Origin of the sequence: Neobacillus notoginsengisoli (assembly GCF_003515685.1) — a bacterium.
Taxonomy (GTDB): Bacteria; Bacillota; Bacilli; order Bacillales; family Cytobacillaceae; genus Bacillus_D; species Bacillus_D notoginsengisoli.
On the sequence record NZ_QWEG01000009.1, the window covers coordinates 115101 to 172771 of the forward strand.

Consider the following 57671-nt stretch of genomic DNA (forward strand, 5'->3'; position numbering starts at 1 on the left):
GGGGAAGTGCCCGATGCAGCAAGTAATGGCGTTTATGAATGAATACGGCTATTGGTTTCTCTTCCTGGCAATGGCAACCGGAATGATCATCCTTCCGCTGCCGCTCGAAGCGATTATGGGGTATTCCGGATATTTATCTTTTGAAGGTGATCTCGACTGGATTTCCTGTATCCTGGCCGCGGGCGCTGGCACTTTTGTCGGCATGATGGTCAACTACTGGATAGGCAAAAAACTTGGCTATACGTTCTTCCTTAAATATGGGCACTATGTGTATCTAAAACCGAAAACATTGGAGAATATGTCCAATTGGTTTAAAAAATACGGCAACAAGCTGTTGATTATCATATTTTTTATTCCAGGAGCAAGACATGCGATTGGTTTTTTTGCCGGTATAACAAAATTTCCACCGAGAGTGTACACAATATGCACGGCGATTGGTTCGCTCGTTTGGGTAGCGCCTTTTGTCATTATTGGAAAAATGATCGGACCAGGCTGGATGTTGGTTCATGAGCATGTAAAAACGTTTCTGCTTTCCGCGAGCGCGATTTTTCTCATCGTGTTTCTTATATATTATTTTGTGGGAAGAAAAAGTACCCGGTTTTCGGAATTCACCTGGTGGCTAAAAAGCAAGCTGTCAAAACTGTTTTAGTTAACAGCTACAAGACCAATGACTTTTAAACCAAGCATCTGCAATCGCGGATGCTTTTTTTGCGTCCATAAATGTTGGTTTTTTAGCTGCAAAATTTTAATTAGATCTTAATTGTGATTAAATAAAGGGTAGGAAGTGTTGGAAAGGAATGGTATAGGTGCGGAACCGGACGGTAAGGTTATGGACAATTCTTTCGGCGTTTTTCCTGGTCCTTTGGCTGGGAGGCCTAATTTGGGCGGTCGGCGACTTTTACGCGGGTAAACCGTCTGAACCAAAGGTGAAAGAGCCCGAAACAATGGAAAAAGTGGATAAAAATGACGATTTGCATATAGTCGCCATGGGTGATTCGCTGACAAGGGGAACAGGTGATGCAGCAGGCAGAGGCTATGTCGGCTACCTCGTCGATCAGTTGAAAGAGCGTTCGAAGGCGGATGTGAAACTTGTCAATCTTGGCATTAATGGCCAAAGGTCTGCCCAGCTTGCCGAGCAGGTAAAGCAGGCCGAAGTGAAACGCCAGCTCGGAGCGGCTGACGTCGTCCTAATTACGATTGGCGGAAACGATTTGTTCAGGGGCGGACAGGGTCTAGCCGATTTTGACAAGCAGAAGCCGGAAGAAATTCAGAAGGCATTTCTGGCAAATATGAACACGACCCTCACCGAAATAAGAGGTGCCAATAAAGACGCGACAGTTTATTTCATCGGCCTCTACAACCCATTTATAGAATTCTCGGAAGGAAAGGAAATTTCTGCGATTATTAGGCATTGGAATTTCGCCGCCGCCGAGCTGGCCGCAAAGTATCCAAAAGTCGTCTTTGTCCCGACCTTCGATTTATTCGAATTGAACGTGAACGATTATTTATATACAGATAAATTCCATCCGAATACGAAAGGCTACCAACTCATCGCTGACCGTGTCGCATCGCTGGTCGCATGGAAGGGGAAAAACTGATGTCTTCTGTCACGCTGTCTGTTAAAGATTTAAAGAAGAAGATTGGCAAAAAAGAAATCATAAAAGGGATATCCTTTGAATTGCATGAAGGGGAGGTTTTTGGGTTTCTCGGGCCGAATGGCGCGGGCAAAACGACAACAATCCGGATGCTGGTCGGATTGATTAAACCGACTGCGGGAAGCATATCCATTTGCGGCTATGACTTGAAAAAAGACTTTTCAAGAGCGATGCGGCGAATGGGCTGCATCGTCGAAAACCCCGAATTGTACCCTTATTTGTCCGGTTGGGACAACCTGGCCCATTTTGCTAGAATGCTCGAAGGGATAACGGAAGCCAGAATTAGGGAAGTGACGAAGCTTGTCGGCCTCACCGAAAGGATTCATGACCGGGTTAAGACGTATTCACTTGGTATGAGGCAGAGGCTTGGCATCGCGCAGGCGCTCCTTGGGAATCCGAGTGTGCTCATTTTGGACGAGCCGACGAACGGGCTCGATCCTGCCGGTATTCGAGAGATGAGGGAATTTATCCGCTATCTAGCCGAAAAGGAAGGATTGAGCGTCCTCGTTTCAAGTCATCTCCTAAGTGAAATCCAGCTGCTTTGTGACAGGGTCGCAATCATTTCTAAAGGCAAAGTCATTAAAACGGATACCGTTTCCGTGTTGCTTGGGAATCGGGAAAGGATTCTTTGGAAGCTGGAACCACTTGGAGCCGGCAAAAAAGTGCTCGGCAGCCTGACGAACATTGAAGTAAAGGAAGACGGTTCAATCCTGACCGAGTATAGTCCCGATAAAGCAGCCGCCTGGAACAGGCAACTCGTTGATGCAGGGGTTTCGGTGCTGGAAATGAATAGGAAGCTTCCCGTCCTTGAAGACTTGTTCCTCGAATTGACCGGGGGTGACACGATTGACTAAGCTCGTACATAATGAAATGCTGAAGCTTGTTGCAAAAAAAAGGCTGTTAGTCATTTCTGCAATTATCGCCGTTCTCGTTGCACTGTTTACATACGCCCAGCTCAAACAAGTAGAAACGCAGCGAGAGCGGATGGGCACATCCGATTGGAAGACTATCTTACAGCAGCAGATTATTGATACGCAAAACAGGCTTTCCTCAAGCAGGATCAGTGAGGACTGGAAAAAGCAGCTTCAAATCAGCCTCCAACAGCAGCAATATTACCTGGACCACAATATCAATCCCTCTGAACCCGGAGCTCCGACGTTCATGCGGATGTTTATCGAAAACTCGATTGACTTGTTCCTTCCATTAATGGTCATGGTCATCGCGAGCGATCTCGTGTCCTCCGAGCACAGCCTCGGGTCGATCAAGCTGCTTTTAACAAGGCCGGTTAAACGATGGCGTGTCCTTCTGAGCAAGTATATAACACTCTGTCTGGCAGTATCCGTCATTGTTGCGATCATGGGCTTCCTATCCTATTTAATTTCAGGGCTTGTGTTCGGATACAAGGGCTGGCAAGCTCCAATATTGACCGGATTTTCCGCATCTGGAAGCACGCTGGACACATCGGGCGTGAAGCTGGTTGAGCAGTGGAAATACCTGCTAATGGAGTTCGGGCTCGTCTGGTTCGTTGCCATTGTTATAGGTACTTTATCATTCATGCTATCCGTTTTGATTAGAAGCACCGCAGCGGGGATGGGCATCATGCTTGCCGCTCTCATATCCGGCGCCATTTTAAGCAATATGGTCTCTTCGTGGGAATCAGCAAAGTATTTCTTTATGGTCAACCTCCGTTTAACGGACTACATGAACGGAACTGCCCCTCCGATTGAAGGGATGACGTTATCATTCTCCCTAACTGTCCTGCTCGCGTGGTGGGCCGCAGCATTGTTTGTTTCCTTTTTTGTTTTTATCAAAAAGGATGTGTACTGAAGAGATTCTGTTTTTGCAAAAAGGCTTTTCTTGATAAGGCTGTCTTATAAACACTTGTTGCTTTTCTAGAATTTTCTTATTAATCCTTTGTGTTTATACTAAATATAGGAAGGAAAAGAGGGGGAGATGAAGGTGTCGTACATGCTGAAACAGATCGACCATGTCCAGCTGGCTGCTCCAGAGGGATGTGAAGACGAAGCGCGGAAATTTTATGCGGGGATTTTTGGGTTTGAAGAAATGGAAAAACCGCCTGTCTTGAAAAAACGGGGCGGCGCCTGGTTCAAGTTTGGCAGTGTTCAGCTGCATATTGGGGTGGAAGAACTATTTGTTCCGGCTAAAAAAGCCCATCCTGCTTTTGAAGTCGATAACCTAGAGGCATTAAAGGATCATTTGGAAAACAACGGAATCCAGGTAACGGAAGACGATCACCTTCCTGGCGCAAGTCGTTTTTACGTAAACGACCCTTTTGGAAATAGGCTTGAGTTCCTTGAATGGAAATAGCGACTACATAGCAAAGGAAAGAATGAAAAACCGTATTGGCACATAACAATGCGGTTTTTCGGGGTCAAAATGTTAAACGATTTCAGCGGCTTGTTGTTTCCGTTCAAATTTAATGGCAACGAGCAGGAAGGAACAGCCTGCCAACAACCGAATGATCGAGGTAATCGCCATCGCCGAAAACATGCCGAACTGGCTGAGTAAGTATACGCCGAATTGAGGTGCGATAAAGCCAATGATCGATAGAATAAACTGATAGTTTGCCAGATATGTTGACCGATTGACTTCCGGGGTGGCCTTCAAGAGCTGGTTGAACAGAAGAAGGTTCGTACCTGAAACGAATAGGCCAATCCATAAATTGAGAGCGGTCAAATAATAAAGATTGGTCGACAGCATTGTCAAAATAGGAGCTGTCGCCATCCCGGCGGCCGCCACAAACAAAACCATTGTATTGCCGTGTTTGTCGGCAGCTTTTGCCCACCACTTGACGCTGATGATTTGCGCAAGCTGGTTCGTCACTGAGAAAAAACTGAACCACAATGCGGTAGCTTGTGCTTCCCTGATATGGTAAATACTGAACAGCGACCAGGCCATTTGCGCGCCAATATTGAACAGAACAGCACATACGATAAATGCTAGAAAGGGTTTGTGCCGAAACACTTCCATCGAAAACTTCCGCTTGGCGGGTTCCGCTACCTTCGTTACATTCTCTTTCTTCACATCATTGTGTCGATATAAATAATACACTTCAACCAAGGCAAAGAGGAAACCTGCTGCTAGCAAAATTTGATAAGGATACGCATCAGTTTTGTTATATTGCTGCAGGTAAAACCCTGTCATGAATGTAACCGCCATCGCAGCGGCAGTCATCCACTGGTTTCGGGTACTGAAAAAGGCGCCCCTTCTGTTTTCCGGAATCAGATCGCCAATTAGTGTCTGCCACGATAAGCCAGACAATGCACCCGGAAAGTTCAAGGCAGCAATGAGGAAGACAAGAATCCATGGGGCAAAACTTAACTTCAAAAAAGGAATGAATAAAATAAGCATAAACATGAACCTTGTGGCAAACGTGGTTAACACCGTAAAGTTCTTTTTGCTTTTTGCTCTGTTTAGCCAATAAGCACCGGGAATGAGGGCAATCATCCCGATAATCGAAGGAAGAGAAGTAATCAACCCCATTTGTTGATTGCTCGCACCGAGGACACTCAGGGCGAACAAGGGGATATATCCATTAACAGCGGTTGTAGAAACCGTTGATGCAAGTCCGTGATAAAGACTGATTTTTTCAGTTTTATTATAGTTCAAAAGTTTTAATCTCCATTCCTTTTTAGTCACGAAATGGATTGTATAATGCAGGATAATTGAAATCAATATAAGCATCTAAAAATAGTTATATCAGCATACGTTCTACGCAGAGAACGTATGTCAATGGACTTAAAGTTTGTGAACATTGTTTGAACATTTTATCAAAACAAAACTTGTTAGGTGATTTCTACTCCATATAAGAAGGCGTCCTCGAAACTGTATGGCATAAGATCAGCTGTTGGTCTGGATGCGTGACAACAAATGCTCAAAATCCGGTTTAGTTGTCACTCAAAGTCCGGATGCGTGACAACAAATGCCCAAAATCCGGTTAAGTTGTCACTCCAAGCCTGGATACGTGACAACAAATGCCGAAAATCCGGTTTAGCTGTCACGCAAAGCCCGGATGCGTGACAACAAATGCTGAAAATCCGGTTTAGCTGTCACTCAAAGTCCGGATGCGTGACAACAACTGCCCAAAATCCGGTTAAGCTGTCACTCAAAGTCCGGATGCTTGACAGCAAATGCTCAAAACCCGGTTAAGTTGTCACTCAAAGCTGGGATGCGTGACAACAAACGTAAAAGCCCTTCCTCAAAAAAAGGAAGGGCCGGGGGGGATGGGATTGCACCATGAGCAGCCTGGAAGGAGATGGGGAGGCTGCTGCATTGGCTAGACAACTCATTTAGATATATAACAGGCCGGTTGGAAGGGGGATTCGCCCCGGCCGTTGTTAATTAGTTTGCTGGCGCTGTTTTGCAGCGACTTTTATTGGCTCTCGATTAAGGAAGAGAGTCTGTTTAAGGACGAGCGAAGGGCCACCCAGAACAAACAGATAGCGGTTTTCAATCACTCTCTTCATAATTGCGGCAAACCAGCCTGACATCGTGAAGCTTCCAACTTTGCCGACAGCAGTCCGGTCGCCAATCGAGGCCACTGAACCTTTGTGATGGTATTCAAACGCTTTTACATTCGTATGCCTCATTAATGCTACAATATTTTCACCGCATACTTCAGCCTGCTGCATCGCTACTTGGGCGGTCGGAGGAAGGGCGTTTTGATCGTCTTTCATGAACAGCGCGCAGTCGCCTATGCAAAAAACATTCTCAAGCCCTTTTACTCGAAGATCCTTCTCGACAGGAACTTTCCCACGTACAAGCGGAATGCCAAACTTTTCAAGAACAGAATTGGCTTTCACTCCGCATGACCAGATTAACGTCCGGCAAGGCAAGACCATATCGCCTTCGAGCTGGATGGCATCTTCTGTGCATGAGAGAATTTTTGTGGACGTAAAAATTTCTATACGGTGTTTTTCCATCACTTTTGAAGTGTATGAAATCAGCTCTTCTCCAAAGAAGGGAATGAGGGAATCTGCTGCTTCAATTCCAACGATTTTTACCTTATCAAAAGGGACCCCATATTCGTTACAAAGTTTAGGCAGCCCTTCTGCAAGTTCACCAAGCATTTCAATTCCGGTGAATCCTCCGCCCGCTACAGCAAATGTTAGCCTTGAAGGATCGCCGTCTTCTTTATAGAGGGATAGCTGCTTAATGATTTGATGATGGATTGCCTTGGAACTGCGGAAGCTTCTAAGTTCGAAAGCATACTCCTTGATTCCAGGAATCCCGAAGGTTGCCACTTCAAACCCAAGTGAAATTACTAGATAATCGTAGGGAATCTCATCTCCCGACTCTAGAAGGACAGTCTGTTGCTGCGCATCCACATTGGAGACTGAGCCAACGACGAACTTTGTTTTATTCGAATCAATCAGCTCGGGAATGGACAAGGCAATCTTCCTGTCACAGGCCGTGCCGACACCGACTTTATGTAGTTGAGTCGTAATATAATGGTAATCGTGTTTATTAATTAAGGTAATATTTGCTTCCCCTGCTTGCAAAAGCTTTTCAATTTTTTTATTTGTGATCAGTCCGCCGTATCCGGCTCCAAGGATGACAATATTTGTTTTTTGCATCAGCTATCCGCTCCCGAGAAAAGTATTCATGGATTTTTGTGAAAACATTCACATTCATACTCAAAAAATAAAGACTATTTATCTTGTGAATTATTTCACATTATCTATATTCATAGATTAAAACAATTTTAGTAAATAAACAAGACCTTATTTTGTTTTTTCCTAACATATTTTTGACAAAGGTGGGAAAAGTAAGATGCGTATATTTTAAGCCAATAGAAATGGAGTGAATAATTTGCGGTTTTTAACAGGGTTCCTTTGTCTGGCTCTTGCATTTCCGGCAGTTGCTTCAGCAAACGAAACAATTGAGAGCCATAGCAATGGACAAGAAGGTTCAAACCATTGTGCACATGGAAGCTGCGGATTTCCCAAGGTTGCAAGGGAATTAAAAGAAAATGAAATCATCTCATGGGCGGAAAAATACACGCCGGAAAAGGCAGAAGAGTGGAAAGCGGTTTTTGCCGAAAGAAAAGTCCTTAAGGAGCGCTGGCTAAGCCCGGAAATGAAGGATAAGCGGGAATCGTGGAAAAAAGAAAAAGCCAAGCGGATTGGTGAGATACAAGAATTAAAAAAACAATTTGAGGAAGGAAAACTAACGAGGGAAGACTATTTAAAACAGGCTTATGAAAAAATAAAGCAAAGTAAACCCAAGCTTATGAAAGGGTATGGCTCCTACTTTAAATTAAAGGAGGCGGTCGAACAAAATGATGCCGGCAAGGCTGCTGCACTATTAAATGAACTGCTCGAATTTCAGAAGCAGCATAATGAAACGCTAAAAGCACGGCTCGAAAAATAAGCCAGTTCGCCTGGAGGGGCACACTGGCTGTTTTTTTATAAAGGTTGAATAGGGTATTTAAAGGGTATGCCGGCAATCTGTTTATAGGAATAATGACTTCTATCAAAATCACCATTGGCCGGCTCGAGTAACATTTTATTGCAAAATCTTGAATGTTCAAAGGATGAGTAGCCAAGGCCAGCAGCATGTCTTTGTACGTTGTGGCGGTATCCTGTTCTGACGGACAATAACAGTTTTATAGCAATTCCTCCCCATTTCTGCTGGAAGCAGCCGGTTATTTTCAACAGATTCACTTTTGACAAAGGGTTACCCAACTCCTACTCTTTTCCCGGTAAAACAAGAAAAAAACCGATAAACAGGTGCGTTTTTCGGTTTTCCTTGTTATATCCATATTCAATTCTATTTTTCCGAATAGGATTCTAGTACATATTGAATTTCAGCCGCTGCTTGCTCGGCCTGTGTATAGTCCGTAACAATCTGGCCTTCAATCCTCGTAACCTGAAATAACTTCAGATCTCTTGAGTATTTTAAGGAAAGGAGCTTTCGGTCTTCCAGTTTAAACACGTGGGTGACATCGGATCCGATATAGGGAACTTCCTTCAGTTCCTCCGCCAAGTGGCGAATTTTAGCAAATTCCATTTCTCCCAACCCCTTTAATAATAATTCCCAATATCCCTTGGCATCCGGTTGGAAAATAAATTACTCCGTGACCACCGAATTTATTATTATAAAACTATCATATCAAAGTAAAACCAGGAGATGGCCGAAGTGGCACAAACTTAATAAAAGTAAACGATCTGAGATATAAAAGGTATAATGAGTTTCCGAAAAACACAAAAGCTGCCGAAGTGATAAACAAGGCAGCTTATTCTTGTGGTGTATTGAAATTTTCCTTTTTTCTTCTACATAAAGTATACAATGTTTTTTGCTAAAGTGCTAGTTAAACTGCGGGAAAAATCTGACTTTTCATATTTCCCAACCTACGACTATAAAGGAATATTCAATCAAGGGAGGGGTATAACGTAATAGTTTATACTAAGTCATTTATTGCTGACAGGGAGAGGTTTTATGAACTTCACAAGATTTTTCACTTTATTTTTAATTTTTATTAGTATTGCGGCTGCTTCTTATGCTGTTTATCCCTATACGAAAGAAGACAAGGATGAAACGTTGATTATGGCATTTGGCGATTCACTTACATATGGGCAGGGGGACAGAGGTGAAGAGGGATATGTGGGCAAGCTCGAACGAGAGCTGAATCGCTTGTATCCCAAACAGGAATTTGTAATAGAAAATTACGGAGTGAAAGGGAGGAAGTCTGCCGGAGTTCTGAAGGAGCTTGCAAGTCCTCGGACTGCGATGAAGTTGAACCAAGCCGATTACTTCATATTGTTTATCGGTACGAATGATTTGATTCAAAGCAATGGGGGGAATCTGAAAGAGCTGCACGCTCAAAAGCTTGAAGATGGAAAACAAAGGTACTTGCGGAATGTAAAAATGATACTGGATATACTAAGAAAATCAAATGAAGATGCCCCGATTATTGTCCTTGGGCTCTATAACCCTTTCCCGGAAGGTGGAGACAAGATTGAACCGCTGTTTGATGAGTGGAACAAGTCAACGATCTCGCTGGTAAAATCGAAGCAAAACATTACGTACATTCCGACGAATGATTTGTTTAAGGGGAAAGAAAAAGAAGACTATTTTAGTGATTCATTGCATTTAAACGAGAGGGGATACGAACTGCTTGAAGAGAGGATACTACAGGAATACTCTTTTGGAAAAAAGAAATAATTTGATTCTTGGCGAGTTCAAAGTAAAATAAGAGGGAACCGTTATTATTTCGTACTGGAGAAAAGAATGAAATTTACTAAAAAAATCGCGGCTGCCGCTTCGTTCGCGGCAGTTTTGCTTCTTGTCTGGAGGGCATTGGGGTATCCCGGACTTGACTACAGAGAAGACGCCCCATTGCCAACAGGGCTCCATCCTGTAGTGAGGGAACAGGCAACCGAGCTCATCAGGATTGCAGCAGATAAAGGAATAAGAATTCAGCTTGTCGAGGACTTTCGCAGTTTTGAAGCTCAGAATCAATTGTATGCGAAAGGCCGAACCGAGCCGGGAAGCATCGTCACGTATGCTCAGGGCGGCGAATCTTATCATAATTATGGCCTCGCAGTCGATTTTGCATTAAAGAGTAAAAATGGCAACCTGATATGGGACCAGAAAGTCGATATGAATGGCAACGGTAAAACGGATTGGGAAGAAGTTGCCACGATTGCGAAAAGCCTCGGATTTGAGTGGGGCGGCGACTGGGAAAACTTTAAGGATTATCCGCATCTACAAATGACATTCGGTTTGTCGATCCGTGATTTACAAATGGGCAAAAGGCCACCAGACAGCCAATGATGACTTAATACTTCTCATAATTATGAGATGAAAAAACAGCCGCTCCTTTTACAGTTGCGGCTGTTTGGCTTTATGAAAGCTTATCTAGTTTTGTCAATCGCGTTATTAAACTCGCTGGCTAGCCTTTCTTTGGCCCCGCCATACTTCTCCTTCAAAATCCCTTTTCCTTTGTCGACATTCCCTTCAGCCTCAAGAGATTCGTTATCGGAAACTTTTCCTGCTGTGCGTTTTACTTCGCCTTTCAGCTGGTCCCATGCGCCTTTTGTTTCATCTTTATTCATTTTAAAAGCCTCCTTTTTATTTGGCCTTATCCTTCTTTACCCTCTAAAAATAGAGATAAAACCGGCCTCAAAGAGGCCGGTTACAAATTAGGATGCAAAGTCAGTATTCGATTTAAAGGAGGCTTTCAGCCAGTTTTTACCTTCAACAAGTCGGGCTACTAACATTCCGCATACAGTATTTCCTGTTGAGTTCAATAGTGTAGCAGGAGCATCAATGATTGTTGAAATAACCGCGATAATCGGCAAAACCTCAGGAGGGAAGCCGAACACACTGATAATAAGCATTTCCCCGATAAAGCCGCCGCCCGGTATGGCGCCCATGACCGCGCCAACGAGGAAGGATACGGCCAGGATGCTTGCAATGCTTGAAAGGCTCGTAATATCCTTGCCGAAAAGCCCGAATAGGAAAACAATCTTTATGACCCCGCCAAATACTGACCCATCTTTATGCGTATTCGCCCCAAGCGGAATGATTGTTTCTGCGATATCTTTAGGAACCCCCATCTTTCTGACAGCCTCAAGATTAACAGGGATGCAGGCAGCGCTGGAGCAGGTCGCAATCGCGGTGACAGATGGAGCGATGACGTTTTTCCAGAATACTTTCACTCCAGTAGAACCGCCAGCAGCGAAGGCATAGAGAGTAAAGAAGCCGAAGTAATACAGGACAGATAGACCTAAATATAAGAGGAATGTCCGCAAATATCCTTCTAGGATTTGTGGGCCGAGTTCACCGATAACAGCTGCAAAATAGGCTCCGAGTCCAATAGGCGCATAGTACATGATAATTTTGACTGTCTTCATCATGACTTCCGAACCAGAGGCGAGGAACGAAGCAATAGGTTTTCCGCGGTCCCCCGCCATTGCCGTTGCCACGCCGAAAATAATTGAGAAAACGATCAATTGCAGCATATTGCTTTTTGAAAATAGGTTTGCAAAATCTGGAACGGACACAGTCGCTACCAGTTGTGCAGCAAGTGAGGGAGGTTCCGTATTTTCTTGTGCTTCCACATTTGCCATTAAATCCTTGACAGCTGAAATGTCTGTATGTTCAAGCGGGTTGACAAGGGTCGTACCGATAAAGCCAACGACCGCTGAAATGGCAGCCGTGATGAAGAAGACGAGGAAAATACTCCCCATGATTTTTCCAAGCCTTTTCATTCCGCTCATATTCGCAATTGCCGAAGCGATACTGAAAAAGACAAGCGGTACAATGATTGTAAACATAAGATTAAGAAATAAATCCCCGAGCGGCTTTACAACTGTTGCATCCGTTCCGAAGATAAGCCCGGCGGCACCACCAATCACCAAGGCCACAAGGAGAATGACGGAAGTTTTATAAGTTTTAAGAATCGATCGCATCTAACACATACCTTCCTTCAATAACGTAAAAAAATTAATAATAAGACCTTAAAGGTAACACGGTAACGTCTATTAAACAATTAAAAAACCATTTCCGATTGAATATATTCATATAAAAGGGCGGCTGTTTGCTCCAAGGATGATGTATGTGTCCTCTCAAAAGCATGGGACGAATCAATGCCAGGTCCTACTAGTCCATGAACGATGTCATTTCCTGAACGAATGGCGGCAGATGCATCAGAGCCGTAGTATGGATAGATATCCAGTTTGTAGGCAATTCCCTTTTCTTTTGCCAAATTGACAAGTTTTTTTCTTAAACCGTAATGGTATGGTCCGCTTGCATCCTTGGCACAAATCGAGACAGTGTATTCATCGGTTGATTGCCCGTCACCCATTGCGCCCATATCGACGGCAAGATATTCGACCGTTTCGGGAGGAATATTCGAATTTCCGCCGTATCCGATTTCTTCGTTGTTCGAAAAGAGGAAATGGGTAGTATTAGGAAGCTCGATTTTTTCTTCTTTTATTCTCTTAATCAACTGCATTAAAATCGCGACACTTGCTTTGTCGTCAAGATGACGAGATTTTATGTAACCGGATGGCGTAACCTTTACTCGCGGATCAAAGGAGACAAAGTCCCCAACTTCAATTCCCAGTTTCCTTACTTCTTCTGGGCTATGTACTTTTTCATCTATACGGATCTCCATATTATCCTGGTTTCGTTCAGCCTTTCCGGCGTCTTTATACACATGTACTGATGTTTGATGCATCAGGATCGTTCCTGTGTAGGTTTTGCCGGAGCTTGTTTCAATCGTGCAGTATTCACCTTCAATTGAGTTGTACTTAAAGCCGCCGATCAAATCGATTTTCAGTCTTCCGCTCGGCTTGATTTCCTTAACCATCGCACCCAACGTGTCCACATGGGCTGTCAGCATGCGGCTTCTTTTTGTTTCTTTGCCGGGAATAGTCGCGATCAATCCGCCTTTATTGTTTCTTTTTACCGCTACATTGTGGTTGACCATAAATTCCTCGACAAATGCGATGGCCTTTCCGGTATTACCTGTCGGACTTGCGATTGAGACTAATTTAACCAAACTCTCAAGAATCTCTTCTGTATATATTTCCCCCACTGTAATCACTCCTGTTTTATTGATTGCCTTTTAAAATCGGGCACAAAGGCAAGCCTTTTCACCGTTCTTTGCTGTAATGACCCCTTTCATTATACATCAGACAATTCTCAAAGTAAGTAGGTTTTCCGGTGCAATCTATGGTCTGACAGGTCATTTTGTGAAAAAGCTGCATAAACTGATTTCGTGCGGAGCTTTTTCTTCGTTGAATTGATTAAATAATCAGAATATTGGGTAATACTTTGAATGCAAAGTATTTTCCAAGATGGCAATGGGCTTTAATAAAAGAAGAGTGGGGGAAGACAATGTGACCAGGTACGAAATGAACCAAATAAAACCATCTAAATTCAACGTGTACAGGTGGATTGCCATGTCCATCTTCCTGCTTTGCCTGATTGGGTCGATGGTAGGGTTCAGCAGGTATGCACAGAACACCATCAAAATTGAAGCACCTCAAGTAGACAACGGAAAGAAAGTCGTTGTGGTCCTTCCAAACGGAAAGAAGGTTTTCACCTTCGATAAGCTGTTAGTCGAGGAAAACGGGAAGCTTTATTATAAAGGTGAACGAAATACGATTGATTTGACAGGCGGGAAAGTGGAGTATAAGGAATGGGGAAAGTAAGGTTTTGTCATTATATCTTTTATACTAGCTGAAAGGCTGCCCTAGATAGAGGGACAGCCTTTCATTTTGCAAAAATGAGAATCGAGCTTATTTAAACCAGCCTTTTCTCCAAAATAAAGCAAACATTGCAAGTGCGATCCCCCCCATGGCAGCCAATGAAATGAAATAGCCATTTTTCCAATGCAATTCCGGCATTTGATCAAAATTCATTCCATATATGCCGGCGATAAAGGTCAACGGCATGAAAATCACGGTGATGACCGTCAACACCTTCATCACCCTGTTCGTTTCATAAGAGTTGATTGAAAGGACGCTGTCCCTTATGTCTTTCGTTAACTCCCGGTTTGAATCAATCATGTCGGTCAGTTTTAATAAATGGTCATGGATATCGGAAAAATAAGCCTGCCGGATTTTCAGTTGAGAAAGCCTCTGTGAATTCATCATCCGGTATATCAAATCTCTCGTTGGCGTGACTGTATGGCGGAGCAAGAGGAGGCTTTGCCTGATTTCAAAGACCTTTTTCAGCAGTTCTTCCGTCGATCCGCCAGTATAGCTTTCATCCATTTCATCCAATTGGTCTTCGATTGCATACAGTGGCGGAAAATAATTATCGACCAATTGATCTAGAACATGATAAAGAATGGAAGAAGGGGACCAGTCATCCTTCGTTCCAGAAATAACCCTGTTCCAGATTTCGTTAATTTCACGCGATGGGTTATTATGGAAGGTGACAAGATAGTTTTCTCCTAAAAAGATATTGACTTCTTCTTTTTCGAGAGTTTCAGGGTTGACGGCATGCATGACGAAAAACGTATAGCCGTCATAATAATCGAGCTTCGGCCGCTGAAATTTAAGCAGGCAGTCCTCAATGGCGAGGGGATGGAATTTCAGCGGAGTTGAGAGCATACGGGCTTCTTCGTCAGTGGGGCTGTTAAAATCGATCCAATACCACGAAGACGAATTCCCTGAAACCAGCTCTTCTACAGACTCGTTGGTGGTTATTTGTCCTTGTTGATTAGATGACAGTGTCCGAATCATATCTCTCTCCTCGGAAGTTTTTTCTCAATCATATCGGAAATTCGTTTGTTAGCAAAACTTTCTGGCCGATCTATATAGGTTGAACTTAATTTTTACACAAATTAGCCAAGGAAGTAAGTTGATTTAAGCGGGGCACGAAGACTCCTCGAAAATCGTGAATTATGCTATCGCATAATTCCTGCGAGGCAAATCACGGAAGCATTCCTTGTGCTAACGCATTTCCTTCGTGCAAAGCTTATTCAAGGAAGCTGTTTGTCCTGCGGGATGCGGCGGCAGGGTGGAGACCCCGCAGGCGCCAAAGCGCCGAGGAGGCTCCACTGACGCCCCGCGGAAAGCGAAGTGCCTCGCGACAGGCACAGAACGCCTGTCTCTGCGATGCAAATTCCTGGGAGCTTTCCTTTGTGTCCCTGCGATGATTATTCTCTGAAGCTTTCCTTTGTGAAGCGCAAATCAACCAAGATTCACCTTGAAAGAAAATCTCTAGTTCAACCTATATAGTATCGTTTTTAGGAAAAAAGCTCATGCAAGTTGACTTTGGAAACGGTGTTATATATAATTTTTAAAAAATAACCTTAAAAACGTTGAAGGGGACTAGTAAAATGCTGCTGTAGTCCTGTCCAGAGAGGGAACTGTACGGTGAAAGGTTTCCAGGACGCGCATTTGAACCTGCCCCGGAGTTCTGTATCAGATTTTTGTGAAGATACAGCGGTATATTCCGTTAACGATTTAAGAGAGCGCGGGCTGCAGTCTCGCGAATAAGGGTGGTACCGCCAGGCCATGGTCCCTTTTACGGGGATTCATGGCCTTTTTGTATTGGCTAAAAGTAAGTTGATTGGTGCGAAAGGAACCGACTCCGACGGGATTAGCGGTACAGGTGAGACCCCACCGGCGCCCTGGCCCCGAGGAGGCTTACCTAACGCCCCGCGGAAAGCGTGTGCCCGAAGAGGAAATCAACCGACTTGATTTTTTGGTGGTTTATGTGGCATTTACGCATGGGCAGTGATGCACTGGAACCGTCCCCCTGCTTCAAAAATACGAAATGAAGGTGATATGTGGTGGAGAAGGATTTTGTAAAGAGTGTTACGGCGATGGAGGAGGATTTCGCGCAGTGGTATACGGATGTGGTGACGAAGGCGGATTTGGTTGATTATTCTTCTGTTCGAGGTTCGATGATTATTCGGCCTTATGGATATGCGCTGTGGGAGAATATTCAACAGGCGCTTGATGGGAGGATTAAGGCAACGGGCCATGAGAATGTGTATATGCCGCTGTTTATTCCAGAGAGCCTGCTTGAGAAGGAGAAGGACCATATTGCTGGGTTTGCCCCGGAGGTGGCTTGGGTTACGCACGGCGGGTCAGAGGAGCTGGCCGAAAGATTATGTGTCCGCCCGACGTCGGAAGTGCTTTTTTGCGAGCATTATAAAAATATTATCCATTCTTACCGCGACCTGCCGAAGCTTTACAATCAATGGGCCAATGTCGTCCGCTGGGAAAAAACGACCCGTCCCTTCCTCAGGACACTCGAGTTCCTATGGCAGGAGGGGCACACTGCGCATGAAACAGATGAAGACGCGCACGATGAAACAAAGAGGATGCTTGACGTTTATGCGGATGTTCTCGAAAATGTTCTGGCCATACCTGTCATAAAGGGACAAAAGACGGAAAAAGAAAAGTTTGCAGGCGCCAAATTTACGTATACAGTAGAAAGCCTCATGCATGACGGAAAGGCACTCCAATCCGCGACATCTCACCATTTGGGTGATGGTTTTGCGAAAGCTTTCGGTATTCAATACCTGGACAGGGAAGGGAAGCTGCAGTACGTTCACCAAACTTCATGGGGCTTTACAACAAGGGTGATTGGAGCAATGATCATGGTCCACGGTGATGACCGCGGGCTGATCATGCCGCCAAAAACCGCGCCGACCCAGGTGATGATTGTGCCGGTTGCTCAGCATAAGGAAGGCGTCCTTGATTTTGCTTATAAATTGAAGAAACAGCTGTCGGCTTCTTTCAGGACTGGTATTGACGCAAGCGATAAAAAACCGGGTTGGAAGTACAATGAATATGAAATGAAAGGTGTTCCGGTCCGCCTTGAAGCAGGCCCAAGGGACATCGAAAAAAACCAGGTGGTCCTTGTCCGCAGAGATACAGGCGAAAAAATGTTTGTCGCATTGGAGGAACTGGAAGCCAGGCTCGCTGCTTTGCTTGATGAAATTCAGGGAAATCTTTATAACCGGGCAAAAGAACTGCTCGAAAAGAAGACATCAAAGGCAGCGGATTTGGGTGAGTTTAAGGCTAGCCTTGAAAAAAATCCTGGTATGATCAAGGCGATGTGGTGCGGAAAACGTGAATGCGAAGATAAAATTAAGGAAGAAACGGGTGCGACTTCGCGCTGCATCCCTTTTGAGCAAGAAAGAGTATCTGATAGCTGTGTTTGCTGCGGGGAGAAAGCCGAATCCATGGTTGTCTGGGCAAAAGCATATTAAGGGATAACCGGAAAAAGAAAACCATCCCGTCTGCTGTGCGGGATGGTTTGTTTATTCTACGATTGATCTCGTTTTTTATTATCCTTGGTACTGCGGTTTTTTTTAATGATTTTTTTGATTTTTTCGGTATTTGCTTTAGCATTAATGATGCTGACAAGGTCAGACATATTTTCGGCTGTTTGTTTATCTGACAAAGGATGTTCATCTTTATGATTATTGTTGTTAGCCATTTTACCCTCCTGACATGTATTTTGTTATTGTCCTGTGTCTTTACCTGTTTCATTCGAATCACGTTCACTTTGCTTCTTGCCATCTTCATTGACAACTGGTTGTTTTTTCTCATCATCTGATGAGCAGCCCACAATTCAGAATGTCAGAAAGAGGGCGCCTAGTCCTGCTTTTGCGATTGATTGCATTGGTACCCTCCATTTAGGTAGATATAGTATTCATATACCCAATAATGGGGTAATTAATAATCAATCATCGAATTGATCGGGAAAGGAGTGCGCGGATTGAATATCCTATGGGATTTTGACGGAACAATATGCAACACGTATCCATCGTACACACGTGCATTAATGGAGATAATAGGGGACGGTTATACGGAGGAGGAAACGCTTGCTCAGCTGAAGCTGTCTTTCGGGAATGCTTTCCGGTTTTTCAAAATTAGTGAGGAACAAAGCCGGAAGTTCCTGCAACAGGTTAGGGGACTGAAACCAGAGGAATTCCTTCCATTTCCTGGTGTCGAAGAGGTACTCGCAAAAGCCAATTCCAACGTGATTATGACGCATAAAGAAAAGGAAGATGTTGAAAAGGTCCTTCGCCACTTTAACCTGCGGCACTATTTTGCTGAAATTGTCGGCAAGGAAGATGGGTTTCCGAGAAAGCCTGACTTGAAAGCGTATGAATATTTGCATGAGAAATACGGGCTGAGTCTTGTGATTGGTGACCGTGCAATCGACCTTGAACCTGCCCGGAGGCTAGGGATTACCACGGTATCCTTTCAAAATCATGAGTCAGAGGCTGATTTTTACCTAGATGATTTCCGGGAGTTTGGTTCGGTTGTTGCACCGTATGTTGAATAGGGTTTTATGCGACAACGGTGCGGCTTTAGAAGCGGTTGCAGCCGCATAGGAAGGCTTTATGCGACATCGGTGGAGCTTTAGAAGCAGTTCCAGTCGCATAGGAAGGCTTTATGCGACATCAGAGCAGCTTTAGAATCGGGTTGCAGTCGCATAGGAGGGTTTTATGCGACTACAGTACAGCTTTAGAAGGGGTTCCAGTCGCATAAGAAGGCTTTATGCGACATGAGTGCAGCTTTAGAAGCAGTTCGAGTCGCATAAGAAGGTTTTATGCGACATCAGTGGAGCTTTAGAAGCGGTTGCAGTCGCATAGGAAGGCTTTATGCGACATTAGAGCAGCTTTAGAAGGGGGTTCCAGTCGCATAGCCGTGCTTAATGCGACAGCAAACCCCTTTTATAACGGAGTTCTGCAGCAAACTCAACTCTATTTCAATTAAGTAAGTACGTATTTGTACTTAATCACTTAATCAAACAAGAAAGGCGGCTTCTCCAAATTGGAGAGACCGCCTTTTAGTTTTTCAGGTAATTACAAGGATGCCGGAGTTTCTTTTTTCCGCATCGCGATTGGGATATACACGCAATATGGCTCGCTTTCCATGTAATCTCCTGTAACAGCATAGGTTCTTGAGCGTGAGCCGCCGCAAATCTTGTTGTATTCGCATACGCCGCATTTTCCTTTATATTTGTCAGGGCTGCGGAGGTTCTTTAAGACCTCGGAATTCCGGTAAATGTCTGCGAGTGGTTTTTCGCGGACATTTCCAACGACAATTGGGAGCAGTCCGCTTGGCAGGACGTCCCCGATGTGGTCAACGAAAATGAACCCATTCCCGTCATTTACTCCTTTTGGAGCGCGCTTCAGGCCGTCGATGATGCCTTCCTGGTCCATCGTCATTGTGTCCTCGTACCGAATTTCACCTTTTGAAATTTTATGATCCCTGGCCTTTTCTTGCAGGACAACCCTGCGGTAATGCTGTGCCGCGGTTGTTTTAATATCATAAGGCGCTGTTTTGCTGAGCTGATAGAGCCATCTGAACACTTTTTCATGCTCGGCAGGCGTAATACACTTATCCTCCTGGCCGCGGCCGGTAGGGACGAGCAAGAAAATGTACCACATCACAGCTTTCAATTCACCAACAAGCTTTGCCATTTCTTCTAGAGCATCATAGTTGTAGCGAGAAATGACTGTGTTGATTTGGAGCGGCATTTCTAATTCATTTAAATATTTAATCTTTTCCAAGGTCAAATCGAATGAACCTGGCGTTCCACGGAAATGGTCGTGAATTTCCGGGGTTGGGCCGTCAAGGCTGAAGCCCCAGCGTGATAGGCCGACTTCTTTTGCCTGTCTCATTTTTTCTAACGTAACATTGTCGGTTGCACTTGGAACCATCGAAACACGCATACCTTTTTTGACGGCGTAATCAGCCAGTTCCATTAGGTCCTCGCGCATCATGCAGTCCCCGCCGGTAAATACAAGCATCGGATTGCCCATGTCATAAATCTGGTCAAGAAGGTTAATCCCTTCTGCATGTGTCAATTCACGCGGATCCTTCTGAAGCTGCGCATCGGCGCGGCAGTGGACACACTTCAGCTGGCATGCTCTTGTCACTTCCCAAATAACGATAAACGGATTTTCATCATAGTCGATGGCCGGCCCCAACCCCATTTTATGGGGATGTCCTCCAGGGTGTCCCATTCCATGTGGATGTCCCATTCCTTGCATTCTTATCACCATACTTTTCATTTTTTATTTTGTCATGATTCAGGTTCGTTAAGAAAGCAACATAATCATGATGGTCTATATGTTAATTATAAGAGTGTGCAAGAGGGATGAATGGGAGGTTTGTTACGATATTTCTACATTCCTGTGCCAAAATAAGAAACTATTCGTTATGACCCATTTTAATTTGTCCGTTTACTATATTAAAAATATGTTACAGGAATATTACAACGCAACTTCCAAACTATGCAAAAATTGGCGATATATCCAGTGTTTAATCGAAAAATAGGAAAATATTGTTTTGTAAAATACAGGGAATAAAGTTCCTGTAAGTGATAAGTTTTCCAGTGGGACCATAATTTGGGGATGTTGTCATGTTTAAACTTGTACTAAGATGAATGAGGCAAACAAACAGAGGAGATGACACCATGAAAAAACATTTCATAACTTCAGCCATGGCGGCAGGAATCCTATTCGGAACTTTCAACGGACAAGCAAGTGCCGCTGAATTATATACAGTAAAATCAGGAGATACCCTTTGGGGGATTTCAAAAAATTATAGTCTGACAGTTTCACAAATTAAACAGTGGAACAATCTATCTGGCGATCTTATCTATGTAAATCAAAAACTGTCTATGGAGGCACCTGAAGCAAAAGAAGCGCCAAAAGCTGCACCAGCAGCCACTTATACCGTTAAATCCGGAGACACACTCTGGGGAATTTCCAAAACCTATAACACAACAGTCAATTCCCTAAAGTCATTGAACGCTTTAACAAGCGACCTTATTCGTGTTGGACAAGTCCTTAAAGTAAGTGGAACTTCTTCAACAGCAGTAGCTTCAGCATCCACTGCGCCGGCGCCAAAGGTGACAACCGCAAAAGTAGCTCCAGCAACATCAAAGGCAACAATCATAATCAATGAAGCAAAGAAACATCTTGGAGCTCCATATGTCTGGGGCGGAAATACTCCTGCAGGCTTCGATTGCAGCGGCTACATTAAATATGTTTTTGGAAAAGCAGGTATATCACTTCCGAGAACAGCAGCAACGATCTGGACTGCAACAAAGCCAGTGTCAACGATTAAACTTGGTGATTTAGTTTTCTTCGAAACATATACAACTGGTCCATCCCATGTTGGTATTTATCTAGGAAACAATAAATTTATCAATGCGGCCTCTAACGGCGTGGTGATTTCCGATATGTCCAACAGCTATTGGAAACAAAGATATCTTGGAGCACGTACGGCTCTATAAAAAAGAGGGCATAACCTGTTAGTATAACCTTACCCAAACTTAAAAAGATAAAACCTAAAAGCGAAAAAACACCGGCAATTTTTGCATGCCGGTGTTTTTTGTTTTTCATACATATTTTCCTAGTCCGACTGAGCCTTTTTGCTAGATTAGGAATCGGCCCATTTGACGAGCATATGGGCAAGCATGTGACGCTCTTCTTCATTTCCGGCTTGCCATAGCTCCATTAACAGGGCTTCTTCCCTGTTCTGGGGTGCAACATTGTCTGCAAGATAGTTCGCGACTTTTTGGGCTCCAACCGCTAGCTGTTCCTCATCAAGGCCAAGGCGTCTTCCAAGCTCAATCCGTTTACTCAAGTATGACTTGAAATCATTAAAATCCTGCAGCTTTTCAACCATCTTATCCTGATCGATGCGATCGACTACATCATCAACCTTTGCTGGTTCAAAATCACCGTCTTTATGCATTGCATGGTCCTTTTCCATTTTCAGTCACCCTCCAATTAAAGGCTTTCCTATACTATAGCCAAAGGATGAACCTGTGAAACTCTTGAATGGCTATTTCGGAAGTGATTTTTTTAACAGGTCAATCTTTCCATAAAGGAGCGAACATGATATTGTCAAACTAATACGAAGATTAGGAGATTAGTCGATTATGGAAATTGAACAGCTAAAAACGTATTTAAGCAAACGAATGGAAGAGAACAGTGCGACAATAACGAATGATTTGATTGCAAAAATGCAGGCTTTTTACGATTTCCGTTTCTTTAGCGAAGAAGTGAAAAAACGGACAGAAACTGTTTTTGAAGAACTTGTCAAAATCGTTCTTGGCGGACTGAAGGAAAAGGATGTAAAAGAAAGCGCGTTTAAGTGGGGTGAATTAATTGGGACGAGATCAATTGAAAACAACGGGGATTTGGGCAATACAATTAAGGGCGTAACGATTTATAAAAATGTCATTTGGTCTTTTTTACTACAGGAAGGGGAGAAGGTCCAGATTCATCAAGAAGACCTGCTTGAAGTAATCATGGAAATTGACCATATTTTCAATATGATGGTTCATGGATTCAGTACAGCATTTACGAATAATGCTGAGAAATTGCTTCAGGAAACCAGGGAACTTTATTTGAAAATATCGGTTCCTATTGTCCCTCTATCACCTAAAGTTGCCGTTTTGCCTTTAATTGGGGAAATCAATGAAATGCGCTCAGAAACGCTCATTGTTGACTCGTTAGACACATGTGTGAAAAAGAGAATCGAAACATTGGTGATTGACCTTTCGGGTGTGCATGATGTTGATTTAATTGGGATTGAGGTTCTCTTCAAATTAATTGGATCTTTGAAATTGTTGGGGGTCAAGCCAATTATCACAGGGATGAAGGGGGATTTAAGCCAGACATTTATCCATCTTGGAATCAAACTCGAAGGCATATCCATTTTCAGCAATCTCGAACAGGCATTAAAGGGATTGAAATTTTACTAAGATGGAGCCTTAATTAGGAAAAATAAATCAAAATTAGCGGAAGGAAAAGCCCGGTCTACGCACCTGGCTTTTCCTCAATCATTTTAATCGGCATTTCTTCCGGTAGAAGGGCAGGGGCGCCCGGAATGCTTCTTGGCCGGAAATCAATGGCGGCCGCAGAGTAGATTGAAACAGACATCATACCGCCCAGGCTTTTTGCCCGGATGAAGATGGGCTGACTGTAAGGATTCTTGAATTTAAAGTCAGGTCCGTACCAGCTAACTGTCGCATCTCTGCCTGATGGCACATAGGTAACCTTTTTTGTATGCGAATATCGCTGGACAATTGACATGCCCGCATGATCGGCGGCATTAAAAAGTGTGGATGAAACCTGGCAGATCCCGCCGCCAATCCCTTCGGAAAGCTCTCCTCTAACGATGATGGGCGCTTTTACATATCCTTTGGCCACTGTTCTTTTGCCAATCTCTTTATTAAACGAGAAGGTTTCTCCTGGAAAAACCACCTTACTATTTAATGCTTCTGTTGCAAGGCGGATGTTATGGGCTCGTTCCGTGTTGCCCGCGTTGAAAAAGGTTGTATATCTGCCAATCAGCATCGCCCTGATATGATCGAGAAGCTCGCTGTCCACTCTTGGATAAACAGGCTTAAGAGGAATACTGATTTTGCTCGGGGTTCCTTTGTAAAAGAAGTTGTACAAGGCATCTTCCATTTTTTCCTGATCAAGTTCCTTGCCTGTTTTTTCCGGCAATAAACTCCCATCCACAGCAATCCTGGCGTCTTCCGGAGCGGAATAAACCTTATCTTTCAATTCATCGATGAACTGACCAATAAATTCCGAATCAGGGAATACACTTCCCGGGACCTGAAATAGAGCCATTTCATCTCGGTTTATGGTGGTAATTTCATTTCCATCATGTAGTAAAGTAAGGGGCTTCGGCTGTTGGGGCAGCGAAAGTGATAATAGTATTGACAGCATAATAGAACAAATCATCTTGCGGCTTCCCTCCTTTCATTAGTATGGATGAAAAAAGGATATTTCATGAAAAAAAACCGTGTGGAAGGTCCACGCGGTTCAAAAAGCTAATAAGCAAGGGTTCTGGTCTTTTTCTTTCTAGCAAGTTTTGCCATAGGTCTGATTTTCCAAAGCTTAGCAAGTGTTTTCGCAGTCCGTTTCGCTGCGTTTACCGTAAATGACACGGCCTGCTTCTTGTCGTTAATATCTTCCACTAGTTCCTGCTGGCATTCGGTCAGTTGGACTGATTCAACTTTTAGCGTGTCGGCTTTTCGCTGTACTCTCGCAACGGTTTCATTCAACTGGTTTATAGCAGGTTTTGCTGCTTTGATGGTTTTAAAGGCAACGAAGCCAAAGTAGCCAAGGGAAATGACAATCACTGCAATACTTACATAAACAAGGATCATGTGATTTTTCCTCCTTTACAGTAGTTTCTTACGTTTTACCCTTGTTGATGCAAAAGTACGCTTTATTTTCATATGAAATGTAAATCCTAATAAATTCACTCTTTGCCGGATGAGGGTTATAATGTAAACAGATTTTTGAAAGAAATAATTTCTAGCACTGGGGGAGATTGGATGAGTGAAAAGGTTGCAGCTATATCACTTGAAGAACTGATGAAAGAATTTAAAGAGCTAGATGAGAAAATCACTCATTTTGATGCCATTACCGGTCTGGCAGATTGGGATCAGAAAGTAATGGCGCCGAAAAAAGGGAGAAATGAGTTTGCCAAGGCCGTTGGGACACTCAGAACTGAAGCATTCAAACTGGCTGTTTCAGAAGAGATGGGAAATCTTTTGAAAGAGTTTAATTCTGAATCTGCCAGAGAAAAACTGGATGAAGTTACAGCTGCCCAAGTACGCGAACGGCAGGAATTCTACGAGCGGTCCAAAAGAATCCCGGCTGACATGTTTAAGGAGTATTCTGTTTTAACAGCGCAGGCAAATGATGCGTGGGAGCATGCCAGAGAGCATAACGATTTTCCGCATTTTGCCCCGTATCTTGAAAAAATTGTTGATTTCAAAAGAAAATTTGCTGAAATCTATGGATACGAGAAACATCCGTATGACGCGATGCTCAATGAATTCGAGCCTGGTCTGACTGTGGAAAAGCTTGATCCGATTTTTTCAAAATTGCGAGATACAAGTGTCAGGCTTCTCGAAAAAATTAAGCAATCCACGTATCAGACTCCGGCGGAAATTTTTAATCAAAAATTCGGAGTGGAGAAGCAAAAAGAGTTTAATCGCTTCATTCTTCCAATCATCGGGTTTGACTTGGATGCAGGAAGGCTGGACGAAACGGTCCATCCGTTCGCGCAATCAATTAATTCAGGCGATGTCCGGATTACGACCAGGTACTTGGAAGACAATGTCCGGTCTGCGTTATTTGGGACGATCCATGAAGCGGGACATGGCATTTATGAGCAAAATATAGACAGCCGCTTTGATGGAACTGTCCTTGCTGGCGGAACCTCTTTCGGCATCCACGAATCACAATCGCGTTTCCTGGAAAACATGGTCGGAAGGAGCAGGGAGTTCTGGAAGTATTTTTATCCAAAGCTCGTTGAATTTTTCCCTGAACAGCTCGCGGGCGTGAGTGAAGTAGAATTTTACAGAGCGGTCAATACAGTTGAGCCTAGCTTTATTAGAATCGAGGCGGATGAATTAACATACAACCTCCACATCATGGTCCGGTACGAAATTGAAAAGGCCCTGATGGCAGGCGAACTGGAAGTACATGAGCTGCCGGCAGTATGGAATAAGAAGATGGAAGAATACCTTGGAATTGTCCCAGCCTTTGACAGTGAAGGAGTCCTTCAAGATGTCCACTGGTCATTCGGGGGCATCGGCTACTTCCCATCCTATTCGCTTGGCAATCTGTATGCCGCGCAGATTTTGAATACATTGAAGAATGAAGTGCCGGGATATGAAGCGGAAATTGCAAAAGGAAATTTCGCACCTGTAAATGACTGGCTGAAAAATCGAATCCATCAATACGGCTCTCTTTACAAGCCAGACGAGTTAATTGTCAGGGTAACTAGGGAGGAACTGAATGCCAATTATCTTGCGGATTACCTAAATGCAAAATATACAGAGATTTACAAACTGTAGGTTTATTAAAAGAGGGCGGTATCCACGTCCTCTTTTTATGTAAAGATTTAAAAATAATTAAGAAAATTCTGGCTCTTTTTTCCTTTTTATTCTACTATTTAATTGTATCAAAAGTCCTATAAAACAGGGGGGAATGGAAGATGGAGGCTTTAGAAGGAATCAGTATGGGTTTATTGCTGCCAATCTTGATTATTCAACTACTTTTACTAGTTGTTGCATTGGTTGATTTATTCAGGATTGAGAAGACAAATGGACCAAAATGGGCATGGGCGCTCGCAATTTTATTTGCCAGCATTCTCGGCCCGGTCTGCTATTTTATTTTCGGGAGGAGAAATGAGTGATGCCGCTTGTCAAAATCAGTGGCCTTAAAAAGAGTTTTAAAGGAAATGAAGTGATTAAAGGATTGAATTTCGTCCTTAAAAGAGGAAAATGCACCGCGCTGCTTGGCCCTAACGGCGCGGGAAAAACGACAACATTAAAAATGCTTTCAGGGCTTCTGGCGCCATCAACTGGAACAATTGAGTTTTCTGATGCAAAGAAAGGCGAGGATATCCGAAGATTTATTGGTTACCTGCCTCAGTATCCTGTTTTCTATGATTGGATGAGCGGCGGCGAATTTCTTGAATATGCTGGGAGGCTCGCCGGGCTGCAAAAAAAGGAGGCAAAGGAAAGGACAGAAGAACTGCTTGCCCTTACAGGAATTGCGGATGCAAAAAAGAGAGCTGTTGGCAAATACTCTGGCGGGATGAAACAAAGGCTTGGCATAGCCCAGGCGCTGATTCACCGGCCGAAACTTATCATGCTTGATGAACCTGTCTCTGCTCTTGACCCTTTTGGGAGGCGGGAAGTCCTTGAATTGCTTGAGAGACTGAAAACGGAAACGACCGTTCTTTTTTCCACTCATATATTAAATGATGCTGAAGAAGTCTGTGACGAAATTCTGTTTTTGCATGACGGGAAGATTGTTGAAGCGGGAACAATGGAGGAACTGAGGGAACGTCATCAGCAGCAAAAAATTGAACTTCAGTTCAGAGGTTCTGCCGAAAATGTTGAAGAACTATTCGCTGCTTCTCCTTTTGTCCAAAAAACTGTCCGCTCCGGTGCAAATCTGACATTACTCGTAAACGACATTGAGGGAGCGAGGAAGATTATTTTGCAAACAGCAAGCGAAAAAGATTTGCCGCTCGTAAAATTCGAGTCCAGCAGGATGTCACTTGAGGATATTTTTATGAAGGTGGTGGCCAAATGAGCCAGTGGCTGACCCTTTTTCAAAAAGAACTGTTGGAAATGTGGCGGAATTTTAAATGGGTCTGGGTTCCAATTACATTTATTTTGCTCGGAGTCCAGGAACCCCTAATCAGTTATTACATGCCTCAAATTATCGAGTCGGTTGGAAACCTGCCTGAGGGCGCGGTCATTGAAATTCCACCGCCTAGTGAAGCGGAAGTTTTAGTGAGTAGTATGGGCCAGTTCAATACGCTTGGTGTTCTTATTATTATTTTAGTTTCGATGTCTTTGGTTGCGGGCGAGCGAAAAAGCGGGATTGCAGCCATGATTCTTGTCAAACCGGTGTCCTACGCAAAATATATTACGGCCAAATGGGCGGGAAGCTTGCTGCTTGTATGGGTGGCTTTTCTGATTGGGATGCTGGCGTCCTGGTATTATACCGGTATTTTATTTGATTGGATTCCGATTGGAGACCTGCTTGGCGCAACCCTTTTGGAGGGGCTCTGGCTCTCATTTGTTCTTACCGTTTCGGTGTTTTTTAGTTCACTCCTTTTGGTTCCAGGAGCAGCAGGTTTTGCCGGTCTTGCAACGATTATCATATTGACAATCCTAAGCGGTTCTTTGGGGCATTGGCTTGAATGGAGCCCAGCTGGCTTGCCAGGCTATGCGGGGGGCTTATTGATGGCAGGTAAAGTTCCCGATGATACAGTAATGGCAGCTGTTCTATCGTTAGCCGCAATCATTGTTTTACTGACTGTTTCGGTTGTTGCCTTTAAGAGAAAAGAACTTGCTGCGTAAAAAAACTGAAAAAGCTACCCGTTTGATGGGTAGCTTTTTTGGATCCACGGTAATTTAATACTTGGGAAGAAGCTTTTAAAAAACCGGTTTGGACTTCATCGTCCAGCCGGTTTTTCATGTTAGCTCAATGAGTGTAAAAACGAAATGACTTCATTGAAAGCGTCCTTTACGGCAGGATCATCCATGTTTTCATCGAATACATGTACTCCGCCAGGAATCGTGATCAGCTTGTTTGGCACTCCTGCTTCTGTCAGTGCCTTAGCCATTTTTACTGATTCTTCATACGGAACATCATCATCTTTTGTCCCGTGTAAAAGGAGGGTTGGCGGGAAATCAGCGGATACATTCCAATAAGGCGACCACTTTTTGACCAGATCTCTCTGCAAAATAGGGTCATAACCTGTCATATCTTCAATCCAGCTGCCAGTCTGGCGCCCGTACAAGTAAATACCGAACCGCTGGTTGATTGGCCCCTCGGAGAGTGGTTCCTTTTTAATGAGCATATCGACAAGCTCTTTCGGAACGCTCGACATAGCGCGGAAATAAGCACTCGACTCTGTAGCCCATCTATCAATAATATCCCCGTATCCATAAAAGGAAATAATGCCTTTAGGTTTTGTTTCAAAAGTTCCGGAAAGCAGGGAAAGGTAACCGCCTGCCGAACCGCCCGAGATGAAAATCCTTTCCGGGTCGATTTGAAACAGTTCAGATCCTTTGGTCTTGAGCCAAAGAAAAGCGTCTTCCACATCAAGTTTGATATCCGCAATTTTTGTTTCGGGGGCAAGCCGGTAATCAATTGAAAACACCGCAAAGCCCGCTTCATTATATAGCTTGATTTGCTCTTCTTTCATATCGTCACGTGAACCAAAGATCAGCCCACCGCCATGAATATACATGAGAACAGGAGCGTTCCGAGCTTCAACACCGTAAAAATCGGCTTTGATTTCATGGGAGCCTGCCTGTTTATACACAATCGTTTTTTTCATTTACAATCCACTTCTTTCTTTAAAATAGCTTTTCAAACTAGGAAATAGTTTTAGTATAACAAGGCTGTTCGGAAAAAACACAATTAACTACGTTTTTTAATGAATGTTTAATGTTACACAACAGGAGGGAAGGGTGGGGGTATTTCATGTTAACCGTACATAGTTTGTGGAGGTTATGTGGAAACTTAATGAGGGACAGCCGCTTACTTAGGATGCTGCAGGATGCATTTTTCGCATTTGCTAAGTGGGTTTATTGTAACCCTGAACAACTTTATTCTAGTTAAATTTTATAAATAAGGAGAAGATCATGAAAAAAATCACTAAAATTTCATCCTTGTTTGCTGCTATCTTGTTCGTGGTTATTTCCGCCACCCAAGTGTTTGCAGCAGAACAAGTAGCGGATATTAAAACGCCTACAGGATTTTATGCTCTGATCGTCATCATTCCGCTTATCGTCATTCTCGCTCTCCTGTTCATGAAAGTGGACATGATTGCTGCAGGTTTCGTCGGCGGTGTCCTCGCGATGCTGATTGGCGGTATCGGGCTCGCCCACGCCAACGATCAGTTTCTGAAAACAATTCCGGGCATGCTGTCCATAACAGTTCCGATCATTAACTCGGCAATTGCGATGGCGGTTTTCAAATCCGGCGGTTACACTGCGGCTTTAACATTAGTCCGCCGGGGGATTAAAGGCAAGGTTGAGTATTTCGCCGCCTTTATCGTTATTTTGCAGGCTGCTGCTACATACATGTCAGGAATCGGCGGCGGAAGCGCGATGGTTATCGCTCCATTGGCATTTGCGGCTGTTGGCGCGATTCCTGAATTAATCGCTGCAATGTCCATTGCGGCGGCTGTATCGTTTACGACTTCACCAGCTTCCCTGGAGTCTGGTATTGTGTCAAAATTATCTGGTATTGCGGTTGCTGATTATGTTGATGAAATGCGGATTTATTGGATTGGTTTTACGATCCTTGCAATCATCATTGGTTTCTATGGCGCGAAGAAACGTAAGGTGATCTTTAAGGGCGAAGAAAGCGAAGAATTTGCCGGCAAGACAACTGGCCAAATCTTTAAAGTAACAATCCCGGTCATCTTCCTGCTCGGTGCAGTCATTTTCGGGCCGTTCATTAACGACGCGATCAACGTGCCGCTGTTCACGCCATTAGTGTACACGGTCATCACACTAATCCTGATCTTCCTGTGCACGAAGTTTAATCTGAATGAATCAATCAATGCGATGATCGATGGATCAACGTATATCCTTACAAGATTGTTGGCAGTAGGTATTTTCCTTACCTTTATTAATATCATTGGCGACACAGGCGCTTTCGCGGTGATCGCAGGTATTGCTGAAAAAGCGCCGGGCACGTTGGTCGTTCCTGCCGCTGTTCTGGCGGGAATCCTTGTTGGTATTCCCGCTGGTGCGTATGTTGGCTCAATTTTAGGACTCGTTTTGCCAGTGGCTGTATCCCTTAATTTCCCATTAGCCGCACTTGGATTTGTTGCAATGGGCGTTGGTCTAGGAAGCCAGTTGAGCTTTGTTAATATTACGATGCAGGCACTGTCTTCAGGATTCCAAATCCCGATCATCGAAGTTGTGAAAGGAAACGCCAGGTGGGTTGGATTATCCATGGCTATTTTGTTAGTCCTATCGTTCTTCATGGGCTAAAAGTAAATTCTGGAGGTTAGGTTGATGGACATTTTATTCAAGCAAGTAAGGCTGAAAGATGGCGATTCTTTGAAAGACGTAGCCATTAAAGATGGAAAAATCGAAGCAATCGAAAACGAACTAAATGTGGAAGCTTCTAGAGTAATCGAAGGCAGAGGAAAAGTATTGATCCCCGGCCTTGTCGAAAGCCACATCCACCTGGATAAGGCTTTGATTGCCGACAGGCTGCCAAACAAATCCGGCACATTGCAAGAGGCACTTAAAGTAACAGCTGAATTAAAACCGACTTTTTCAAAAGAAGACATTCTCGACAGGGCTGAGCGTACCCTTCAAATGCTGATCAAGCATGGTACAACTCACATCCGTACACATTCTGAATTCGACCCATCCCAAGGCTTTACAGGCTTCGAAACAGTCATGGGGTTGAAGGAAAAGTACAAGGGAATCGTGGATATCCAGGTTGTCGCATTCCCGCAGGAAGGGATTTTGAAAGCGCCTGGAACAGAAAAGATGATGTACGAGGCAATGGATATGGGTGCCGATGTTGTCGGCGGAATCCCATACAATGATACTCCTTGGGATAAGCATATTGATCTCGTCTTTGAAATCGCCAAGAAATACGACAAGCCAGTCGACTTCCACCAGGACTTCAAAGACGGCCCCGAAGGAATGAACATAGAATATGTATGTGAAAAAACGATTAATGAAGGTTATCAGGGCCGCGTTTCTGTCGGACATTTGACTGCACTTGGAGCGCTCCCTAAAGACCGCCTCCAGCCAATCATCGAGAAGATGGCTGAAGCGCAAATCAGTGTCATGAGCCTGCCTGCAACCGACCTTCACCTTGGCGGAAGGCATGACGAGTACAATGTACGCCGTGCCCTGACCCCAATCCGCGCACTCCGCGATGGCGGCGTAAACATGTGTATTGCAACAAATAACATCCGCAACGCCTTCACACCATACGGAACGGGCGACGTCATGCTCACTGCCATGCTGGCGATCCCTGCAGCCCACCTTGGCGGCGCGGATGACCTGCCCACTGTATTGCCGATGATTACAACCAACCCTGCAAAAGCCTTGCAAATTTCCGGTTACGGGATCGCAGTAGGTAACAACGCGGACGTTGTCCTGCTCGAAACAGAGTCTGTTACAAACGCAATCATCGACATGCCGGCTAAGCTATTTGTTGTTAAAAGCGGTAAAGTGACCGTTGAAACGAAGAAATCTGTTCAGTTTTCCTTCGGAAATTGAATAAACTTTTGCAAAAAGGCGGCAGCGAATGTCGTCTTTTTTGCTGTTGACAAATTTTTTATTAAGATTATTTTGAAATTTATAAAAAAAACATGGTAAGCTAATCTCATGCGTTAAAATTGGTTTCTGACTCTACAGGACCTTTTTGCAAAATGTATTTAAGGGAGATGCATGGACATGGAAACAGCTTTAGTAAACCTCAATGAACTTGCCGAACAAGTAACTGGGCAGGTGGTGGAGTGGAGAAGGTATCTGCATAGCCATCCGGAATTATCCTTTCAGGAAGAAAATACAGCGCAATTCGTATATGACACACTTGCCGGATTCGGCGGGCTTGAGCTGTCGCGCCCGACAAAAACAAGCGTGATGGCCAGGTTGATTGGCAGCCAGCCAGGTAAGGTTCTAGCCATCCGCGCCGATATGGATGCACTGCCAATTACAGAGGAAAACGATTTCGAGTTCAAATCGAAGAATCCAGGCGTCATGCATGCTTGCGGCCATGATGGCCATACGGCGATGCTTCTCGGCACCGCAAAAGTTCTTGTCGGATTAAAAGACAGGATCAAAGGGGAAGTCCGCTTTTTGTTCCAGCATGCTGAAGAATTGTTCCCGGGCGGGGCGGAGGAAATGGTATCGGCAGGTGTCATGGATGGAGTTGACCTCGTCATCGGCACCCATCTTTGGTCGACGCTGCCATATGGCAAGGTAGGTGTTGTGTATGGTCCGATGATGGCGGCGCCAGACACGTTCTGGATAACGGTAACCGGAAAAGGCGGACACGCAGCACTTCCACATCAAACAATCGATTCAATTGCAGTAGCGTCACAGGTCGTGACGAACCTCCAGCACATTGTCTCCCGGAATACCGATCCGCTTGATAATCTTGTACTATCCGTTACCAAATTCGTCGGCGGGACGACCCATAATGTCATCCCGGGTTCTGTTGAAATGTGCGGAACTGTACGCAGCTTTGACCCACAGCTTCGTGAGTCAATGCCAGCTTTGATGGAAAGGGTCATTAAGGGAATTACCGAGGCCCATGGCGCGTCCTATGAATTTAAATACGAATTCGGTTACCGCCCGGTCATCAATGATGCCGAAGTGACAAAGGTAATTGAAGAGACCGTCCTTGAAGTATTTGGTGAAGAGGCACTCGACCTCATGAAACCGAATATGGGCGGCGAAGACTTCTCCGCTTTCCAGCAAAAAGCACCTGGTGCATTCTTCTATGTAGGAGCCGGAAACGAAGACAAAGGAATTGTCTATCCGCACCACCACGCACGCTTCACCATTGATGAAGACGCACTGGAAGTTGGCGTAAAAACGTTCCTTCATGCTAGTTTTAAGTTTTTGGGGTGAGGAGCAAGTTTAGGGTATGGCGAATAAGGTGTGCATTTGTAAGACGCTGATAAGCTTGTAATGCTGTTAATACTGTTAATGTGACCGTACGGGGCTTGTTCTCTGTACGGTTTTTGTTTCCGGAAATTTATTGGCAGTCCGCTCGATAAAATCAAGGTAATTTTTCGCGTTAGGTTTCTTGAAATAGGATAAGAGGCGGCTTGTAGTAACAAGTGGGGAAGGTTCTGTAGATGCATAGGCGGGGTAACTGCTCCAATCATAATCTTCAAGCTTTGATACCAAACCAGCCCTTAACGGATTCAGATGGATATACCTGCTAAGCTCCAGCTCATATTTTTTGTTTCCGACCAGGACTGCGTTGAACCTTTTATCAAACACGTGGCCTGTGTGGTGATGTTTTTTATTGAAATAAACGGCATAAGCCGAGTTAATATACTGCATGATTTTCCAGGGAGGCTGGTCTGCAGTTTCCAGTTGAAGGTGGACATGGTTTGGCATTATGCAAAACGCATGCAGTTGAAAGCCGAACCTGTTCTTTGCTGTTTCAAGGAACAACAAGTACATCACCCGATCATGGTCATCATGAAATAGCAGAGCTCTGCGGATCCCCCGGCATGTAATATGATACATCGCTCCGGGGAACCATTCACGGTTTTTCCTTGGCAAAAAAATCACTCCTAATGGTTATTTAGTGAAATGGAAAATTTGAAAACTTATTAATGGAGGGCAATTGGGGAGAACAGATTGTTTTGCTGAGTGGCTTTTAGTTCATCTTATCTTTTAATTTATTATTTGGCAAAAGTTTATTTTGCAGATGTCCGGTATAATAACTAGTTATTCGTGTGAAAAATTAAATTGTTGAAAAGGCCTAGTTATTTTAGGAATTTAAAAATGGAAGTACATGATGAAGACTAGTCAACTTTTTGTCAAAAAGGATGTTTTCCACTAGTGAATTATGACTAGATTTTAATTTTTATATAGTAGGCGTCTGACCCCTACTAGTTTTCTAACTGAAAATATAGTTATTTAACTAGGTAAGTACGCAAGGCAAACTAGTAATTTGCCCCCCAACTTGTTAAAAAAACAGTGAAAAAGTGCCATATAACTAACTAGTTATCCTCCCCACAAGAAAAACCCCAATACCACCCACCCGAAAGAATCCATACCAAACCCTTAAATTTGCATTCCCACACCCAAAATGGCACCATAATAGTTGCGTGTTTACCACTTTTTGCAAGGAGGACATAGAATGACAGCGAAACATTTGCAAGATACGGTTGAATTACATAATGGCGTGAAGATGCCATGGTTCGGACTCGGCGTTTTCAAGGTTCAGGAAGGCGATGAGGTTGTCCAGTCGGTCAAGGCCGCGATTAAAAACGGCTATCGGAGCATTGACACGGCGGCGGTGTACAAAAATGAGGAAGGCGTCGGACAGGGACTTCGGCAAGCTCTCAAAGAAACCGGACTCAAGCGAGAAGACCTTTTCATCACTTCGAAGGTCTGGAACAGTGACCAAGGCTATGACTCGACACTTAAAGCATACGAGGAAAGCCTGCAGAAACTCGGGCTTGAATATCTCGATCTATACTTAATCCACTGGCCTGTGAAAGGGAAGTACAAAGAAACTTGGCGCGCGCTGGAAACCCTTTATAAAGAAGGGCGTGTCCGTGCGATTGGGGTCAGCAACTTCCACGTTCACCACTTGAAGGATGTACTTGAAGATGCGGAAATCAAACCGATGGTCAACCAGGTTGAATACCATCCGCGCCTTACGCAAACAGAACTGCGCGCATTTTGCCGAGAGCAGGGCATCCAGCTTGAAGCATGGTCGCCGCTTGCCCAAGGCCAGCTTCTGAACGATGAAACACTCAAGAAAATTGCTGCTCAATACAACAAATCCGTTGCTCAAGTTATTTTGCGCTGGGATTTGCAAAACGAAGTCATTACGATTCCGAAATCCATTAACGAACACCGGATCATCGAAAACGCCGACATCTTTGATTTTGAACTGACAACAGAAGACATGGAAAAAATCAGCGGCTTGAACGAAGACAGCCGCGTCGGACCAGATCCCGACAACTTCGATTTTTAAAATGCAAAAAGGCCAACCCTATGGGAAGGCCTTTTTTCCATGATAAATAATAGTGATTAAAGTGCCAGGCACCTATGTGGGACGAAAAATGTCCCGATGGGGTGCCAGGCACTCTTTTTCCCAAATCGTTCTCACCCAAGCGCCCACACGGAAACGCTGCGCTCATTTACACGGAAACTTGCCCAGCCGTCTTCATTAATTGTTATTGTATCTTCCCGGTTGCCGGTGATGTCATTCCAGGTTTCGCCGGCGCGTTCTTCGCCGACGAACATTCTTTTTTCTCCTTCGTCGCCATTTGATAGGATCACCGCACAGCCAGATCCTTCAAATTCGTCAACGCCTTTTCTGATCCAGCCAATTGTATTCGGATGGTCAAAATAATCCTCCTGCTCACCGTAAGCCACTTTTTTACGTGCGTACAAAAGTGGGTCGATGGCTTTCTTTTTGCCAGGGCAGGGCGCAGGGCCGTCTATCCCATAATAGTCGCCATAGAACACACAAGGCAAGCCATCTTTTCTGAGCAAAATCAGTGCATAGGCGCTTTGCTTGAACCAGTCTTCCACCCACGATTCGAGTGACTCGTGCGGCTGGGAATCATGGTTGTCGACAAATGTAACCGCATGAGCGCCGTGCGACTGGACAAGCGTGTCATCAAAGATAGTCGTCAAATCAAAATCGCTGCCCTCAATGGATGCGATATGGAACTTGTAGTGGAGGGCGACGTCGAATAAATCGATATTGAAATCGACGGCATCAAGGAATTCCTGGCATGCATGCAAGTCGTATTTCCAGAACTCTCCGACAAAATAAAAATCATCGCTGCAATATTCATTCATCTGATGAACAAACTCGTTGATGAAGTGATAGTTAATATGCTTAATGGCATCAAGCCGGTAGCCGTCGCACTTCGTTGTATCCGCTAGCCATTTCCCCCAACGGATCATCTCCGCCCTGACATCCGGATGGTCGTAATCATAGTTGGCGAACATGAGATAATCATAGTTTCCGAATTCATCATCGACGTGGTCACTCCATGATTTGTGCTCACCCAAAATTCGAAAGATGCCGGTTCGTCCTGATTTCTCATCGAAATCCGTGCCATTGAAGTGTGTGTAATTCCATTTAAAGGATGAGTATTGGTCGGCGCGTCCTTGGAAATCAAAGCGCGTCCAGCCATGAATTTCGAACGGCTCGGAAATGACTTCGTTCCGGTTCAGTCCGTCGACTTCGACAACCTCGAATTTTTCCATCGCATCAGCGCCGGCCTTATGGTTCATGACGACATCGATATATACCTTCAGCCCGTTTTCATGGCAAGCGGAAATCGCTTCAAGAAGCTGATCCTTCGTTCCGTATTTCGTTTCAATGCTGCCTTTCTGATCAAACTCGCCTAAGTCATACAGGTCATACGGCGCATAGCCGGTGTCTTCCCGTGTGATGGCTTTTGTAACAGGCGGCACCCACACCGAATCAATTCCGATCTCCTTCAATTCAGGAGCCATTTCCCTTAACCGTTCCCAATGGTTCCCGTCAGCCGGCAAATGCCATTCAAAAAACTGCATCATTGTTAGATTCTCTTTCATTCCACTTTCCCTTCCCTACACCTTCATCTATTAAAAACCAACTAAGATTTAAGGTATTTACCCAATAGGCAAGCATGTTAACCTTTTCACCCATTTAAGTGAAGGGACTGAGCAAAAGCGCAGCCGTACATTTTACGGTGCGGGTATTCTCTGTTTAAGCAACCCATTGGCTGAAAAGGTTTGTTCATTCGCAAGAAGGGGTTTAGGTAAGAGAGGCATACGAATGCCTGTCCCAAATAGAGAAGGAAAATGGAAGCATAAGGAGGATATACATGACCGGAAAAGTTGAATTTTTGATTGATGCAAAAGCTGTGCTCGGCGAGGGTCCGTGCTGGGATGCGAGCAAAGGTATCTTATATTGGGTTGATATTGAGGGAAAAAAGCTGCATGTCTTCAATCCTGATACTGGGGAAGACCGGGAAATCGAAGTCGGCGAGATGATTGGAGCGGTAGTTCCGAGGGAAGCTGGCGGGACGGTGGTTGTCCTGGAAAGCGGATTTTATTTTCTCGATCCTGAGGACGGCAGCCTTGAGCAAATAAACGACCCGGAAAGCGACCTCGCCGATAACCGCTTTAATGATGGAAAGTGTGACCCGGCAGGCAGGTTCTGGGCGGGGACGTTGAATAAAAACGGTGACGAAAAGCAAGCATCTCTTTATTGCCTTGAGACGGATATGTCGGTCACCAGAAAATTAGGGAATCTTAGTATCTCAAATGGGCTAGCGTGGTCGCCGGACAATCAGTTTATGTACTTAATAGACACGCCAACAAGACAGGTTACAAGGTACCAATACAAATTGGAAAACGGGGAAATCAGTGAGCCTGAAGTCATCATTGAAATACCTGATGGGGAGGGATTTCCAGACGGGATGACGATTGATGAAGACGGTAACCTTTGGATTGCCCATTGGGGCGGAGGGAAAGTCACGAATTGGGATCCGATTACAGGGGAATTGCTTCAATCAATTGAACTCCCTGCCGTGAATGTGACTTCCTGTACTTTTGGGGGCGACGGCCTGCAGGACCTCTACATCACAACTGCGAGAAATGGAATGAGTGAAGCAGAACTAGAAGAGTATCCTCGTGCCGGAGGCCTTTTCAAAATCCGGACCGATACGAAGGGATTGCCAGCATACAAATTTAAGGGCTAGAAGAACGGGGCATATAACTTGCGTGAAGGTGGTAAAATTACCAACCGCATGGCTTTATGACAACTCCTGGTTCTCAATGGCAGCCCGAGTTTTACCCGTATCCTGACCTAGAAAAATAGCCAACATATAAAAATATTCAACACACCCAAGTTTACTTTTACCAAATTGAGGTAAATAGAGTAATAGATGCATATAATGTGGAAAAGTATGCAAAAAAGGGGGAAGTTGAATGCCGGTTTGGATCATTGCCGCGATTGGCGCGGTCCTTTTCTTAATTGTTGCCGAAGAAGCGGGTAACTTCCTATGGAAAAGATATGTTTTCGGACGACCTGAGAAGCGGCGCAGAAACTTTGATCGATTTATTCCAAGGCGGGTAAGGGAGTCGATCATCACCGAACGGTTGATTCTCGCACCCGGCAGATTGCTTGGAAGAATCGCTGTCAGAGCAGCTACATTCGTTAGAGCCGATCGTGCTTATGCCTATGTGTCAAGAATATTTTCAAGAATGAAGAGAAAACTGCTGTTTTTTGCAAAAAATGTTCTTAAAAGGTTTATTAGCATCCTTAAAGTGATCTTTTCGTTCCTTGTCAAGGCTGTCAGGTATTGTTTCGAAAGCGCGTCTGTACTCATTCGTAAATACAGAAAAAGCTCTTCCCATTTGTAGGGAGGAGCTTTTTCGTTTTTTTCAAAAGGTCAATGGGTGCAACATATCAAAATAAAGTTTAGCTTCCTCTTAACTCTTTCAACTTTTCAGCCATTTTGCCAGCGCCATCAATCATTCGAATGATTCCCTCATCGAGCGCTTTTTTCCATTTCGGGGCTTCTTCTTTAATTGTTTCGGTAGCTTTCCCAACTTCTTCCCTTAATTTTTCGGTTTGTTCAATGAGTTCCTTTTTCGAGAAGACCGAATCCTTTTCTTCGCCGGCAACTGTGATGCCAAACGTATCTTCTTTAAGGAATGGCCTTGCCTCTTGCATGATGGCCCTGAAGATGGGAGCTGTGCCTTGTGCCGCAGTGGTGGATAAATAATGCTCGCGGTCGGTGCGGTCGTAGCCAAGCCAGACGGCTCCGGCCACTTCAGGCGTATAGCCAGCAAACCATTGATCTTTCGTACCGTTTATATCGGCATAAGGCAGCTGGGTCGACCCGGTTTTCCCGGCAATGTCGAGTCCATTTACCTTCGCTGCTTTTCCTGTCCCGTTTTCAACGACGCCAAGGAGCATGGATGTCATAGTCTTTGCATCGGCGCGTGACATGACGCGGACGGATTTCTTTTTATGGCTGGCAATTTCATTACCCGTCGGCCCGACTATTTTGACAACGAAATGGCTGTCATACCGCTTGCCGTTATTTGCAAAAGCGGAATACGCCGAAGCGAGCTGAAGGGGGGAGATGCCGTGATGCATCCCGCCGAGCGCCAGTGCCAGGTTGCGGTCATCCTTTTGCACGGGGATCCCGAATTTTTCGACTGATTCAGCGCCTTTCGAAACGCCGATTTCATTGAGAAGCCAGACAGTCGGCACATTGAGTGACTGCTCAACCGCTTTGTACATTGGCACTTTTCCTGAATAAGTCCTTGTGGCGTTCTGTGGCTTGTACGTACCGAAGGAGATCGGTTCGTCAACAAGCTCGGATTCAATCGAATAGCCTTCCTTAAGCGCAGGAGCATAAACAGCCAGCGGCTTCATCGTCGAACCAGGCTGGGCCTTCAGCTGGGTCGCGCGGTTAAAGCCACGGAAAACATGCTCGCCCCGTCCGCCGACAACCCCCATGACACCCCCTGTTTCAGGCGAAACGAGGACAGCCCCGCTTTGGACGATTTGTCCTCCGCGGCCGCGCGGGAAGAGCCAGTCCCGGCTGTAAACCTTCTCCAGTGCAGTCTGCAAATTTGGATCCAACTCTGTGTAGATCCGGTAGCCCCGCGTCAGAATTTCATCCTGTGTCAGGCCGTATTCCCGAATGGCCTCATCAAGGACCGCATCAACATAATACGGAAATTTCCGTTTAATTCTCGACCCGCGGCCATCGCCTAGGTTGATTTTGTCTTTGATGGCTTTTTCGTATTCAGCTTTGGATATCTTGTTCAATTCCTTCATTTTGCTGAGCACAATATTTCGCCGCTTTAACGCTCTGTCGTAGTGGTTGTATGGATCATAAGCGTTCGGCGCCTGAAGCAGCCCGGCCAGGACAGCCGCTTCGCTTATCGTGACATTTTTAATGTCTTTGTTAAAATATCGCTCGGAAGCGGTCCCGATGCCCCAAGCCCCGCTCCCGAAATAAACTTGGTTCAGGTACATTTCAAGGATTTCATCTTTTTTGTACACTTTTTCAAGTTTTGCGGCGAGGAAAAGCTCCTCGGCTTTCCGGCGGTACGTCTGTTCAGGGGAGAGAAGGGCATTTTTTGCAAGCTGCTGGGTGATGGTGCTACCGCCGCCCGTAATCCTGCCCGCAAACAAATTACTGAAAAATGCTCGGGCAATCCCTTTTATATCAAAACCGTTATGCTCATAAAAACGTTCGTCCTCAATAGACGTAATCGCATCTTTTACATGCTGCGGCATCTGATCGATCTTTGCTCCGCCAATTCGGTTTGCGGTTACCTCTGCCGCCTTTTGCTCGTATCGATCATAAATGACCGTCGACTGGCTAAGCCCCTCCTTGAGTGACTCAACATTCGCCCGGGTCGCAAGCCAGGCGAAGAATAAAATCGTCAGTAAAAAAGCAACCAACGCAATCAGCAATAATATTTGTGTTAGATGCCGTCTTTTCCAAAAACGGCGAATTTTTTCCCAATAGGGACGTAATCTTTCCATATCGTTCAACCTTCAATCTTTTATATGGTTATAGCAGAAGAATAACAAAAAGTGGGGAAAATAGAAACGTGGACAATCTTCCAATGTTGGAAAGAGGTATCCTTTCCTCATGAAAAGGGGCTAGGCTTAAGAAGCCCCTTACCTGCAAAATAATAGATTTTACCTAGCTGGCTCGTCCCGGGGAATCCAATCCTGGGCCCAGCGGACAAGCTCTTTGATCGCCGGCGTAAGCTGCATCCCTTTTTCTGTCAGTGAATATTCTACTCGGACCGGCATGCCAGAGATGGCTTTGCGCGCAATCAAGCCCTCCTCCTCAAGCTCTTTCAGCCGCTCCGTCAGGACCTTCGCGCTGACAGGCAGGACCGACTCCATTTCCGAAAAACGCTGGGTGCCGTACATGAGTTGATAAAGAATCAAGGTCGTCCACCTTTTTCCGATCAATTGCATCGCTTTTTCAACTCGCGGGCATAGTTCGAACTTTTCCATTCCATCGACTCACCTCAATGGCACTATTATACTCTTTTTCAGCTGTTTTGCAGCAAAACGGCGCTCATTACGCATAATTAAAAAGCAGCACCCATTAATCGGGTGCCGCTTCCGTTTCTCCTGCCGGATATTACCAGTGGTGCGCTTTCGCATTGCTCCTCAGGATAATATCCGTCTGTGACATTTTCGTTTGGCCGTTCAGCTGGGATTTCGTGTGCTTCCGGCTTTGGAACGCCTGGTGAAAAAGACCTGACCGCGGATCAAGATAATCCTTGTAGCTCATTTTATCACCTCAACGCAGGATTTTTGAAACGTGGCATCAACACGATACCATTACTTATCTTTCCAAGAAATCGGTAAATTAAGACGTGAAAAGCATTTTTTTGCAAAAGGGGGCTGTTATGCCTCATGTTGGGACAGTAAGCCAGATTCTAGGCATCAAGCTGTCTCCAGATACCCGGAGTTCGGACAGTTAGTAGGGATTTTGGTACGGGGCAGTCCCAAGTTATCTGGCGTTGGGACAGTAAGCCAGGTTCTAGGGATCAAGTTGTCCCAAGTTACCCGGAGTTCGGACAGTTAGCAGGGATTTTGGTACGGGGCAGTCCCAAGTTATCTGGCGTTGGGACAGTAAGCCAGGTTCTAGGCATCAAACTGTCCCAAGTTACCTGATGTTGGGACAGTAAGCCAGGTTCTTTGCATCAAACTGTCCCAAGTTACCCGGTGTCGGGACAGTAAGCTAGGATTTTTGCATGAAGCTGTCGCAAGTTACCCAATGTTGGGATAACAGGACGGGATTTTTGCATGAAACTGTCCGAAGGCATTCAAGGTCCAGACAGCGCACCATAAATCGGCTTCTTGCTTAGTCCGATTTTTCTTTTGCAAAAAGCTTCCATCAATAGTTGATACATTAAAACGGGCATGTAAGCACCATTCATGGTATAGTAAAAAGAAAATTTAGTGATTTGTACTGGTTGGGAAGGTGAGACGATGGAAAATAACTCAAAGACAAATAACAGCAGCCTTCCGCTCAGGCGGGATGTAAAAATGCTTGGCCACATTCTAGGCGAGATTCTCCTTTATAACGGAGGACGTGAACTATTCGAGACTGTCGAAAAGATCAGGTTGATGTGCAAGGTGCTGCGCGAGTCATTCGAAACGACAATTTATGAAGAATTGAAACGGGAAATTGCCGGGCTCGAGCCTGAAATTCGGAAACAGGTGATTCGGGCGTTTGAGGTGTATTTCCATTTGATCAATATTGCTGAGCAGAATCACCGGATCCGCAGGCGGCGTGAATACCAGCTCCAGGAAGAAGCGAATAAGCAGCCCGGTTCGATTGAGAATGCGGTTCATTCAATGAAGGGGCATGACATTACAGCGGATGTCATTAAAAAGGTTCTTGACGGGATGTCGCTTGAACTCGTGATTACGGCGCATCCGACCGAGGCGACGAAGCGCTCAATCCTTGAAATTCAGAAGAGGATCGCCGACTTGTTAAAAAACCTCGACAATCCTCTTACGTCCAACAAAGAGCGCGAGAAAATTTTAGGCAGCCTGTATAACGAAGTGTCTGCACTCTGGCAGACAGATGAGCTTCGTGACCGTAAGCCGACGGTCATTGATGAGGTCCGGAACGGGCTTTATTATTTTGACCATACGTTGTTCGACGTCTTACCAGATATTCATGAAGAGGTGGAGGACTGCCTGGATGTGTATTACCCGGATCATGATTGGAACGTTCCGACATTCCTTCGTTTCGGATCGTGGATTGGCGGGGACCGGGACGGCAATCCTCACGTCACCGCGGATGTAACTTGGGATACTCTGATCCGGCAGCGCAGGCTTGTCTTGAAGAAATACAAAGATGTCCTAATAGAGCTTATGAGGCGCTTCAGCCATTCGACCGCCCTAATTAAAGTCAGTGATGAACTGATTGATTCGGTGCGCCGGGATGAAATGAAATTTTTGCCGCCCGAAAAACGATGGACCGTTACGGAAGAACTATACCGCCGCAAGTTTGCCATCATGATTGAAAGAATCCGGCAAGTGGGGGAGACAGAGACGGGCTACAGGACTTCAGAAGAACTGCTTGCCGACCTGCATCTCATTCGAAGAAGCGTCTATTTGCACCACCCAGAAAACCGGGAATTGAAACTGCTTGAAAAGCTGATCAGGCAAGTAGAGTTATTCGGTTTCCACCTCGCCACGCTTGATATACGAAACCATAGCGGCGAGCACGAGGCGGCAATTGCGGAAATCCTTCGTAAAGTCCGGATTGCCGAGGACTACAGGACGATGCCAGAGGAAGAAAAACAGGCGTTATTGCAAAAGTTGCTTGAAGACCCGCGGCCGCTTCTTCTTTTGCATGAAGATTATTCGCACGAAACACAAGAAATGATTAACGTATTCCAATTGATTAAAAGGGCGCACGAGGAATTCGGGAAACAGTCAATTGCGGTTTACCTCGTCAGCATGACCCAATCGGTAAGTGACCTGCTTGAGGTTCTTGTTCTCGCAAAAGAGGCGGGGATTTACAGGCTGCATGTGGACGGTTCGATCGAATCCGACTTGCATGTCGCACCGCTCTTAGAAACAATCGACGACTTGACTGCAGGCCCGAAAATCATTGAAACACTTTTCAATATGCCTGTGTACCGTAATCATCTTGAAAAGCTGGGCAACTGCCAGGAAATTATGCTTGGTTATTCAGACGGCAGCAAGGATGGCGGCACATTGACCGCGAACTGGAAGTTATACAAAGCCCAGCTTGAAATTCACAAGATGGCAAGGAACTATCATGTCGGCCTTAAGTTCTTCCATGGCCGCGGGGGTTCGCTCGGCCGCGGTGGCGGTCCGCTGAACAGGAGCCTTTTATCCCAGCCGGCGGAAACCTTCGGAGACGGCATCAAGATTACCGAGCAGGGCGAAGTATTGTCCTCACGCTACCTTCTGGAGGACATCGCTTACAGGAGCCTTGAACAGGCAACGTCGACCATGCTCGAAGTAGCAGCGCACGTTTCGAAAGAATCCGAACAGGATTTTAGGGATGAACGGTATGTACAAGCCATCGAGGAAATTTCTGCGGTGTCATACGCAAAATATCAATCGCTTGTTTTTGAGGATCAAGATTTTCTAACTTATTTCAATCAAGCTACTCCCCTGTACGAACTCGGTGAGTTGAATATCGGTTCGCGTCCGATGGCGCGAAAAAACAGCGCTAAATTCGAAAACCTGCGCGCCATTCCGTGGGTATTCGCCTGGACGCAAAGCCGCCAGCTGTTACCGGGATGGTATGCGGCCGGCACAGGGTTGGAAAGTTTCGCGAAAAAGAGCGGAGAAAACCTTGCCTTGCTGCAAGAAATGTATGAAAAGTGGCCGTTCTTCCGGTCCACCATCGACAATCTGCAGATGGCACTCATGAAAGCGGATATGACAACTGCGAGGGAATACGCGGCGCTCGTCCAGGACAACGAAATCCGGGCGAGGATCTTTGGGAATATTGAAGAAGAATACAAGCGGACAAAGAAAGTTCTGCTTGCGATTTCAGGGGACAGCGAGCTGCTCGACCATTCCCCGAATATCAAAGATTCTGTCCGGCGCAGGAACCCGTACGTTGACCCGCTGAACTTCATTCAAATTGAACTGATCAAGGAGCTTCGGAATATGGAAGAGCCGGATGAGGAATTGATGACTGAGGTTTTGCTGACCATTAGCGGGATTGCGGCAGGGTTAAGGAATACCGGTTGATTCAAAACAAAAGAGGAAGCTTATCCATTAAGGAGGCTTCCTCTTTTGCATTTTACGCTTGCTTTTGGTAATTCAAATCCCATGTAATGCCGAACTCGTCGCGCACTTTCGCGTATTTTGCCCCCCAGAATGTATCCTGAAGCTCCATAAAGACGCTGCCGTTTTTGGAAAGTGCCTCGTAAGCGTTTGTGATTTCCTCGTCGCTTTCAAACTCTAGTACGAGGGAGACGTTACCGCCGACTGTGACATCTCGGCCTGGTGCTGCGTCCGAAACCATGATGACAAGCTCGCCAACCTTTAGACGGCCGTGAATCAGCAGGTCATCCGCTCCGGGCGGGGTGGGGAAGTCGGCTTCCCCGTAAGTTTTCAGCTGCTCCAAGTCGCCTCCAAAGATTTCTTTATACTTCTCCAATGCAGCTCTTGCCTGTCCGTTAAAGCTTAAATAAGGTGTAATAACTTGTTTCAATTACTTCACTCCTCACAAATTTACTCCATACTAACATTTCTCTAATAAGTTTGTTAATCCTGCCTCACACTAAGAAAAAATAATTGGTAGGGCAGGGGATCGTTTTGGCAAAAATATTTTCAATACTGATTTTTGGACTCGTTCTTCTTTTTCCATCGCAAACTTACGCAGCAAAGAAAATCCCGATCTTGATATACCATTCCATTGCTGAATACCAGGGCAGTGGCCAAAAAGAACTGTATGTAACGCCGGAAAATTTTCAAAAGCAGATGGAGTACTTGAAAGAAAATGGCTTTACTCCGCTGACATTTGAGCAATGGGGCGAAGTTGACCGCATCCCAAAGCCGATTTTTATCACTGTCGACGACGGCTATAAAAACAATTTGAACATACTGACAACCTTCAATAGGCTCCGGGATACATCTTTCAAGCCGGCTGCCACACTTTTTGTCATTTCGGACTTTATTGGCAACCCGAACCGCCTGTCACAAGCCGACTTGCGTACACTTTCAGCGAGCAGGATGTTTTCCATCCAGTCACACACGGCAACCCATCCGGATTTAACAAAAACATCAAATCTTCAACACGAGCTTGAGGGCTCGAAGCTGAAGATCGAACAGATTACCGGGAAACCGGTCATAGCCTTATCTTACCCGTACGGAAACACGAACCGGAAAGTACTTGAAGAAACGAAGAAGTACTATCAGTTCGGGTTAAGCACAACTCCGCAGGTATTTATCCAAGAAAACAAGCTGAATGAGAACTTTACACTTCCAAGATTGTATGTGAAATATTCGACGACACTGGCCGATTTTGCAAAAATTGTCCTTGGCCAATGATGAGGAACAATCCACAGGAACACGCGGTGAGTTGCAGAGAGCAAGCTGCCTGCAAAGCTAATAAATTCAATCCACTTATCCAACGTGATAAGATGGACACTAGAATAGAGATACTTGGAGTGTGATGGAATGCAAAGGGACCAGTTGGATATTAAGCTGATTGCGCTGGACATGGACGGAACGCTTCTGGATGACAATCTTGAAGTGTCCGCAGAAAACCGTCAGGCAATCAGAGAGGCAGAGGAAAAAGGAATCAAGGTTGTGTTAAGTACCGGACGGAATCTGACGACATGCCGGGATTATGCCGTTTCCTTGCAATTATCCTCCTACCTGGTGACGATCAATGGTGCGGAAATTTATGGGCCTGAGGGTGAACTTGTCGAGCGCAACCCAGTCAGCCTGCCGCTCATGCAGTGGATGTTCGATGTATCAAAAAAGCACAACACAAACTTCTGGGCGATCAGCACGACTGACATATTCCGGAACAGGATGCCAAAAGCAATCGATCAACACGAATGGCTGAAATTCGGTTTCGATATTCCGGATGATGCTGTAAGAGAAACTGTCCTTGGGCTGCTCCGGGAAAAAGGCGAGCTTGAAATCAGCAACTCAAGCCCGACCAACCTTGAAGTAAATGCGGTCGGCATCAATAAAGCCGTCGCGCTGAATAAAGTCTGCGAGAAGCTCGATATCAAGATGGAAAATGTCATGGCGGTTGGCGACAGCCTCAATGACATTTTAATGATAAAAGAAGCGGGCGTCGGCGTCGCAATGGGCAATGCACAGGATATCATCAAGCAGGAAGCGGATTGGGTAACGGTTAGCAACAATGAATCCGGGGTCGCCAAAGCAATCAGGGAATGGGTTTTGTAGATTTTTTGTCTAAGAAAATGGCTCGGAGTAAACTCCAAGCCATTTTCCTATTTATTCGTGTGTTTTAGGTTGTGCGATCGCGTTTGGCGTGGGTTATGCGACAACCAAGGTGGATTTTGGAGGGGATGCTGTCGCATAGCCTTGTCTTATGGGACAACAAACGGGTAAAACTTGGTGTTTCTGTCGCATAGCCTTGCCTTATGCGACATCGCCGGCATAAAAAACGATGTTTCTGTCGCATAGCCTTGCTTTATGCGACACCGCCGACGTAAAAATCGATGGTTCTGTCGCATAGCCTTGTCTTATGCGACACCGCTTTCGTAAAAATCGGTCGTTCTGTCGCATAGCCTTACCTTATGCGACATCGCCGTCGTAAAAATCGGTGTTTCTGTCGCATAGCCTTGCTTTATGCGACACCGCCGACGTAAAAATCGATGGTTCTGTCGCATAGCCTTGTCTTATGCGACACCACCGTCGTAAAAATCGGTCGTTCTGTCGCATAGCCTTGCTTTATGCGACACCGCCGACGTAAAAATCAGTGTTTCTGTCGCATAACCTTGCTTTATGCGACACCGCCTTCGTAAAAATCGGTGTTTCTGTCGCATAGCCTTGCTTTATGCGACACCGCCTTCGTAAAAATCGGTGTTTCTGTCGCATAGCCTTGGCTTATGCGACATCGCCGACATAAAAAACGATGTTTCTGTCGCATAGCCTTGCCTTATGCGACACCACCGTCGTAAAAATCGTTCGTTCTGTCGCATAACCTTGCCTTATGCGACATCACCGGCGTAAAAAAAAGATGGTTCTGTCGCAAATCGTTGTCAACTCGCAATTCTATTAATTTAGCCTGACATCCTCATCAGCCGCTCGTTCGTCATATCCGTTAGCAGCTGATTATTCAGCGCGCTGGCCATTTTTTGGGTCATATCGAGGACGCGCTTCAGGCCTTCTTTATATCCCCGTTTAATTGCCAATTCGTCACAGCGGATTTCGCACTCGACGTTATGCTGATCTTTTTCAACCGGATGCTCGATATGGCCGAGTTCGTGCCAGATGATCGCTTCCTTCACTTCGGGGTCTGAACAGAAATTATTATAATCATAAACAACAATAAACCAGTCGATGCCAGGGATCATGGACTTGTAGAACATCGTCAGCAGGCGCGTATCAATTCCGGCAAGCTCAAGATAGTGGCCGCTTTTCAAGCCATACACATGCAGAATCGTTTCCTTTCCTTCCAGAATGACAACCTTTCCTGTCAAGCCGTAACGGACACTGTCCAGTTCTTCGCAAAAGCAAATCATGATGTTTTCCCCCATTTTCGTTTTTCTCTGTTATCATTGTTAAATATATATTCAACTTTTAAACAATCTGTACGGAAAAAAGTATTTGAGCCATTATACAATAGCGAAAACGTTTTCAAGAAGAGTAAATTTTGTGAATTTTCCAAATAAATAACTTGACAAAATAGAAAAGAGATGAGGGGGGAAAGAAAGTATGATTTTCCGCTGGCTCTTAACGAATGGTTTGACTATACTTGTAATCATGTCGGTAAGCATCTATCGAGGGTATGATTCCAATGCCGTGCTTTTTGGCAAGCTGCTCGGCCAGGGAGCATTCATTTTGTTCCTCGTCAATCTCAATATGTATTTTGTTTTCCTATTAATCAGGAAAAGCAGGATTCGCGACGTAAAAGTGAGTCTCGCCAAAACTTCAAAGAAAATGATGAAATACCATGTGCCATTTGCGGTCACGGCTACGTTGCTCATCCTAACCCATGCAATGTTTATGGGGTACGCACATTTTGGCAGCCTCTTTCAGGCAAAAACGGCCAGCGGCGCAGTTGCTATTCTTGTGCTTAGCGTTTTGTTGTACAGCGGCTACCGGAGGAGACAAAAAGCAACGGGTAAGCGACGTAAATTTCATTACACAATGGCGTTCATTTTTATCGCGTTTGCTTTAGGGCATATATTTTTGTAAAAGGGGAGATAGAAGGTGGAGGAAAAAGTCATTGTCTACACAACCAATGATTGCATTGAATGCACGATGGTCAAAAGCGTGCTTAAAGAAGAGGGGATTCCGTTTGAGACAAGAGACATCAGCGTTGACGCCGGTTTCCAAAAAGAGGTTGAGCGCTACGGCTATCTTGGTGTACCCGTCACGGTTTTCAGTGGCAAAGCTGTAAAAGGGTTCACAAATGATTTGAAAGAAATCATTGCGCTTGCCAAAACAAAGGCCATATAGAAAACTCTCATCGAGTTGTCTAAAACGGGCAAAAGCCTTCCTTAGCACTAGGCTCGGGGTTATCCTAATGTAGGACTAATAGTGTTATAAAATTATTTTGCAAATGAAACCGTCCGCCATACAGCGCGGAACGGGCTTTTCGAATTTCATTTTGCCATGGGAGTTTTAATATGTATCAAACATTCACAATGAAAGAAAAAATCAAACAAATTTCCATTATGCTCATTCCGATTCTGATTACCCAGCTGGGAATGTTTTCGATGGTGTTTTTCAGCACGATCATGTCGGGAAAATACAATCCGTCCGACCTGGCGGGAGTGGCGATTGGGTCATCGATCTGGAATCCGGTTTTCATCGGTTTGAGCGGAATTCTTCTCGCTGTCTCGCCGATCGCCGCCCAGCGGTTTGGCGAAAAGAAGAATCATGAAGTATCGTCAATCCTGTCACATGGGATTTATCTTGCCCTGGCGATTGCCGTGATTGTCATCGCAGTCGGAGCGTTGATCCTGAATCCGCTCTTAAACGCCATGGACCTTGATCCGCGCGTCCATAAAACGGCCCATCACTATCTTATCGGCCTCAGCCTCGGAATTATTCCGCTGTTCATCTTCAACGTGCTGCGCTCGTTCATTTATGCGCTTGGCAAAACCAGAATGGTCATGGTCATTCTTTTGATGGGGCTTCCAGTCAACATTTTTTTAAACTATTGTCTCATTTTCGGGAACCTTGGGTTTCCGGAACTCGGCGGGGCAGGGGCTGGAATCGCCACATCGGTCACTTATTGGGTCATCGCCGGAATCACTGCTTTTTTCATCATATCAAAAGAGCCATTTTCGGCTTATGTTTCACTTGAGGCTTTTAAAAATTTCTCTCGCGCAAAATTCGCCGAAATCCTAAAAATCGGTGTCCCGATGGGCATGTCGGCTTTTTTTGAAACGAGCATGTTCGCGGTTGTCACCATCTTGATTTCACGCTTCAGTGTCACCACCATCGCTGCGTACCAGTCCGCGCTGAACATCGTTTCCTTCCTGTACATGGTCCCGATTTCGATTTCGATGGCACAGACGGTTCTAGTTGGGTTCGAGGTTGGTGCGCGCAGATACCGGGATGCCAAGGCGTACAGCTGGCTCGGAATTTACCTCGCCGCCATCATTGCGACCGGGACGGGGATTCTTGTCGTGCTATTCCGTGATCAGGTCGCCGCTCTGTATTCGAATGATGCCGCCGTCATTGCGCTAACGGCTTCGTTCCTCATTTACGCGCTGTTTTTCCAGATTGCCGATGCGATCCAGGCGACAGCAATGGCCGCGCTTCGCGGCTACAAGGATGTCAATCCGGCGTTTGTCATGACGCTCGTATCCTATTGGCTCATCTGCCTGCCAACCGGCTATTTCCTCGCCCATAACACCGGATTGGGCGCGCCGGGTTATTGGATTGGCTTGACGATCGGTTTACTCGTGGCAAGCATCGTCCTGTCCGCACGGCTTATTTATATCCAGAAAAAGAAATTTATCCAGACAGATCAGCTTGCCGAAAGCCTTTAACCCATTGACGGGTTAGAGGCTTTTTTTTGTTGGGAAAACCCGGGAAATCGCTGCTTGCCGTCAGTCTGGAGTGGGTTAACTGTCACTCAAAACCTGGCAGCGTGACACTTCCCTGGCAAAAATCGTTTTTACTGTCACGCAAACCCCCAATACGCGAGAGAGACTTTGCCAAAAAGCGTATAAACTGCATCGTAAATCCAGTTCACAAAAGTTAGCTGATCAACGGCAATTCCAATGTCAAGAAAACGTCCATTCTGATTCGAGACCACACCCCCGAGGTAAAGCAGCCACACAAAAACCCCCACTCCTAAAAATTTTAAAAAACCTCTTCCATTTTGCCAAAGCTTGGCATATAATCAACTGTATTACGAGTAATAGTACACCTAGTACAGATAGGGGGTCATCATGTTCGATCTTGACCTGAGGAGCCGGAAGCCGATTTATGAGCAGCTCGTTGAGAAGATGAAGGAACTGATTACGACAGAAGTCCTTAAGACCGATGAGCAGCTGCCGTCTGTCCGGACGCTTGCCCAGGAGCTGACGATTAATCCGAATACAATCCAGAAAGCGTACCGGGAGCTGGAGGTACAGGGGTTCATTTATTCGCTGAAAGGCAAGGGCAGTTTCGTGAATCCCATTGCAAAAGGGACTGAGAAAGAAAAGATTTCAGAATTGATGCAGGAATTGGAAAAGCTTGTTTTGGAGGCTTTGTATCTTGGCGTGACGGTCGAAGAATTGAAAGCCCTGATTATAGAAACAGATGCCAAAAAGGGGGCGAACTAAAATGATTCAGATGAAAAAAATAGAGAAAGCATTCAATCATCAACCTGCACTCAGGAAGGTTGACTTACATATCAATCGAGGCTCTGTTTACGGACTGATCGGGTCGAATGGCGCGGGAAAGACGACTGTGATCAAGCTATTGGCAGGCATTTACGAACAGGACAACGGCGAGGTCACCATTGATGGCAAGGCTGTTTACGGAAACATTTCTTTGAAGAACCGCATCTTTTACATACCGGACCAGCCGTATTTTTTGCGGCAGTACACAACAAAACAAATGGCGAGGTTTTACCGAAGCCTGTATAGCAACTGGAACGAGGAGCGTTACGATAAGCTGCAAGAAGCATTTGATATAAATGTAAATAAGAAAATCCATACCTTTTCAAAAGGCGTCCAACGCCAAGTAGCTTTCTGGCTTGGATTATCGACGATGCCCGAGCTGTTAATCCTTGATGAGCCGATGGACGGCCTCGATCCGGTCGTCAGGAAAAAGGTAAAGAACCTGCTCATCCAGGACGTGGCCGAACGGGAAATGACGATTGTGGTCTCATCGCACAATTTGCGAGAGATTGAGGACTTTTGCGACCATGTCGGGATCCTTCATCAAGGCCGGCTGCTATTGGAAAAGGACATTGACGACTTGAAATCGGATGTGCATAAAATTCAGCTCGCGTATAAAGACGGGGTTCCGGAAGGGCTTCTTCCGCAACTGAATGTGCTTCATTCCGAAAAACGCGGCAGTATCCTGCTTTTAATCGTCAGGGGAAATGAAGAGGATATCGTCCGTTCAATCCGGAAAACAAATCCGGTCGTTTTCGACTGGCTTTCCTTGACACTGGAAGAAATTTTCATCTACGAAATGGGGGATATCGGCTATGCCATCAAGAATGTCATTGTTTAATCGGGATTTATTCCTCCAGATCGGAAGGAATGTCGGTTGGATTTCAATCGTTTATTTCCTTGGGCTGTTGTTCGTGCTGCCGATCAGGATGATGATGATGATGGACAGTGAATCGGCTTATACCGAATGGACGCCTTATACCCATCTGTTCCAGTACGATTTCGCCATTCAATTTATCCTGCTCATCGCCGCGCCCGTGCTGCTGTCAGTCTTTTTATTCCGTTTCCTCCAGGTGAGGCAGTGGGTGGATCTGATGCACAGCCTGCCCGTAGGCAGAGAACGGATCTTTCATTTTTATACACTTTCCGGAATCGTCTTTCTTTTGCTCCCGATTATCCTCATCGCCGTGATCCTCATGTTTTTGCACAATGTAACCGGCTGGAGCAATTTTTACAGCTATGAAGATATATGGGTGTGGACTGGGATTACAGCTGTTTTCAACCTAGTTATCTATTTTGCCGGCGTCTTTGTCGCGATGGTGACTGGCATTTCGGTTGTCCAGGCTGTCCTGACGTATATTTTTCTCTTATTCCCGGCGGGCATCTCGGTTTTATTGACTTACAATCTGGGCATGCTTCTTTACGGTTTTCCAAGCAGCTATTACCAAATCAGGAAGCTGGAACTCATGTCGCCGATTACCCATTTCACGTTTTTAGAAAGTCCGGACGGCAAGATTGGCTGGAAATCCCTTCTGCTTTATCTAGCCATTTCGGCCATTTTATACGTGCTGGCCTTGCTGATTTACAAAAAAAGAAAGACGGAAGCCGCATCTGAAGCGATTGCCTTCGGTTCTCTAAGAGCAATCTTCAAGTTCGGCGTGACTGTCTGTACGATGATGGTTGGCGGTCTGTACTTTGGTGAATACCAGCGGACGTTCGGCTGGCTTGTGTTCGGATACGCGTTCGGGACAGTGCTAGGCTATTTTGTCGCCGAAATGGTTCTGCAAAAAACGTGGCGGGTGTTCAGCCTGTTGAATTTACGCAGCTTCGCTGTCTACAGCGGCATCATTGTTCTTTTGCTAACGGGGGTTCAGTCGCTTGGAGCTTATGAAAAATACGTTCCAGTACAGGACGAGATTAAGAGTGTCACACTGGCAAACTATATTTACTCATCACCGGAAGAAAATGCCCTCTATACAGCCGACCCGTTAAAAAGCAGTGAGGCGGTTGAATCGGTCAGGAAGCTGCACGCTGAAATCATTGTCAATGAAAAAGGGAACAAACGGGATTTGCGCAATACTCAATCCTTCTATTTCATTTATGAAAAAACGGACGGGAAAAAGACCGTCAGAGAATACCGGATCAATCAGCTTGCATATGAAAAATGGCTCAGGCCCATCTACATGAGCAACGAGTATAAACATGCAACAAACCCTCTTTTCAAAATAAAGGACGATTCAGTACGCCGTATTAGCATAAGAGATGGCGTAGACATAGGAAAATCTGTCGTCATTGCTGATCAAACTGAAATACGGGATGCGATGGAAATTTTGAAAAGAGAAGTGGAAAACGAAACATATGAAGAATGGAAATCTCCAATTGGAACGTCCACAACGATTGAAATAATGTCCAAAGCGGATCAATTCAATCTAGAATTGAAATCATCTTATATGGAATTCCGCGGCTGGCTGAAGGAAAAAGGGCTGTTGGAGCAAGCGACCATCATGCCAAAAGATATAAACTACATCCTAGTTTCCAAGAACTTTGCTGACACAGCTGACTGGCGGGACAAAGGGGATCCGGAGGAATGGCTGATCAGGCCGCTGGAAAAAGATTCCGAAACGTTGAAAATCAAAAATAAAGAGCAAATCCAGGCAGCACTGGATCAGGCTGGCTACGACTGGTACCAGGGCGGAGATTATATGGCTCTTTTTGTGTATAAACAAAGCAACACAAAGGAAATAAGGACTTTTAGTGAAAAGAATGCGCCTGGTTTTATAAAGACGCATTTTGCGAAATGAGAGGGGGATGAAGGATGGCGGAACTAGATTTTAACGAGCTGTATGCAACCTACTCCCAAAGAATGCACCAAATCGCTTACAGCATAATCAAAGACAGCTATCTTGCCGAAGATATCGTACAAGAAAGCTTTCTGAAAGCATTTAATAAAATGGATACGATCCAAGATCTCACGAAAGTCGGGGCTTGGCTTTCCGCTGTAGCAAGGAGGACGGCAATCGATTTCGTCAGGGGGGAGCAGCGGAAACGCTGGCTCCCGGCTGACCAGACTGTGATGGAACAGAAGATTACCGAAAAAGGTGTATCGGAGTCGACAGAGAAGAAATTCGACTTCATCCTCCTCCAGGAAGATGTGCGCGAAGCACTATTCGGGATGGCCCCCGACTATCGGAAGGTGATGATTTTAAGAGTCGACTTCGGATTGAAGGAGCCAGAAATAGCCTCGAGGTTGAATCTGAAGTCAGCAACGGTCAGGACAAGGCTTTACCGGGCAAGAAAACAGCTCAGGAAAGCGATGTTGGAGAAATATCCCGCTTAAATTCATAGATTAGGAGACTATAAAATGATTACGATAAAAAATCTGTCCCATCAGTTTGAAATCGGGAAAAAGGGGAGCAAGACGATTATCCCTGTCCTAAAGGATATTTCTTTGACTGTCAACAAAGGGGAAATCGTGACCGTTGTCGGCAGAAGCGGCTCAGGGAAATCGACTCTATTAAACTTGGTGAGCGGCTTTATCCGGCCAACACAGGGCGAAATTGTCATTGACGGAACGGTTGTAACGAATTTGAGTGAAGCGAAGTTCGCCGATTTCCGAATAAATAAATTAGGTTTCATTTTTCAAAGCTTTCAATTGATTCAGAGCATGACAGCTTACGAGAATGTTGAACTTCCGCTAGTTTTGCAAGGAATGGGCGAAGCAGAGCGGAAAAGAAAAACCGAAGAAATGTTGGCAAAAGTCGGCCTGCTCGAGTATAAGGACCATTATCCAGGCGAGCTTTCAGGCGGGCAGCAGCAGCGCGTCAGTATTTCAAGGGCGCTCGTCGTCAATCCGCCGATTATCCTCGCTGATGAACCAACCGGGAGCCTAGATAGTGAAACAGAAGAGGAGCTACTTGAATTCATCGTGCAGCTGAACGAGGAGATGGGGATAACCTTCTTAATTATCACTCATGATGAGCAGGTCGCAAGAATGGGTCACCGGTCGATTGAACTTCGCGATGGCAAGGTATTAGAGGAGGAATTTGCATGAAATTGAAAGATCAGTTCCGGTTCGTCCGGCAAAATATGAAAAAGAGCAAAACGAGAATCTTTATGACCATCCTTGCCGCAGCGATGGGTACCGCTTTTTTGATTGTCCTGGCTTCGGTTGGCTTCGGCCTTCATTCTTCCATTGTGAAGGAGATTACCGGGAGGCAGATTGTTACCGAGATTCAAGTACATGGGAAACAAAATGAAGAAAGTGGTTTTCAGGGCATTTCCGATGAGGATATTGCCAAGTTTGAAAAAATGGGAAACGTCAAGTCGGTGGTTAGAAGGAAAAGCCTCCAGCAGGACGGGATTTTCCGATTGGGGAACTATGAAGCGTACAACAAGACCGTCGTCGCCCATATGCCTTCCGAATTGAAGGCAGGCTTTGAACTTGCGGAAGGGCGTGTGGCTGAAAAAGACAATGAAATCATTCTCGGCTACAACTTTATCGATGGGTTTCTCCCGAACGACACTGATGGGGAGCAACTGTATGATAATAAAGGCAGATTAATAGATGAGTTCAAGTTCAAAGATTCACTGATAGGGAAAACACTGACGATGACCGTCAACAAGATGGAGGACGGCAAAGAAGTTGAAAAAACGTTTGACGTAACGGTAGTAGGAATTAGGAAACAACCGACGAAGGAATGGGTGTTTGACCGGACGGTGTTTATTTCAGACGGGTTGTTGAAGCAGATTGAAGAGTTCACTGGTACGCCGAGGGGGGCGGTAATGGATCCCGCCAATCAAAATGACGACGGTTTCGTGCTGCCCGCCTACGATGAAGTAAAAGTGTATGCAACAAACCTTGAAGCAGTCAAAGGCATTACGGAGAAGCTCGAAAAAGACGATTATATGACATACTCCGTTCTGAAAGAGCTGAAAGAAGTAGACTTGATTTTCACGATTGTAAAGGCCGGCTTGATCTTCATCGGAACAATCGCAGTATTGATCGCGTCCATCGGCATTTACAACACGATGACAATGGCAGTGACCGAACGCTCGCAAGATATCGGCATCATGAAAGCCATCGGCGCCAACCCGAAAACGATAAAAAGCATCTTCCTGCTTGAAAGCTCATATATTGGCATCATCGGGGCCTTGATAGGGACGGCGGTTGCTTATTTAATCAGCTTTGCTGTCAATTTAGGGATCCCGTTAATCATCCAGCAGGCCTTTGGCGAAGAGCCGCCGAAGGGCTTGACATTCAGCAGCATCCCATGGACTTTGCCGGTCATCAGCTTTGTGATTTGTTATGTCGTCACAATCCTGTCCGGGCTGCGTCCGGCCCAGCGCGCAACGAAGGTGGATGTGCTAAGTGCGTTGAGACGGGAAGTTTAATAGGTAAGAGCACCCAGTTTTGATTTGGTGGTGCTCTTTTTATATTCATTTTGTTTTCATGTGGCTGGGGCTTTGTAAACATAAGGGGGTTGTAAAGGGCTTGTTTTTGCAAAAAAGCTTTTGAATGGAGTTGTTTAGACTGATGGGGCTGGCGGAGAATCCTAGATTGTCGTCTGAACATGGCGGCTTCGGACAGCAGGGTGCAAAGAATCCTAGTTTTCTGTCCGAACGTAGGGTGACTTCGGACAGCCGGCGCCCTGGAAATAGGTTTCCTGTCCGAAC

General features: G+C 45.2%; 56 protein-coding genes and 1 other annotated feature. Of the genes, 35 read left to right on the plus strand and 21 right to left on the minus strand.

Annotation, left to right across the window (positions count from 1 at the left end; all coding sequences use genetic code 11):
- The first annotated feature begins 13 nt into the window (after positions 1–13).
- From D1B31_RS14815 to D1B31_RS14835, 5 genes are all read left to right on the plus strand, one after another.
- Positions 14–649, plus strand: coding sequence for a DedA family protein (locus D1B31_RS14815; protein WP_118921730.1), 636 nt, complete (start codon positions 14–16; stop codon positions 647–649).
- Between the two features lie 157 nt (positions 650–806).
- Positions 807–1598: an SGNH/GDSL hydrolase family protein gene (locus tag D1B31_RS14820; RefSeq protein WP_118921732.1), complete on the plus strand. Its 792-nt coding sequence runs from the start codon at positions 807–809 to the stop codon at positions 1596–1598.
- Complete coding sequence (locus D1B31_RS14825) at positions 1598–2509, plus strand: ABC transporter ATP-binding protein (RefSeq protein ID WP_118921734.1); 912 nt, start codon at positions 1598–1600, stop codon at positions 2507–2509. Before D1B31_RS14820 ends, D1B31_RS14825 begins: the two co-directional genes overlap by 1 nt.
- Positions 2502–3482: an ABC transporter permease gene (locus D1B31_RS14830; RefSeq protein ID WP_118921736.1), complete on the plus strand. Its 981-nt coding sequence runs from the start codon at positions 2502–2504 to the stop codon at positions 3480–3482. Before D1B31_RS14825 ends, D1B31_RS14830 begins: the two co-directional genes overlap by 8 nt.
- A 126-nt stretch (positions 3483–3608) precedes the next feature.
- Entirely contained in the window at positions 3609–3983 is a 375-nt protein-coding gene (locus D1B31_RS14835) for a VOC family protein (protein WP_420846110.1), read from the plus strand.
- 72 nt (positions 3984–4055) lie between these two features.
- Here D1B31_RS14835 and D1B31_RS14840 read toward each other — a convergent pair whose 3' ends face one another.
- Positions 4056–5285 (minus strand): MFS transporter, encoded by a 1230-nt coding sequence (locus tag D1B31_RS14840; protein ID WP_118921994.1) that lies wholly within the window; start codon positions 5283–5285, stop codon positions 4056–4058.
- A gap of 728 nt (positions 5286–6013) precedes the next feature.
- Positions 6014–7252 carry an NAD(P)/FAD-dependent oxidoreductase gene (locus D1B31_RS14845; RefSeq protein ID WP_118921740.1) on the minus strand — a complete coding sequence of 413 codons (1239 nt, stop codon included), beginning with the start codon at positions 7250–7252 and terminating at the stop codon, positions 6014–6016.
- 235 nt (positions 7253–7487) lie between these two features.
- On the opposite strand from D1B31_RS14845, the gene D1B31_RS14850 reads away from it, so the two are divergent.
- Positions 7488–8048: a hypothetical protein gene (locus D1B31_RS14850; RefSeq protein ID WP_118921742.1), complete on the plus strand. Its 561-nt coding sequence runs from the start codon at positions 7488–7490 to the stop codon at positions 8046–8048.
- Between the two features lie 35 nt (positions 8049–8083).
- On the opposite strand, the gene D1B31_RS14855 is transcribed toward D1B31_RS14850, so the two are convergent.
- Together D1B31_RS14855 and D1B31_RS14860 are read right to left on the minus strand one after the other, a co-directional pair.
- Positions 8084–8350: a hypothetical protein gene (locus D1B31_RS14855; RefSeq protein WP_118921744.1), complete on the minus strand. Its 267-nt coding sequence runs from the start codon at positions 8348–8350 to the stop codon at positions 8084–8086.
- Positions 8351–8447: 97 nt separating this feature from the next.
- A complete protein-coding gene (locus D1B31_RS14860; RefSeq protein ID WP_118921746.1) occupies positions 8448–8687 on the minus strand; it encodes a hypothetical protein in 240 nt (79 codons plus the stop codon).
- Positions 8688–9116: 429 nt separating this feature from the next.
- Here D1B31_RS14860 and D1B31_RS14865 point away from each other — a divergent pair, with 429 nt between their 5' ends.
- Positions 9117–9842 (plus strand): GDSL-type esterase/lipase family protein, encoded by a 726-nt coding sequence (locus tag D1B31_RS14865; protein ID WP_118921748.1) that lies wholly within the window; start codon positions 9117–9119, stop codon positions 9840–9842.
- Positions 9843–9908: 66 nt separating this feature from the next.
- The gene (locus D1B31_RS14870) at positions 9909–10454 is read left to right on the plus strand and encodes a M15 family metallopeptidase (protein ID WP_118921750.1); all 546 of its coding nucleotides are present in this window, start codon (positions 9909–9911) and stop codon (positions 10452–10454) included.
- A gap of 80 nt (positions 10455–10534) precedes the next feature.
- Here D1B31_RS14870 and D1B31_RS14875 read toward each other — a convergent pair whose 3' ends face one another.
- The 3 genes from D1B31_RS14875 to D1B31_RS14885 all read right to left on the minus strand — a co-directional run bounded on the left by D1B31_RS14875 (position 10535) and on the right by D1B31_RS14885 (position 13215).
- Positions 10535–10735 (minus strand): CsbD family protein, encoded by a 201-nt coding sequence (locus D1B31_RS14875; RefSeq protein ID WP_118921752.1) that lies wholly within the window; start codon positions 10733–10735, stop codon positions 10535–10537.
- An 87-nt stretch (positions 10736–10822) separates the two neighbouring features.
- Positions 10823–12094, minus strand: coding sequence for a dicarboxylate/amino acid:cation symporter (locus D1B31_RS14880; RefSeq protein WP_118921754.1), 1272 nt, complete (start codon positions 12092–12094; stop codon positions 10823–10825).
- Positions 12095–12174: 80 nt separating this feature from the next.
- Positions 12175–13215, minus strand: coding sequence for a M42 family metallopeptidase (locus tag D1B31_RS14885; RefSeq protein WP_118921996.1), 1041 nt, complete (start codon positions 13213–13215; stop codon positions 12175–12177).
- A gap of 313 nt (positions 13216–13528) precedes the next feature.
- Between D1B31_RS14885 and D1B31_RS14890 the strand changes: the two genes are divergently transcribed.
- Positions 13529–13843: a hypothetical protein gene (locus D1B31_RS14890; protein WP_142922596.1), complete on the plus strand. Its 315-nt coding sequence runs from the start codon at positions 13529–13531 to the stop codon at positions 13841–13843.
- Between the two features lie 87 nt (positions 13844–13930).
- Here the strand turns inward: D1B31_RS14890 and corA are convergent, their stop codons facing one another.
- A complete protein-coding gene (gene corA / locus D1B31_RS14895) occupies positions 13931–14881 on the minus strand; it encodes a magnesium/cobalt transporter CorA (protein ID WP_118921758.1) in 951 nt (316 codons plus the stop codon).
- Positions 14882–15453: 572 nt separating this feature from the next.
- Positions 15454–15670 (plus strand) — a binding site (T-box leader).
- Between the two features lie 263 nt (positions 15671–15933).
- Between corA and proS the strand changes: the two genes are divergently transcribed.
- Entirely contained in the window at positions 15934–17367 is a 1434-nt protein-coding gene (gene proS / locus D1B31_RS14900; RefSeq protein ID WP_118921760.1) for a proline--tRNA ligase, read from the plus strand.
- Positions 17368–17423: 56 nt separating this feature from the next.
- Here the strand turns inward: proS and D1B31_RS24320 are convergent, their stop codons facing one another.
- The gene (locus D1B31_RS24320; protein WP_158587562.1) at positions 17424–17597 is read right to left on the minus strand and encodes a hypothetical protein; all 174 of its coding nucleotides are present in this window, start codon (positions 17595–17597) and stop codon (positions 17424–17426) included.
- A gap of 282 nt (positions 17598–17879) precedes the next feature.
- On the opposite strand from D1B31_RS24320, the gene D1B31_RS14905 reads away from it, so the two are divergent.
- A complete protein-coding gene (locus D1B31_RS14905; RefSeq protein WP_118921762.1) occupies positions 17880–18452 on the plus strand; it encodes an HAD-IA family hydrolase in 573 nt (190 codons plus the stop codon).
- A 523-nt stretch (positions 18453–18975) separates the two neighbouring features.
- On the opposite strand, the gene D1B31_RS14910 is transcribed toward D1B31_RS14905, so the two are convergent.
- Positions 18976–20142 carry a TIGR04053 family radical SAM/SPASM domain-containing protein gene (locus tag D1B31_RS14910; RefSeq protein ID WP_240035290.1) on the minus strand — a complete coding sequence of 389 codons (1167 nt, stop codon included), beginning with the start codon at positions 20140–20142 and terminating at the stop codon, positions 18976–18978.
- A gap of 452 nt (positions 20143–20594) precedes the next feature.
- Here D1B31_RS14910 and D1B31_RS14915 point away from each other — a divergent pair, with 452 nt between their 5' ends.
- Positions 20595–21419 carry a C40 family peptidase gene (locus tag D1B31_RS14915; protein WP_118921766.1) on the plus strand — a complete coding sequence of 275 codons (825 nt, stop codon included), beginning with the start codon at positions 20595–20597 and terminating at the stop codon, positions 21417–21419.
- A gap of 146 nt (positions 21420–21565) precedes the next feature.
- Here D1B31_RS14915 and D1B31_RS14920 read toward each other — a convergent pair whose 3' ends face one another.
- Complete coding sequence (locus D1B31_RS14920; protein ID WP_118921768.1) at positions 21566–21901, minus strand: DUF3243 domain-containing protein; 336 nt, start codon at positions 21899–21901, stop codon at positions 21566–21568.
- A gap of 169 nt (positions 21902–22070) precedes the next feature.
- On the opposite strand from D1B31_RS14920, the gene D1B31_RS14925 reads away from it, so the two are divergent.
- Positions 22071–22898 (plus strand): STAS domain-containing protein, encoded by an 828-nt coding sequence (locus D1B31_RS14925; protein ID WP_118921770.1) that lies wholly within the window; start codon positions 22071–22073, stop codon positions 22896–22898.
- 55 nt (positions 22899–22953) lie between these two features.
- Here D1B31_RS14925 and D1B31_RS14930 read toward each other — a convergent pair whose 3' ends face one another.
- Positions 22954–23775, minus strand: coding sequence for a VanW family protein (locus D1B31_RS14930; RefSeq protein ID WP_240035277.1), 822 nt, complete (start codon positions 23773–23775; stop codon positions 22954–22956).
- 203 nt (positions 23776–23978) lie between these two features.
- Positions 23979–24317 carry a DUF948 domain-containing protein gene (locus tag D1B31_RS14935; protein ID WP_118921773.1) on the minus strand — a complete coding sequence of 113 codons (339 nt, stop codon included), beginning with the start codon at positions 24315–24317 and terminating at the stop codon, positions 23979–23981.
- Between the two features lie 171 nt (positions 24318–24488).
- Here D1B31_RS14935 and D1B31_RS14940 point away from each other — a divergent pair, with 171 nt between their 5' ends.
- The 4 genes from D1B31_RS14940 (at position 24489) to D1B31_RS14955 (ending at position 28046) form a co-directional block, all read left to right on the plus strand.
- A complete protein-coding gene (locus D1B31_RS14940; RefSeq protein ID WP_192894785.1) occupies positions 24489–26021 on the plus strand; it encodes a carboxypeptidase M32 in 1533 nt (510 codons plus the stop codon).
- Positions 26022–26161: 140 nt separating this feature from the next.
- A complete protein-coding gene (locus tag D1B31_RS14945; protein WP_118921775.1) occupies positions 26162–26362 on the plus strand; it encodes a PLD nuclease N-terminal domain-containing protein in 201 nt (66 codons plus the stop codon).
- A complete protein-coding gene (locus D1B31_RS14950) occupies positions 26362–27270 on the plus strand; it encodes an ABC transporter ATP-binding protein (protein ID WP_118921777.1) in 909 nt (302 codons plus the stop codon). The genes D1B31_RS14945 and D1B31_RS14950 overlap by 1 nt, the downstream gene beginning before the upstream one ends.
- Positions 27267–28046 carry an ABC transporter permease gene (locus D1B31_RS14955; RefSeq protein WP_118921779.1) on the plus strand — a complete coding sequence of 260 codons (780 nt, stop codon included), beginning with the start codon at positions 27267–27269 and terminating at the stop codon, positions 28044–28046. The genes D1B31_RS14950 and D1B31_RS14955 overlap by 4 nt, the downstream gene beginning before the upstream one ends.
- Before the next feature lie 119 nt (positions 28047–28165).
- Here D1B31_RS14955 and D1B31_RS14960 read toward each other — a convergent pair whose 3' ends face one another.
- On the minus strand, positions 28166–29032 hold the full coding sequence (locus D1B31_RS14960; RefSeq protein ID WP_118921781.1) for an alpha/beta hydrolase: 867 nt from the start codon (positions 29030–29032) through the stop codon (positions 28166–28168).
- A 307-nt stretch (positions 29033–29339) separates the two neighbouring features.
- On the opposite strand from D1B31_RS14960, the gene D1B31_RS14965 reads away from it, so the two are divergent.
- From D1B31_RS14965 to D1B31_RS14975, 3 genes are all read left to right on the plus strand, one after another.
- The gene (locus D1B31_RS14965; RefSeq protein WP_118921783.1) at positions 29340–30701 is read left to right on the plus strand and encodes a citrate transporter; all 1362 of its coding nucleotides are present in this window, start codon (positions 29340–29342) and stop codon (positions 30699–30701) included.
- Between the two features lie 24 nt (positions 30702–30725).
- Entirely contained in the window at positions 30726–31955 is a 1230-nt protein-coding gene (locus D1B31_RS14970; RefSeq protein ID WP_118921785.1) for an amidohydrolase family protein, read from the plus strand.
- A gap of 177 nt (positions 31956–32132) precedes the next feature.
- Entirely contained in the window at positions 32133–33314 is a 1182-nt protein-coding gene (locus D1B31_RS14975) for a M20 family metallopeptidase (protein ID WP_118921787.1), read from the plus strand.
- A gap of 75 nt (positions 33315–33389) precedes the next feature.
- Here D1B31_RS14975 and D1B31_RS14980 read toward each other — a convergent pair whose 3' ends face one another.
- Positions 33390–33980 carry a transposase gene (locus tag D1B31_RS14980; RefSeq protein ID WP_240035278.1) on the minus strand — a complete coding sequence of 197 codons (591 nt, stop codon included), beginning with the start codon at positions 33978–33980 and terminating at the stop codon, positions 33390–33392.
- Positions 33981–34563: 583 nt separating this feature from the next.
- On the opposite strand from D1B31_RS14980, the gene D1B31_RS14985 reads away from it, so the two are divergent.
- Positions 34564–35409: an aldo/keto reductase gene (locus D1B31_RS14985; RefSeq protein ID WP_118921789.1), complete on the plus strand. Its 846-nt coding sequence runs from the start codon at positions 34564–34566 to the stop codon at positions 35407–35409.
- A 131-nt stretch (positions 35410–35540) separates the two neighbouring features.
- Here D1B31_RS14985 and D1B31_RS14990 read toward each other — a convergent pair whose 3' ends face one another.
- Positions 35541–36992: an alpha-amylase gene (locus tag D1B31_RS14990; RefSeq protein ID WP_118921791.1), complete on the minus strand. Its 1452-nt coding sequence runs from the start codon at positions 36990–36992 to the stop codon at positions 35541–35543.
- Positions 36993–37264: 272 nt separating this feature from the next.
- Between D1B31_RS14990 and D1B31_RS14995 the strand changes: the two genes are divergently transcribed.
- Positions 37265–38143, plus strand: coding sequence for an SMP-30/gluconolactonase/LRE family protein (locus D1B31_RS14995; protein ID WP_118921793.1), 879 nt, complete (start codon positions 37265–37267; stop codon positions 38141–38143).
- A gap of 229 nt (positions 38144–38372) precedes the next feature.
- Complete coding sequence (locus tag D1B31_RS15000; RefSeq protein ID WP_118921795.1) at positions 38373–38807, plus strand: hypothetical protein; 435 nt, start codon at positions 38373–38375, stop codon at positions 38805–38807.
- Positions 38808–38865: 58 nt separating this feature from the next.
- On the opposite strand, the gene D1B31_RS15005 is transcribed toward D1B31_RS15000, so the two are convergent.
- From D1B31_RS15005 to D1B31_RS15015, 3 genes are all read right to left on the minus strand, one after another.
- Positions 38866–40956 carry a transglycosylase domain-containing protein gene (locus D1B31_RS15005; RefSeq protein ID WP_118921797.1) on the minus strand — a complete coding sequence of 697 codons (2091 nt, stop codon included), beginning with the start codon at positions 40954–40956 and terminating at the stop codon, positions 38866–38868.
- A gap of 159 nt (positions 40957–41115) precedes the next feature.
- Entirely contained in the window at positions 41116–41442 is a 327-nt protein-coding gene (locus D1B31_RS15010) for a winged helix-turn-helix transcriptional regulator (protein WP_118921799.1), read from the minus strand.
- 130 nt (positions 41443–41572) lie between these two features.
- Entirely contained in the window at positions 41573–41725 is a 153-nt protein-coding gene (locus tag D1B31_RS15015) for a YpzG family protein (protein ID WP_082036363.1), read from the minus strand.
- Between the two features lie 704 nt (positions 41726–42429).
- Here D1B31_RS15015 and ppc point away from each other — a divergent pair.
- A complete protein-coding gene (gene ppc, locus D1B31_RS15020) occupies positions 42430–45189 on the plus strand; it encodes a phosphoenolpyruvate carboxylase (protein WP_118921801.1) in 2760 nt (919 codons plus the stop codon).
- A gap of 52 nt (positions 45190–45241) precedes the next feature.
- Here the strand turns inward: ppc and D1B31_RS15025 are convergent, their stop codons facing one another.
- Complete coding sequence (locus D1B31_RS15025) at positions 45242–45655, minus strand: VOC family protein (protein ID WP_118921803.1); 414 nt, start codon at positions 45653–45655, stop codon at positions 45242–45244.
- A 104-nt stretch (positions 45656–45759) separates the two neighbouring features.
- Here D1B31_RS15025 and D1B31_RS15030 point away from each other — a divergent pair, with 104 nt between their 5' ends.
- A complete protein-coding gene (locus D1B31_RS15030; RefSeq protein WP_118921805.1) occupies positions 45760–46494 on the plus strand; it encodes a polysaccharide deacetylase family protein in 735 nt (244 codons plus the stop codon).
- 129 nt (positions 46495–46623) lie between these two features.
- Entirely contained in the window at positions 46624–47367 is a 744-nt protein-coding gene (locus tag D1B31_RS15035) for a Cof-type HAD-IIB family hydrolase (RefSeq protein WP_118921807.1), read from the plus strand.
- A gap of 842 nt (positions 47368–48209) precedes the next feature.
- Here the strand turns inward: D1B31_RS15035 and D1B31_RS15040 are convergent.
- Entirely contained in the window at positions 48210–48671 is a 462-nt protein-coding gene (locus tag D1B31_RS15040) for a hypothetical protein (RefSeq protein ID WP_118921809.1), read from the minus strand.
- A 193-nt stretch (positions 48672–48864) separates the two neighbouring features.
- Here D1B31_RS15040 and D1B31_RS15045 point away from each other — a divergent pair, with 193 nt between their 5' ends.
- From D1B31_RS15045 to D1B31_RS15085, 9 genes are all read left to right on the plus strand, one after another.
- The gene (locus D1B31_RS15045) at positions 48865–49347 is read left to right on the plus strand and encodes a hypothetical protein (protein ID WP_240035279.1); all 483 of its coding nucleotides are present in this window, start codon (positions 48865–48867) and stop codon (positions 49345–49347) included.
- 15 nt (positions 49348–49362) lie between these two features.
- The gene (locus tag D1B31_RS15050) at positions 49363–49611 is read left to right on the plus strand and encodes a glutaredoxin family protein (RefSeq protein WP_118921811.1); all 249 of its coding nucleotides are present in this window, start codon (positions 49363–49365) and stop codon (positions 49609–49611) included.
- Between the two features lie 170 nt (positions 49612–49781).
- On the plus strand, positions 49782–51155 hold the full coding sequence (locus D1B31_RS15055; protein WP_118921813.1) for an MATE family efflux transporter: 1374 nt from the start codon (positions 49782–49784) through the stop codon (positions 51153–51155).
- A 405-nt stretch (positions 51156–51560) separates the two neighbouring features.
- A complete protein-coding gene (locus D1B31_RS15060) occupies positions 51561–51938 on the plus strand; it encodes a GntR family transcriptional regulator (protein WP_118921816.1) in 378 nt (125 codons plus the stop codon).
- A gap of 1 nt (position 51939) precedes the next feature.
- On the plus strand, positions 51940–52839 hold the full coding sequence (locus tag D1B31_RS15065; RefSeq protein ID WP_118921818.1) for an ABC transporter ATP-binding protein: 900 nt from the start codon (positions 51940–51942) through the stop codon (positions 52837–52839).
- On the plus strand, positions 52814–54799 hold the full coding sequence (locus D1B31_RS15070; RefSeq protein WP_118921820.1) for a DUF6449 domain-containing protein: 1986 nt from the start codon (positions 52814–52816) through the stop codon (positions 54797–54799). The genes D1B31_RS15065 and D1B31_RS15070 overlap by 26 nt, the downstream gene beginning before the upstream one ends.
- 14 nt (positions 54800–54813) lie before the next feature.
- On the plus strand, positions 54814–55335 hold the full coding sequence (locus D1B31_RS15075; RefSeq protein ID WP_118921822.1) for an RNA polymerase sigma factor: 522 nt from the start codon (positions 54814–54816) through the stop codon (positions 55333–55335).
- 24 nt (positions 55336–55359) lie between these two features.
- Positions 55360–56049: an ABC transporter ATP-binding protein gene (locus tag D1B31_RS15080; protein ID WP_118921824.1), complete on the plus strand. Its 690-nt coding sequence runs from the start codon at positions 55360–55362 to the stop codon at positions 56047–56049.
- On the plus strand, positions 56046–57389 hold the full coding sequence (locus D1B31_RS15085; RefSeq protein ID WP_118921826.1) for an ABC transporter permease: 1344 nt from the start codon (positions 56046–56048) through the stop codon (positions 57387–57389). Before D1B31_RS15080 ends, D1B31_RS15085 begins: the two co-directional genes overlap by 4 nt.
- Positions 57390–57671 lie beyond the last annotated feature (282 nt).

Excerpts from the sequence above, each read along its gene's own strand:
- D1B31_RS14960 (WP_118921781.1), bottom strand. The coding sequence starts at position 29,032 with ATGAAAAAAACGATTGTGTATAAACAGGCAGGCTCCCATGAAATCAAA.
- D1B31_RS15075 (WP_118921822.1), top strand. The coding sequence starts at position 54,814 with ATGGCGGAACTAGATTTTAACGAGCTGTATGCAACCTACTCCCAAAGA.
- D1B31_RS14875 (WP_118921752.1), bottom strand. The coding sequence starts at position 10,735 with ATGAATAAAGATGAAACAAAAGGCGCATGGGACCAGCTGAAAGGCGAA.
- D1B31_RS15070 (WP_118921820.1), top strand. The coding sequence starts at position 52,814 with ATGCCATCAAGAATGTCATTGTTTAATCGGGATTTATTCCTCCAGATC.
- D1B31_RS14995 (WP_118921793.1), top strand. The coding sequence starts at position 37,265 with ATGACCGGAAAAGTTGAATTTTTGATTGATGCAAAAGCTGTGCTCGGC.
- ppc (WP_118921801.1), top strand. The coding sequence starts at position 42,430 with ATGGAAAATAACTCAAAGACAAATAACAGCAGCCTTCCGCTCAGGCGG.
- D1B31_RS14930 (WP_240035277.1), bottom strand. The coding sequence starts at position 23,775 with ATGGCTCTATTTCAGGTCCCGGGAAGTGTATTCCCTGATTCGGAATTT.
- D1B31_RS15085 (WP_118921826.1), top strand. The coding sequence starts at position 56,046 with ATGAAATTGAAAGATCAGTTCCGGTTCGTCCGGCAAAATATGAAAAAG.
- D1B31_RS14970 (WP_118921785.1), top strand. The coding sequence starts at position 30,726 with ATGGACATTTTATTCAAGCAAGTAAGGCTGAAAGATGGCGATTCTTTG.
- D1B31_RS14935 (WP_118921773.1), bottom strand. The coding sequence starts at position 24,317 with ATGATCCTTGTTTATGTAAGTATTGCAGTGATTGTCATTTCCCTTGGC.
- D1B31_RS14835 (WP_420846110.1), top strand. The coding sequence starts at position 3,609 with ATGAAGGTGTCGTACATGCTGAAACAGATCGACCATGTCCAGCTGGCT.
- D1B31_RS15000 (WP_118921795.1), top strand. The coding sequence starts at position 38,373 with ATGCCGGTTTGGATCATTGCCGCGATTGGCGCGGTCCTTTTCTTAATT.
- D1B31_RS14955 (WP_118921779.1), top strand. The coding sequence starts at position 27,267 with ATGAGCCAGTGGCTGACCCTTTTTCAAAAAGAACTGTTGGAAATGTGG.
- D1B31_RS15005 (WP_118921797.1), bottom strand. The coding sequence starts at position 40,956 with ATGGAAAGATTACGTCCCTATTGGGAAAAAATTCGCCGTTTTTGGAAA.
- D1B31_RS14870 (WP_118921750.1), top strand. The coding sequence starts at position 9,909 with ATGAAATTTACTAAAAAAATCGCGGCTGCCGCTTCGTTCGCGGCAGTT.
- D1B31_RS14990 (WP_118921791.1), bottom strand. The coding sequence starts at position 36,992 with ATGAAAGAGAATCTAACAATGATGCAGTTTTTTGAATGGCATTTGCCG.
- D1B31_RS14985 (WP_118921789.1), top strand. The coding sequence starts at position 34,564 with ATGACAGCGAAACATTTGCAAGATACGGTTGAATTACATAATGGCGTG.
- D1B31_RS14945 (WP_118921775.1), top strand. The coding sequence starts at position 26,162 with ATGGAGGCTTTAGAAGGAATCAGTATGGGTTTATTGCTGCCAATCTTG.
- D1B31_RS15015 (WP_082036363.1), bottom strand. The coding sequence starts at position 41,725 with ATGAGCTACAAGGATTATCTTGATCCGCGGTCAGGTCTTTTTCACCAG.
- D1B31_RS15055 (WP_118921813.1), top strand. The coding sequence starts at position 49,782 with ATGTATCAAACATTCACAATGAAAGAAAAAATCAAACAAATTTCCATT.
- D1B31_RS14920 (WP_118921768.1), bottom strand. The coding sequence starts at position 21,901 with ATGGAAAAGGACCATGCAATGCATAAAGACGGTGATTTTGAACCAGCA.
- D1B31_RS15035 (WP_118921807.1), top strand. The coding sequence starts at position 46,624 with ATGCAAAGGGACCAGTTGGATATTAAGCTGATTGCGCTGGACATGGAC.
- D1B31_RS14940 (WP_192894785.1), top strand. The coding sequence starts at position 24,489 with ATGAGTGAAAAGGTTGCAGCTATATCACTTGAAGAACTGATGAAAGAA.
- D1B31_RS15065 (WP_118921818.1), top strand. The coding sequence starts at position 51,940 with ATGATTCAGATGAAAAAAATAGAGAAAGCATTCAATCATCAACCTGCA.
- D1B31_RS24320 (WP_158587562.1), bottom strand. The coding sequence starts at position 17,597 with ATGGCTAACAACAATAATCATAAAGATGAACATCCTTTGTCAGATAAA.
- D1B31_RS14950 (WP_118921777.1), top strand. The coding sequence starts at position 26,362 with ATGCCGCTTGTCAAAATCAGTGGCCTTAAAAAGAGTTTTAAAGGAAAT.
- D1B31_RS14965 (WP_118921783.1), top strand. The coding sequence starts at position 29,340 with ATGAAAAAAATCACTAAAATTTCATCCTTGTTTGCTGCTATCTTGTTC.
- D1B31_RS14975 (WP_118921787.1), top strand. The coding sequence starts at position 32,133 with ATGGAAACAGCTTTAGTAAACCTCAATGAACTTGCCGAACAAGTAACT.
- D1B31_RS15060 (WP_118921816.1), top strand. The coding sequence starts at position 51,561 with ATGTTCGATCTTGACCTGAGGAGCCGGAAGCCGATTTATGAGCAGCTC.
- corA (WP_118921758.1), bottom strand. The coding sequence starts at position 14,881 with ATGATTCGGACACTGTCATCTAATCAACAAGGACAAATAACCACCAAC.
- D1B31_RS14880 (WP_118921754.1), bottom strand. The coding sequence starts at position 12,094 with ATGCGATCGATTCTTAAAACTTATAAAACTTCCGTCATTCTCCTTGTG.
- D1B31_RS14845 (WP_118921740.1), bottom strand. The coding sequence starts at position 7,252 with ATGCAAAAAACAAATATTGTCATCCTTGGAGCCGGATACGGCGGACTG.
- D1B31_RS15010 (WP_118921799.1), bottom strand. The coding sequence starts at position 41,442 with ATGGAAAAGTTCGAACTATGCCCGCGAGTTGAAAAAGCGATGCAATTG.
- D1B31_RS14915 (WP_118921766.1), top strand. The coding sequence starts at position 20,595 with ATGAAAAAACATTTCATAACTTCAGCCATGGCGGCAGGAATCCTATTC.
- D1B31_RS15045 (WP_240035279.1), top strand. The coding sequence starts at position 48,865 with ATGATTTTCCGCTGGCTCTTAACGAATGGTTTGACTATACTTGTAATC.
- D1B31_RS14815 (WP_118921730.1), top strand. The coding sequence starts at position 14 with ATGCAGCAAGTAATGGCGTTTATGAATGAATACGGCTATTGGTTTCTC.
- D1B31_RS14865 (WP_118921748.1), top strand. The coding sequence starts at position 9,117 with ATGAACTTCACAAGATTTTTCACTTTATTTTTAATTTTTATTAGTATT.
- D1B31_RS15040 (WP_118921809.1), bottom strand. The coding sequence starts at position 48,671 with ATGATTTGCTTTTGCGAAGAACTGGACAGTGTCCGTTACGGCTTGACA.
- D1B31_RS14925 (WP_118921770.1), top strand. The coding sequence starts at position 22,071 with ATGGAAATTGAACAGCTAAAAACGTATTTAAGCAAACGAATGGAAGAG.
- D1B31_RS15080 (WP_118921824.1), top strand. The coding sequence starts at position 55,360 with ATGATTACGATAAAAAATCTGTCCCATCAGTTTGAAATCGGGAAAAAG.
- D1B31_RS14860 (WP_118921746.1), bottom strand. The coding sequence starts at position 8,687 with ATGGAATTTGCTAAAATTCGCCACTTGGCGGAGGAACTGAAGGAAGTT.
- D1B31_RS14825 (WP_118921734.1), top strand. The coding sequence starts at position 1,598 with ATGTCTTCTGTCACGCTGTCTGTTAAAGATTTAAAGAAGAAGATTGGC.
- D1B31_RS14910 (WP_240035290.1), bottom strand. The coding sequence starts at position 20,142 with ATGGGACACCCTGGAGGACATCCCCATAAAATGGGGTTGGGGCCGGCC.